The following is a 56,238-nucleotide window of genomic DNA, read 5'->3' on the forward strand; positions in this document are numbered from 1 at the left end:
AATAATAACTGTTGAAAATCTTTTTCACCCATAAATATTTTTGATGGATTTATTATCTTTGTTAAACGTGTCATTACCTCGATTACTCCTTCAAAATGACCCTTTCTAAACTTTGCACAAAGTATTTTATCTTTTTTGTTTAGTTTAATTTTTATTTTGCTTTTATCTTTGTAGATATCTTTGATTTTAGGTAAATAAACAAAATCCACTTTTAGTTTTTTTAATATTCTTAGATCTTTTTTTATGTTTCTAGGATATTTCTTGTAGTCTTTTTTATTATTAAATTGTTTAGGATTTATGAATATACTAACAATGGTTTTATTGGATAGTTTTAGAGATTTTTTGATTAATGAGATATGACCATCATGAAGACTACCCATAGTAGGCACAAATCCAATATTTGAATTGCCAAATAATGCCCCATTTAAATCAAAATTGTTTAATAAAGTTTTCATTTGTATAAAACATTTTAATAAGTAAAACATTTAAATGATTAAACAAGCAATTATTCCATTAGCTGGTTTAGGTACAAGGTTATTACCTTTAACCAGTATATTTGCTAAAGAACTTCTCCCTATTAATGGAAAACCAGGAATTGAGTATATTTTAGATGAATGCGCAGAGGCTGGTATTAAAAAAATAGTTTTTATAATTTCAAAAAAAAAACAAATGATAAAAGATTATTTTTACAAGGATATATTTTATAAAAAAATAATAAAAAAGAAAAAAGATCCTAGAGTTATTAAAGAATATAAAAAAATTTTGAAATATAGAAAAATGATTAAATTTGTTTATCAAAATAAACCTCTTGGAACAGGCGATGCAGTGTTAAAAACAAAAAAATTTATTACAGATGATTTTTTTCTGATGTTATTACCAGATGATCTAATAATTAAGAAAAATTGTTCGAAGTCAATGATTAATATACATAATCGCTACAAATCATCGGTAATGGCAAGTATTAATGTCCCAAAAAAAACTGTCTCAAGATGGGGAATTTATAAATTAGGAAAAAAAATAAATAAAAATAATTATCTTATAAATGATGTTATCGAAAAACCTTCAATCTCAACAGCACCATCAAATAAAGCTGTAATAGGAAGATATATTCTTCCAAAAAAAATTTTTTCTAAATTATTAAACCAAAAACCAGGTAAAGGTGGCGAAATTCATATCACTGATGCAATACAATCATTGATACAAAACAATGAAAAATTTATTGCTCATAATTTTATAGGGAAATATTTGGATTGTGGAAGTATGGATGGCTATATTAAATCAACATTAGAAATAGCAAAATCATGAAACTTTGTATGATAGGAACAGGTTATGTAGGTTTGGTTAGCGGTGTATGCTTTGCTGATCTAGGCAATAATGTGATTTGTGTTGATAAAGACTTAAAAAAAATAGATTTACTTTCCAAGGGAAAAATTCCTATTTATGAACCTGGACTTACAGAATTAGTGAGTAAAAATTATAAAAATAAAAGATTAAAATTTTCATCAGATTTAAAAAAATCAATTAAAGATTCTGATATAATTTTTATTTGTGTTGGAACACCAACAAAAAAGGGAGGTAGTAGTGCAGATCTAAGTCAAATTTATCGAGTAGCAAAACAAATAAGTTCATCAATCAATAAATTTAAGATAATAGTTACTAAGTCGACGGTACCTGTAACAACAGGTGATGAAATTGAAAAGATTATATCAAAAAAAAAGAGTAATAAGAATAAATTTTCAGTTGTATCAAATCCAGAATTTTTAAGAGAGGGTGAAGCCATTAGAGATTTTATTTTTCCTGATAGAATAATTGTTGGATCTAATGACAAAAAATCTAACCGTTTATTGAATAATTTATATGCACCTCTAATTTCCAAAGGAGCTCAATATATTCATACATCAAGAAGAGCTGCAGAATTAATAAAATATTCTTCCAATGCCTTTTTGGCTACTAAAATTACATTCATTAATGAAATCGCTAACTTATGTGAAAAAACAGGAATAAATGTCGAGGATATCTCAATTGGGATGGGTTTAGATAAAAGGATAGGGAGTCGTTTTTTAAGAGCTGGGCCCGGTTATGGTGGATCATGTTTTCCAAAAGATACCAAAGCCATAATTTCTACTGCTGATAAGTTTAAAATAAATCTTTCTGTTATAAAATCAGTTATAAAATCAAATGAAAATAGATCTAATTTTTTACTTAATAAAGTCTATAAAATTTTGAATAACAAAATTAAAAATAAAAAGATAACTTTCTTAGGTGTCACATTTAAGGCTAATACAGACGATATGAGAGACTCCTCTAGTTTAAAAATGATACCTGAATTATCAAAGAAAGGTGCTAAAATAAATTATTTTGATCCAACAGGTCTTAAAAAAGAGTTCTCAAAGTTAAAAAATGTTTTTTATGTAGATAATATTAAAGAGTCTGTTTTGGGGTCAGATCTTGTGATTATTCATACTGAGTGGAATGATTTTAAATCAATCAATTTTAAAAATTTAGTAAAAGGTAAAAAATTTATTATTTATGATATGAGAAATATATACTCTCCTATGAAAATTAAAAATCAAGGTTTTAAATATTATAGTATTGGAAGATAAATTTTAATTTAGCTCAAATATAGCATCAACCTCAACAGCAACACCCAATGGAAGACTGTTAACACTAACAGCTGCTCTTGAATGCATACCTGAATCACCAAAAACAGATGCAATTAGGTCAGATGCACCATTTATTACTTTAGGTTGATCATTAAAATTATCAATGGAATTAACAAAACCAGTAAGTTTTATGCAAGATTTAATTTTTGTAAGATCATTATCACAAGCTTTCATTATTTGAGAAATTATGCTTAATGCGCATCTTTTGGCAGCATTATATCCAGATTCTACATCTAAATCTTTTCCAACTTTTCCTTTAATTAATTCACCTTTTTCGTCAATTGAAATTTGACCAGATACAAAAAGCATTTTTCCTGAAATTTTAGTTGCAACATAATTTCCTACTGGTGCCTTAGCTTCAGGTAACTTTAGACCTAATTTATTTAAATTTTCTTGATAATTCATTTTTTATAAATTTTTATATTATATTATTTAATTTTTATCTTTTGACCATTCTTTCTTTTGAAAACTTTTTGTATCATCTACAAAATTTTTAGTTTTAGATATTGCTTTTTTTTTAACGGAATTAGCTTTACATTTCATATAATTTACTGAAAGTTTTTTAAATTCATTACAATCAGTTTCGTTAGAAAAAGATTGAGTATAAAAACTTAAAGAAAATAAAATCACTATAAAAATTACATTTTTCATTTTTTCTTTTTTTTCTTTTTTGTTTTATCGTATTCTTTTCTTTTCTCAATCAATATTAATGCTTCTTCCATTGTGAGTTCTGTTGGTTCCTTTTCTTCAGGAATCGTCGCATTTAGAGATTTATACTTGATATATGGTCCGTATTGTCCCTTCATAATCCTAACTGGTTTTTTATCCTCAGGGTGTTCACCTAAATCTTTGATCATTGAAGAGGACATTCTACCTGGTTTAGCCTCAGCAATTAATGTTATCGCTCTATTTAAACCGATAGAGAAAATTTCTTCAATATTTTCTATTCGAGCCGATTTATTTTCACACTTTAAGTAAGGACCAAATCTTCCAGTATTTAAAGTAATTTCTTTTTGATTATCAGGATTTATTCCTAAAGATTTTGGTAATGAACATAAAAATTGTGCTTTTTCTAGATCAATACTTTCTAACGCCAAACCTTTTGGGATAGATATATTTTTTAAAAGTTCATTTACATCTGATTTAAGTTTTTTTATTTTCCTTTTTTTCTTTGGTGTTTTTTCAATTTCTATATCCTCAGGGATTTTTTCATATTGAAGATAAGGACCGAATCTTCCGTTTTTAAGATAAATATCATTGCCGTTTTCGTGTTTTCCAATAAATTTTGGTTCAGCTAACTGAGCTTGGGCTGCTGCTTTAGCTTTAGATAAAGGTCTTGTAAATTTACATTCAGGGTAATTTGAACAACCAATAAATGCACCGCCTCTAAAGCTATTTTTTAAGCTAAGTGTCCCTGAATTACATAGTTGACACTTTCTTACAATATTTCCTTTATCATCTTTATCGAAAACCAAATCTCCTAAACTATCATTTAAAAGATCTAAGACCTCTCTTGTTCTTTTTTCCTTTACTTCAGCCACATTATTATTGAAGTCTTTCCAGAACAGTTCCAAAACTTTTATCCAACTTTCTTTACCAGTTGTAATCTCGTCTAATTGATCCTCTAAACCAGCTGTAAAGTTATAATCCACATATTTTGAAAACAGTTTTTCCAGAAAAGCTGAAATAAGTTTTCCTCTATCTGTAGGAAAAAATCTTTTATTCAATATCTCTGCGTAACCTCTATTTGCTATTGTAGAAATTATACTTGCGTAAGTAGATGGCCTACCTATTCCTAATTCTTCTAGTTTTTTTACTAAGCTAGCCTCAGAATATCTTGGAGGGGGTTGTGTAAAATGCTGTTCATCTATTAAAGACTCAATATTTACAAGTCCTTTAGACACAGATGGTAGAATGTTTTCATCATCATCCTTACCTTGATTATTATATATCTTTAAAAATCCATCAAATTTGAGAACTGATCCACTTGCTTTGCATACTGTATCATTATTATTTGATGTAATCGTTATAGTATTTCTATCAAATTTAGCAGATTGCATTTGAGAAGATAAAGCTCTACTCCATATTAAATCATAAAGTTTATTTTGATCTGTGCTTAGATACTTTTTTACACTTTGGGGAGTTCTGATAACATCTGTGGGTCTTATTGCTTCATGTGCCTCTTGTGCATTTTTTGCCTTTTTACCAGAATAATTTAAGGCACTTTCAGGTAAATATTCATTACCGATTTCTTTTTTTATATAATCTCTAAAAGCCACAATAGCATCTTTTGACAAATTAGTGCCATCTGTTCTCATATATGTTATCAAACCTATTGTTTCTCCTTCAATTTCGACTCCTTGGTAAAGCTTTTGAGCAATTTGCATAGTTCTTGATGCACCAAACCCTAATCGACTTGAAGCTGTTTGTTGAAGAGTTGATGTAGTAAATGGTCCTGATGGATTACGATTTACCACTTTACTTGATATATCAGTAATACTAAATTTTTTTTGATTGATACTTGATATAGCTTTATTTATCTCATCTTTATTTCTAAAAGAGAATTTTTCAATTTTGTTGTTATCTAATTGAGAAATACTTGCAAGGATATTTTGATTTTTTTCATCTTTAAATTTTACACTTAAAGTCCAAAATTCTTCTGGTTTAAAGGACTCAATTTCATGTTCTCTTTCAGTTATCAATTTTAAAGCTACTGATTGAACTCTTCCTGCCGATTTTGAGCCTGGAAGTTTTGTCCATAATATTGGTGAAATATTAAAGCCAACCAAGTAATCTAAGGCTCTTCGAGCCATATAAGCATCAACTAAAAGCGGTTCAATTTGTCTTGGATTTTCAATTCCATGAATTACTGCTTTTTTTGTAATTTCGTTAAAAACAACTCTTTCTATTTCTTTATCTTTAAGAAGTTTTTTTTCATTTAAATACTCTTTCACATGCCAAGCTATTGCTTCTCCTTCACGATCAGGATCGGTAGCTAATATAATTTTTGAGGAGTCTTTGGCTGCGTCAGTAATTTCTTTAAGATATTTTTTTGAAAAGCTATCGATCTCCCATTCCATCTTAAAATCTTGATCTGGATCAACAGAACCATTCTTAGAAGGTAAATCTCTAATATGCCCATAACTAGCTAATACTTTATAATTATCACCTAAATATTTATTGATAGTTTTGGCTTTAGCTGGACTTTCTACAATGACCAAGTTCATAAATGACAAACTACCTAAAAGAGTTAGATAGTCAAATTAATAAATTTTTGTCTTAGTTTCTTCTTTATTTTTCAATCTTTTAATATTTTCTCGATGGGTAAAAAATATTAACACAAACATGATTATAAAAAAAAATATATCTTTAAATTGACCCGTGACCAGTAAATAAACAGGAACTGATACAGAAGCAATTAATGAAGATAAAGATGAAAATTTTGTTATAGCAAAAATTACAAACCAAGATAAAGCAAAGACGATTCCAAAATAAATATTTATAGCAAATAGAATACCAACGTATGTTGCAACACCTTTCCCCCCTTTAAATTTGAGCCATACAGGAAATACATGACCTATGAATGCACATAATGATGCCAAATATAAGTAATCTGCGTAATAAATTTTAACAATTATTACAGGAATAACAGCTTTTAAAATATCAAGAGATAACGTGATGTAACCAACTGTCTTATTACCAGCTCTAAGTACATTTGTAGCTCCGATATTTCCAGATCCAATATCTCTTATATCTTTTTTTAAAAAAATTTTTGTTAGTATTAATCCAAATGGAATTGAACCCATCAAATATGAAATTATACCTATGATTAAAATATCCATGCTATAGCTTAAATAATTCTTTGCCGTTTACAAATGTATTTGTGACTTTGCCTTGAAGTTTTTTATCCTCGATAGATGTATTTTTTGATTTTGAGATAAGCTTATCTTTTTTTACAATCCATGGTTTATCTATATCTACTATGCAAAGATCTGCATCATTACCAATAGAGAGATTACCTTTATTTATTTTTAGTATTTTAGCAGGGTTTGATGTTAATGCTTTTATTATTGTCTCTAATTTGAGTGATCCGTTATGATATAATTCCAAACTTAGAGACAGCAGGGTTTCTATCCCTGACGCACCAGTTGCTGCTTGAGCAAAAGTTAATCTTTTTGACTCTTCATCTTCAGGTTTATGATCTGAAACTATTACATCAATTAAATCGTCCTTTAAACCTTGTACTAAAGCCAGTCTATCTTCTTCTCTTCTTAATGGTGGGGATAATTTTAAAAATGTTTTAAAATCTCCTATGTCGTTTTCATTTAAAGATAAGTTATTTACTGAAACACCACATGTGAATTTTACTATTTCCTTTCTTAATTTGATTACTTCGACGGACTTTTGTGATGATAATTGAGAGATATGATATCTGCATTTAACCTTTTCGAGTAATGTTAAATCTCTCTCGATCAGAATACGCTCAGCGATTTCAGGTATACCAGATAAACCTAATTTTGAAGCAATTATTCCAGAGTTAATCATGCCATTTTTTGCTAGCTCATAATCCTCAGCGTGTTGCATTATTAAACTACCCAAATCTTTAGCAGAGTTCATTATTCTAGACATTAATCTTGGGTTTTGAATTGTTTTAACGCCATCGGTGAATGCAATTATTCCTTTATTTTGTAACAAGCCAAATTCAGTCATATTTGTACCTTCAGTATTTTTTGTTAAAGAGGCACATGGAAAAATATTTATCTTTGACTTATCTCTTCCTCTTCTTTTTAGAAAATCGACTATGGAAACGTTATCAATTACTGGATCTGTATTAGGCATTGTTACAACAGAAGTAACACCACCTGAGAGTGCCGCGTTACTCAGAGTCCTAAAATTTTCTTTATACTCATAGCCTGGTTCACCAACAAAAACTCGCATATCGACTAATCCAGGGAAAATATACTTACCCTTTAAATCAATTGGTTTATCTCTACTCGGTAAATTATTAATATTTACTTTCTTTCCTATGGCTTCAATTTTTCCATCTTCACTTATGATCAGACCCCCATTCTCATTCATGGAGTTATAAGGATCAATTATATTTGCGTTTATAAAATATTGTTTTTTCATTATGTACAAAATATTTTAAGACAAGCCATCCTCACCGCGACACCTAATTCAACTTGCTCTTTAATCACACTTTTGTTGATATCATCTGCTAGCATTGTATCTATTTCTATGCCTCTATTCATTGGACCAGGATGCATAATTAAAGCATCAGATTTGGCATGTTCTAATTTATCAGGAGTTAATCCATAATATTCATAATATTCTCTATTGGAAGAAAGATATGAACTCGTCATTCGTTCATTTTGCAATCTCAACATCATAACAATATCACAATCTTTCAATCCTTTTTTCATATCTGTAAAAGTATTCACACCAAATTTTTCAATTTCTTTTGGCATGAGATTTGATGGAGCAACTATGTTCACCTCTGCTCCTAACATACTAAGTAAATAAATATTTGATCTAGCAACTCTTGAATGAAGTATATCTCCACAGATTGCTATTTTTAATCCTTGTATTTTTTTTTTACGAGTAATAATTGTTAATGCATCTAACAAAGCTTGAGTAGGGTGCTCTCTTCTTCCATCACCAGCATTAAGAACTGCACAGTTTACTTTTTGTGAAAGTAGATTACATGCTCCAGAATCCTGATGTCTAATTACGATAATATCAGGATGCATAGCATTTAGCGTCATTGCTGTATCTATCAATGTTTCACCTTTTTTAATTGCTGAGTTGCTAATATTCATTGACATAACATCAGCCCCAAGTCTTTTACCGGCTAATTCAAAAGAGCTTTGAGTTCTAGTGGAAGGTTCAAAAAATAAATTAATTTGAGTTTTACCTCTTAAAACATCAACTTTCTTATTTTTACTTTGATTTACTTTAATAAATGAATTTGCTTCATCAAGTATTAAGTTAACATCATTAATTGATAAATCTTGAATTCCTAATAGGTGTTTTTGAGAAATTTTAACAGCCTGATTTGTTTTAATTGCCATTAAAATTAACTCTATAACTATAAACCTCTATAATAGCAAGTATTAATTATTCAAAAAATCTAAAGCTCCTTGTAATATAAAAGCAGCAGCGTTTTCGTCGATCTTTTTTTCTCTTTTACTCACATTAATATCTAATTGGCTAGACAGATTAAAAGCACCAACAGTTGAGAGTCTCTCATCCCAGAGACAAATTGGAATATCCAAATTTTTTTCAATATTTTCAGCTGTATCTTTTACAGATTGAGCTGACCTACCTGAGGATCCATCCATATTTAAAGGATTTCCAACAATAATTCCTTTTATATCATTTTCATTAATGATTAATCTTAGTTCATCAACGAGATCTTTTAACGAATTTCTATTTATTGTTTTTAGTGGAGTGGCTATTAGTTGTTTGTCATCACAGATTGAAACACCAATTCTTTTAGATCCAAGGTCTAAACCTATCAATCTACACTTATCTGAGTGTTTTTTTTTAAATTCCTCTAAAGTGATCATATTGTATATTTTAAACTTAAGTGATACTTTGCCTCTTATTTAAATAACATATGAGTATAGATCTTAAAACAATAAAACATATATCTAAATTGGCAAGAATTTCAGTTGACGAGAAAAGAGCTGAAAAATTAGCTGGTGATTTAAATTCAATTTTTGATTTTATTGAAAAACTTAATGAATTAAAAACTGATAATGTAGAACCATTAACTTCTATTGCAGAAACAACATTGAAATTAAGATCTGATGAAGTAAAAAGTAAAAATATCAGAGAACAAATTATTAAAAATTCTCCACAGGATAATGAAGATTATTTTGTAGTACCCAAGGTGATTGAATAATGTCAGATATCACAAAACAATCCCTTACAGAACTGGTTGAAAATATAAAAAATAAAAAACTTTCTTCAACAGATGTGACCAAAGCATTTATTGATAGATCTGAAAAATCTGAGAAATTGAATGTTTATGTTACAAATGACTTTACATCAGCTTTGGATAAAGCGAAAAAATTTGATCAAAAACCTAATTTTAATTTAAAACTGCCTGGTATTCCAATGGCGGTTAAGGATTTATTTTGCACAAAAAATATTAAAACAACTGCTGGTAGTAAGATTTTAAATAACTTTGTACCAACTTATGAATCAACAGTAACTGAAAATATTTGGAATGAGGGCGCAATACTTCTGGGTAAGCTAAACTGTGATGAGTTTGCAATGGGTTCTTCTAATGAAACAAGTTATTTTGGTAACGTTCAAAGCCCTATTGATAAAAATTTAGTTCCGGGTGGATCATCTGGTGGTTCAGCTTCAGCTGTAGCTGGACAATTGACTCCTGTTACAATCGGTACTGATACTGGTGGATCAATTAGACAGCCAGCTTCTTTCACTGGTATTGTTGGATTGAAACCTACATACGGAAGTTGTTCAAGATATGGAATAGTTGCTTTTGCTTCATCATTGGATCAAGCAGGACCAATGGCACAAAATGTCAAGGATTGTGCTTTATTACATGAAGTGATTAGTTCTTATGATCCTAAAGACTCTACCTCAATAAATTTTAAAAGAAATCATTACAGTAAAGAACTTACAAATAACATAAAAGGAAAAAAAATTGGAATACCAAAAGAATATAGAGTCGACGGTATGCCAAAGGAAATTGAAGATCTTTGGCAAAAAGGTATTCAATATATTAAAGATTGTGGCGCTGAAACCATTGATATTTCTTTGCCTAATACAAGTTATGCCTTACCAACATATTATATAGTTGCTCCAGCAGAGGCATCATCAAACCTAGCAAGATACGATGGTGTCAAGTATGGATTTAGAGCAAAAGGTGAAAATTTAATTGATATGTACGAAAAAACTAGATCAGAAGGTTTTGGAGCTGAAGTTCAAAGAAGAATAATGATTGGAACTTATGTTTTATCTTCTGGGTACTACGATGCATATTATCTTAAAGCTCAAAAAGTAAGGAAACTCATCAAAAATGATTTTGATGAGGCTTATAAAAAAGTCGATGCAATTTTAACCCCATCGACACCTAGCTCAGCATTTAAAATAGGTGAAAAAACAAATGATCCAGTTTCAATGTATCTTAATGACATATTTACAGTTCCTGTTAACTTAGCTGGACTTCCAGGTATCTCAATACCTGCTGGACATGACTCAAAAGGTTATCCTTTAGGTTTACAAATTATTGGCAAAGCTTTTGATGAACAAAATATATTAAATATAGCTTATGCTATGGAAGAAAAGATCAACTTTAAAAACAAAATTACTGATTGGTGGATAAAATGAGTAAAAAAGATTCAGAATATTTGATCAATCGAAAAGATAATCAGTATGAGGTAGTAATTGGTTTAGAAGTTCATGCTCAAGTTTTATCTGAGTCTAAATTATTTTCTACCTCAGCAACTAAATTTGGAGCAGAACCTAATACTCAGGTTAGTTTAGTTGATGCTGCATTTCCAGGAATGTTACCAGTAATAAACGAATTTTGTGTCAAACAAGCAATTAAAACTGGTATTGGTCTTAACGCAAAAATTAATAAGCGTTCGGTATTTGATAGAAAAAATTATTTTTATGCTGATTTACCTCAAGGATATCAAATATCACAATTTAAAGATCCAATAGTAGGCGAGGGTAAAGTTATTTTGGATATGCCTAATGGCCAAAAAGAAGTTGGTATAGAAAGATTACATCTAGAACAAGATGCTGGAAAAAGTATACATGATCTTGACCCACAGAATACCTTTGTTGATTTAAATAGATCAGGGGTAGCTTTAATGGAAATAGTGAGCAAGCCTGATCTAAGATCCCCAGATGAGGTTAATGCTTATATTAAAAAATTAAGATCTATAATGAGATACTTAGGAACTTGTGACGGAAATATGCAAGAGGGCTCTTTAAGAGCTGATGTTAATGTTTCTGTAAGACCAAAAGGCTCAAAAGAATTTGGCACTCGATGTGAAATTAAAAATGTTAATTCAATTAAGTTTATGCAAATGGCAATAGAATATGAGGCTAATAGGCAAGTTGATTTGATAGAAGAGGGCAAAACTATTGATCAAGAAACTAGACTTTTTGATACGAAGAAAAATGAGACAAGATCAATGAGATCAAAGGAAGATGCTCATGATTACAGATATTTTCCTGATCCTGATTTGTTACCTTTAGAGGTTTCAGAAAAATTTATTGAAGAACTTAGAAATGATATTCCAGAACTTCCAGATGATAAAAAGAAAAGATTTATTGAGGAGTTTAAATTGTCACCTTATGAAGCAAATATTTTAGTGTCTGATATTGATACTGCGAAATACTTTGAAGAGGTTGTAGCTAAAATGGGTAAAAACAAAGATATTAAGTTAGCAGTCAATTGGATTACAGGAGAATTATTTGCTGTTTTAAACAGCAAAGGTTTAGAAATTTCTCAAAGTCCAGTGAGTGCAAAGAACTTTGCCATATTGATAAATCTAATTAAGAATGGAACCATTTCAGGAAAAATAGCAAAAACTGTTTTTGAATTAATGATTGATGGAGATAAAGATCCACAAACAATCGTTGAGGAAAAAGGATTAAAACAACAAAGTGATCCAAAAGCTTTAGAGGCATTAATTGATAAGATAATTAATGATAATAGAGAAAAAGCTATTGAATATAAACAAGGTAAAGAAAAATTATTTGGTTTTTTTGTTGGTCAAGCAATGAAGGCATCAGGTGGAAAAGCTAACCCTCAATTAATCAATGAGATCCTAAAGAAAAAATTATAAGGTTATGGGTTCAGACCTTAATATCACAAAACATTTACAAGATTATATTCTAAAGAATGGTTTGAAATTACATCCAATTCAAAAAGAAATAATAGATTACAACTTATCGCTTGGTGATTCAAAAAGAATGCAAATCTCTATTTCTCAATGTCAATTTCTACATTTGATTATTAAGGTTTCTAAAATTAAAAAAGTCTTAGAGATAGGAACTTTTACAGGTTTAAGTACTTTGTCCATGTCCCTAGCTTTACCAGATGATGGTAGCATAGTTGCCTTAGACAAAAATGGAGAGACAAATAAAATTGCTAAAAATTTTTTTAGAAAAGCTAATCAAGATCATAAGATAAAAACAATAATTAAACCAGCATTAGAAAGCTTGATGAGTATTAGAAATGAAAAATTTGATTTAGTTTTTATTGATGCAGATAAAATGAATTACCAAAAATATTATGAAATTTCCCTAGATCTATTGAATAAAGAGGGTTTAGTAATTATTGATAATGTTTTATGGCATGGAGAAGTTGTTAACAAAGATATAAATGATAAATTTACGAAAAGTATAAGAGATTTAAATAATTTTATATCTAAGGATAAAAGAATTGAAAAAGTCATGGTTCCTTTTGGAGATGGAATGACTGTTTGTAGGAAGATTTAATGTTCACTGTATTTGGTTTTTATAAATTTCAAAAAATGAATGATTTAAAAAAAAATCAAAAATTATTAAACAATCTCTTTGTTAATAAAGGTATTAATGGATCAATCATTATATCTAAAGAGGGGTTAAATGGATCTTTATCAGGAAAAAATGAGGATATTAAGGTTACAATAATTAGATTAAAAAAAATTTTGAATATTAAAAAATTTGATAGTTTCAATAATTCTATAAGTAAATTTAAACCTTTTCATAAACCTAAAGTGAAAATTAAAAAAGAAGTTGTTCCAATGGATCTTATAATGTCGAATAGAATCAAAAAAAAGAATACTCATATTGATCCAACAAAATGGAATAAATTAATTAAAAAAAAAGAAACTCTTTTATTAGATGTAAGAAAACCTTTTGAATATAAAGTTGGATCTTTTAAAAAATCAGTAAATCCAAAAATAGATAACTTCAGAGATTTCCCAAAATATTTAAAAAAATTAAAAAAAGATCAGCCAATAGCAATGTTTTGCACTGGTGGAATCAGATGTGAAAAAGCCTCTGTATATCTTGAAAAAAAAGGTTTTAAAAATATTTATCAATTAAAGGGCGGAATTCTAAATTACCTGAAGAAAATCAAACAAAAAAACAGTTTATGGAAAGGTGAATGTTTTGTATTTGACAACAGAGTTAGTTTAAAACATGGACTTGCACAGGGTACTTATTCAATTTGTGGTGGATGTAGAGAACCAATCTCTGTCAAAGATAAAAAATCAAGAAAATATGAAGAGGGTGTAACTTGTTCTAATTGTTTTGATAAACTCTCAAAAAACCAAAAATCTCGTTTTAGAATGAGACAAAGTCAGATATACAAGGCAAAGCTATCAGGAAAAAAGCATAATTTTCAAAAAGAATTTAACTAAGGATATATTTGTCACAATCTTTCAAATTAACTAAAGATCCAATATGGTTTTTATTAAGAAAAGTTACTATTCCAGCAAGTGTTGGCTCATTATTTCAAACTTTTTACAATTTAGTAGACACATGGTTCGCAGGAAGAATATCTGCTGAAGCGATAGCAGCGATCGCAAAATCTTTTCCAATTTATTTTACTATTATTGCTATAGGAGTAGGACTAACTGCTGGAACAAATACTTTGATAGGTAATAATTTAGGTGCTAACAATAAGAAGAAGGCATCACTATTTGTTGCTCAATCAATTATTTTTGCAATCTTTTTATCTATACTAGTTACTTTTTTTGGTTTGAATGTTTCAGATTTTTTACTTTCTCTTATGGGATCAGACCAAGAGGCAATTATATTAACTAGAAGATATCTAGATGTAATTTTTTATGGAACTATAATTGTTTTGATACAAATTTCCTTAAATGGAACACTAAATGCGCAAGGGGATACAAAAAGTTACAGAAATGTTTTAATTTTTAGTTTCTTTTTAAATATTATTCTAAATCCATTATTTATTTTTGGTTATGGTTTTATTCCAGCATTTGGTATCGCTGGACTTGCAATAGCCACAGTAGTTGCACAGTTTATTGGTCTTTTATATTTAGCATATAAAGTTTATTGTTGTGAATTAAAACAATATCTTAAGCCTGAGTGTTTTATTCCAAAATTTGATCTTCTAGGGGAACTTTTGTATCAAACAATTCCTGTAATGTTTAGCATGTTGTTGATTGGTGTAGGTTTGTTTAATATCCTTTACTTTATTGGTCAATTTGGAGACTTGGCAACTGCTGGTTATGGTGCTGCTTTAAGAATTGAACAAGTTTTTTTACTTCCTGTAATTGGATTAAATACGGCAGTATTATCTATAGGGGGGCAAAATTTTGGTGCAAAAAATTACGATAGATTAAGAGAATTATATAGAAAAGCTCTTTTGTTTGGATCTTCGTTTATGATCTGTGCAGGTATAATAATTTTTTTTGGTGCAGAGTTTTTAGTTTCATTATTTACAGACAACTCTGAGGCTATTAAGCATGGCGCAATATATCTAAAAGTTGCCGCATTAATTGGTCCAATTTATCCAGTCTTTTTCATAACCACTGCCGTATTCCAAGCAGTCAAAAAACCATTGTATAGTCTTTATTTAAGTATTCTAAGATTAACAGCCCTTCCATTTTTAAGTTTATGGTATGTAATTAATATTAAAGGAGGTGATTACGAGGATATTTTTTATACAATTTTAGTAACAAATTGGTTTATGGGAATTGCAGTTCTAATATTTATTGGGTATTTTTTGAATAATGTTTTCAAACAAAATAAAAGTCTTTTTACTTACTAGTATTTGTCTAATATTTTTCTTTGTCACATACCTTGATGTAAAATCTAGTGAAATAAAGGTTGTAGATGGAGATACTATTCATTTAAACAATGAAAAAATTCGTTTTAGTGGCATTGATACTCCTGAAATTAAACAAATTTGTAATAAGAATAATGAAATTATCGAATGTGGGATCCAAGCAAAACAATTACTTATTAAGAAGATAGGTAAAAACAAAGTAAAATGTGTTAAGGAGGGTGTAGACAGATATAAGAGAATTTTAGCTGAATGTTTTGTAAATAATCAAAGTCTATCTAAGTATCTTGTTCGAGAGGGTTATGCTTTTGCTTACAGGAAATATTCAACAAAATATATACTAGATGAAGATTATGCTAAAAAAAATAAAAAAGGTATGTGGGCAATGACTTTTGAATATCCTTGGGACTATAGAAGAAATAATTAATCTTTTTGTAATTTTTTTTCTAATTTTCTAACAAGATAAGAAACAATTAATATTAAGACTAAATATTCTAGTATTAGAAATGTATATATTTCTAGTGGCCGATAAGTCGTCACAACTAATTCGTTTGCTTTTCTAGTTAAATCTCCAATACCAATTATCGATACAAGAGAGGACATTTTAAGCACATATACAAATTGATTACCAATAGCTGGTAAAATATTTTTTATTGCCTGAGGTAGAATTACTAATCTTAATTTTCTAAAAAAACTTAATCCTAAAGAGCTTCCAGCCTCCCATTGTGATTTTTTTATTGAATTAATTCCTGCTCTAAATATTTCTGCTTGGAAAGCACTTTCGCTTATTGACAGTGCTATGATACCAGAAACAAATGGGCTAAAACTTATACCTGTCATGATTGGAAGACCATAATAAATCCATAAAATTAAAACTAGTAAAGGAATTGCTCTTACAATCTCAACATAACCAATATTAAGGTAGGTTAAGAATTTACTTTTAGCCAGTGATGGAATAGCGACTAAAAGGCCGAGAATAATAGAAATAATGATTGAGACTATACTAATATAAATAGTAGTTGTTAAACCACTTAATAAAAACTTTAGATTAGTTAACCCCTCAATGTTGTTTGGTGATAAGATTAACCAGTTTAATTCACTTTTACCACATGATGTTAATGGGAAAATTAGAATTAATAAAAGTAGATTTTTCACTCCTTAACTTATAAAGAATAAAAAATTAATTACTAATTTTTTATAAGCTCTTTAAATTATATTTAGCTAATAACTTGGTGAAGAAGCCTGAAGATTTTTTGTCTTTAATCCATTTATTGACATAATCATTCCACTTAGTATCACCTTTTGGTACCATCATTGCTAAAAATGCTGGATTTTTTCCACCATCTGGAACGATTGCTAACTGAGGATATTTAATGACCAATTTATTTGCCTCTGTTGAACTTGTAATATTACCATCAGCTCTACCTGCCAAGACTTCTTGGAAATCTCTTGCTGGTGCTTCAATTGAATTTAATTTTGATTTTGGGAAAAATTCTTTTGCTTTTTCCTCTTGAGAAGTACCAAGAGTAGTTGCAATTGTTACATTTGAATTATTAAGCGAGTCCCAAGTTGGAAATTTTTTTAAGTTCTTTTTGAGAACAAGTGGCACAGTAGCATATTTGTAATAAGTATCGGTAAAACCAGCTACTTCAGCTCTCTTTGGCGTTTTTGTTACACTTGTTGAGATATCATATCTTGCAGATGTTATTCCTGAAACAATAGTTTTCCATTCTGCAGGTACAAACTCGATTTTAACACCCATATCTTTAGCTAATTGATTCATCACATCGATATCAAAGCCTTTATATTTGTTTGTTGCAGGATCTTTAACTGTCATAGGATCCCAGTCTCCAGTAGTACCAACTTTAAGTACTCCAGAAGATAAAATTTTATCTAAATTAGATTCTGCGTTAAGAGATAAGGGTAAAAGAGCAAATAGTGCTATTAGAAATAGTTTTTTCATATTTTTTTTTAACTTATTTGAGATCTAAATGTGACTATAATCTTGACGCACTATCATTCATCCATGCGAATAAATGCTCAGAAAATGAGCGTCTTACAAACAAATTCACCTCGTTTTTATTTTGATTATGAATGATCACATCTATTTTTGCGAGAATTGTTTGGGTCACAGAGCCAATTTTAACCTTAAAATCATTAAAATTAAAAGGAGAGCCTGTTTGAAACAAATCATAAATTTTATCCCCTTTGAGATTAATCCTAACAAATTGATCCGTTACATCTACCACAGCTCCTAAATTTAATTTAGAAATGTTTTTATTTAAAAGTGTTTCAGTTTCATAAGAGTTTGTATTTTCTTTAAAAACGGCATTTGAAAAAATCATCCATTCATCAGGACTCAACCAAAGAGCAGTCAATTTTTCACTTTGAGTTGAAGTATTTGCTTTTGTAGGCAAAACCATATTTAAAGATTTACCAATAGCTGATAAAAATTCTCTTTTTTTACCTCTTACTATCAATTTCATAACAGGTTTAACTTCGTTCATTTGTAGACCCTGATATGATTTTTCCTCTTTAATTGTATGATTATAATTTAACATTTAATCTTTTACCTTCTTTATCTAAAAAAACTGGATCAGCTACAGTTACATTAATATTCTTATTTTCCATTGGTATGATCAATTTTTGCCCCAACATGTTTTTTCCACCTTTTACAACACCTAATGCGATCGATTTTCCTAAATTTGGGCTGTAATAACTTGAGGTTACATGGCCAAGCATTTCAATAGGTGATTTTTTAATATCAGCGACTATCTGTGCACCTTCCTCCAAAACTTCCTCAGGATTATCTGTTAATAAACCAACCAATTGTTTTCTATCTTCTCTAATAGTATCAGATCTATATAATGATCTTTTTCCAATAAAATCATATTTTTTTTTGCTTACTATCCAATCCATCTGTAAATCAATTGGTGTTAGCGTTGCATCAGTGTCTTGTCCAACTATTATAAAACCTTTTTCCGCTCTCAATAAGTGCATCGTTTCAGTTCCATAAGGTGTAATATTAAAATCTTTACCAGCTTCCATACATTTTTCCCAAACAGATTTACCAAAGTTTGCTTGGATATTAATTTCATAACTATGTTCTCCAGTAAAACTGATCCTCATCACTCTACATTTAATATTATCTATTTTTGCATTTTTGAATGACATATGTGGAAACTTTTCATCAGAAAGATCTAAATCAGGAATAACTTTTGAAACGATTTTTTTACTATTAGGACCACACACACTTATTGTAGCATAATGATCAGTTACAGATGATAAATAGACATCTAATTCAGGCCATTCTGTCTGAAGATAGTCTTCAAGTTTTCCTAATACATTAGCCGCACCGCCAGTAGTGGTGGTCATAATATAATGATTTTCACCCAATCTAGTTGTAACGCCATCATCATAAACCATTCCATCTTCATTTAACATTAAACCATAACGACATTTACCCACTGCTAGTTTTGACCAAGCATTAGTATAAACACGATTTAAAAATTCTGAAGCATCTGTACCCTGAATATCAATTTTTCCTAATGTAGACGCATCCAGAATACCTGCTGAGTCTCTTGCAGCTTTACTTTCTCTTTGTACTGCTTGATGCATATTTTCATTATCCTTTGGATAGTACCAAGCTCTTTTCCATTGACCAACGTTTTCAAATTCAGCGTTGTTGGCAACATGCCAATCATGTATCGGAGTACGTCTGAATATATCAAAAAATTCTCCTACATTTCTTCCAACAATAGTTCCAAAAGTAAGAGGTGTATAAGGAGGTCTAAAAGTTGTAGTTCCGTGTTCACCCATTTTAGTTCCCACTGTTTCTGAGATAATTCCAAGAGCATGCATATTACCAAGTTTACCCTGATCAGTACCCATACCAGTAGTGGTGTATCTTTTTACATGTTCTATAGATCTAAACCCTTCTCTTAGAGCTAATTTAATATCTTTTGCAGTTGCATCGTTTTGATAATCAACAAAAGATTTAGTTTTCCCAATAGATTTATCAGATGGTAATAACCAAATATTTCTTTTTGATTGATTTAAACCTGAGATTGTTTCAACAGTTTTGTATTCAGAATTATCAATATCAAGAAACTTTTTAATAGAAGACAAGGTATTCTTTATTATTTCCTCTAAACCAAAGTCTCCATTACAAGATCCAATACTTATTTGATCTGAAGGATAAAAATTAGGTATAAATACTTGGTCTTCTTCTCTAAATTTTAATTTACCTCCTGATTGTGTAAACAAGTGTACTGCAGGGGTCCAACCACCAGATAAACCTAAACAATCACAATTCAACTTTGTTTTGTCACCAATTACTGTTTGACCATCTTTTGAAAGTTTCATAATGGATATTTTATTAATTCTTCTATATCCGTAGGTATCAACGACAGTATAACCTTTGTAAATTTTAATATTATTTTTCTCAACCTCGTAAGAAATTTTAGAATCAATCTGCTCTCTATTATCAATTATTGCATTAATTTTAATTCCTCTTTGAATTAAGCTCATGGCTGTTTCGTATGCGGTATCGTTATTGGTAAAAAGAATATTATTTTCACCACAAGCCACACCATATAAATCAATATATTTTTTAATTGCTGAAGATAACAGTATCCCTGGACGATCATTATTATCAAATATTAAAGGTCTTTCTATAGAGCCAGTTGCTGTGATTACTTTTTTAGCTCTAATTTTTAATAATCTTTGTCTTACTTTATTTTCTCTTTGATTAATCGGTAAATGATCAGTAAGATTTTCACGGGCTAATAAAAAGTTGTATCCATGAAATGCTGCAACGCTAGTTCTTATTTTTATTTCTAAATTTTCTAATTTAGATATTTCGTTGATTTCTTTTTCTAACCATGAACTTGTTATTTGATTATTAATCTTTGAAAATTCTGAGTTATCATAAATAGAAGATCCCCCCAAATAAGATTTTTCATCAACTAAAAGAGTTTTAAAACCATTTTTAGCCGCCATTTTAGCTGCTATTATTCCTGATATACCTGCTCCGATAACCAAAACATCACAATGAATATAATTATGTTCATATATGTCTGGGTCAGCTACATTAGGTGATTTACCTAAACCCGCAGATTTCCTGATAAAGTATTCATACTTTTCCCAGAAACTTGCAGGCCACATAAAAGTTTTATAATAAAAACCTGCAGGTAAGATAGGAGATAATAGATTATTAATTCCTCCAATATCAAAATTGACACTAGGCCAACAGTTTTGACTAGATGCAACTAAACCTTCATATATTTCAACTTCTGTAGCTCTTACATTTGGTTCAGTCCTTGAGGAATTATCATGCAATTGAATAATTGCATTTGGTTCCTCAGAACCTGATGTCATAATTCCTCTAGGTCTATGATATTTGAAACTTCGTCCAACAAGATGAATGCCATTAGCCAATAAAGCTGATGCTAGAGTATCACCTTTAAAACCAAAATATGTTTTATTGTTAAACTTAAAAGAAACCCGATAAGTTTCATCAATAAATTTGCTTGTTTTAAATCTTAAATTATTAGTCATTTTATTTTACTGGTGGTTTTTCACCCATTTTGTAGACAGCTTTAATTTGGTCGTTGGAGGTATCCCTAACCATATTGAACCATTTTCTACAACCATGAACATGATTCCATCTTTCAAACTGAATTCCTTTTATATTTTTTCTCATGAACAAATATTCTGCCCATTCATCATCACTTAGTTCTGTAGGTTGTTTTGGCCTTACAATATGTGCTTCTCCACCAGCTTTAAATTCGCTTTGTTCTCTCTCACCGCAAAAAGGACAATTAATTAAAAACATTAGTGTGCAACAGCGGCTGCACCATGTTCATCAACTAGATCACCACTTACGAATCTATTTATATTAAATGCAGCATTTAATTTATGAGGTTCGTCATTTGCAATTGTGTGAGCAAATAAATCTCCAGAGCCAGGTGTTGCCTTAAAACCTCCTGTTCCCCAACCACAATTGAAGTATAAACCCTTAATTGATGTTTTACTTATTATTGGACTTGCATCAGGACATATATCAACTATTCCACCCCACTGACGAAGCATTCTCATTCTACTAAATATTGGATATAGCTCTAAAATTGCATTTAGAGTTCCTTCCACGATATCATGACTTCCTTTTTGAGAGTAAGATACGTAATCATCAGTTCCTGCTCCGATTACCAATTCTCCTTTATCAGATTGGCTGACGTACGCATGAACAGCATTAGACATCACAACCGTATCTATTATTGGTTTTACTGGTTCTGACACTAAAGCTTGAAGTGGTTTACTCTCCAAAGGTAATTTCAATCCAGCCATATTCGCTATTACACTGGAGTGACCAGCTGCCACAACTCCAATTTTTTTTGTTTTGATAAATCCTTTAGTTGTTTCAATTCCTTCAACTGTATCACCATTTCTTTTTATTCCTTTTACTTCACAATTTTGAATTATATCAACACCCATTTCATCAGCACCTCTTGCATATCCCCAAGCAACAGCATCATGCCTAGCTGTACCGGCTCTTCTTTGAAGGGTTCCGCCTAAAACTGGATAACGAATATCCTGCGAAGTATTTATAATTGGACAAAATTTTTTAACTTCTTCGGTATTTAAGTAAACTGCATCAATACCGTTCAATCTATTTGCGTGAGTTCTTCTTTTTAAATCTCTAACATCTTGCAAATTATGTGCAAGATTCATTACCCCCCTTTGACTGAACATAACATTATAGTTTAATTCTTGAGATAAACCCTCCCAAATTTTAAGAGCATGATCATATAGACCTGCACTTGCGTCCCATAAATAATTAGATCTGATTATTGTGGTATTTCGACCAGTATTTCCTCCGCCTATCCAACCTTTTTCAACAACAGCAATATTCTTCATGTCATGTTTTTTTGCTAGATAATAGGCCGTTGCGAGACCATGTCCTCCACCACCAACTATTACAGCGTCATATTCTTTTTTAGGCTCAGGATCTTTCCAAGCTTTCTCCCAATTTTCATGATAAGAAAAAGCGTTTTTAATAAGTGAAAATATTGAGTACTTATTTTTCATAATTATTGAATAATTACTTTATAAATATTGATTATTCAATACAATCAAAAGTGACAATTTTATTGGAAGAGTGGGTGAGAGGCTGAAACCAGTCGTTTGCTAAATGACCGTGCGAGGAAACTTGTACCGAGGGTTCGAATCCCTCCTCTTCCGCCATATTGACAGATGAAACTAAATTTAGGAAGCGGTTCAAAGATATTAAAAGGCTACGTTAATGTTGATAAATTTCAATATTACAATCCTGATGTAGTTCATGATCTAGAAAAATTTCCATATCCTTTTGAAGATAATTCAATTGATGAAATATTATTGTCACACGTTTTAGAGCATATTGGTCAAAATCCAGATGTCTTCAATAATATAATTAAAGAACTTTATAGAATTTGCAAAAACAATTCTATTGTTGATATTAGAGTTCCTCATCCAAGACATGATGATTTTATATCTGATCCTACTCACGTAAGACCAATTACTATACTTGGTCTTCAATTATACGATAAAAGTATGAATGAAAAATGGGAAAAGATGAAAGCATCCAATACACCTTTAGCATTAATACATGGCGTAAACTTTACTATAAAAGATATTAATTTTGTATTAGAAAAAAAATATATAAAACTACTCGAAAATAAAGAAATAGATCAAAATGAATTACAAGAATATATAAGAAAATATAATAATGTAGTCAAAGAAATGAAGATTAAGTGGGTAGCTTTAAAAGATTAATACAAAGGGTCGTTTTTAAAAAAATCTTTTAATTTTATAGGTTTTTGTTCAAGTATATATCTGTAAACATTATAATTTTCTAAAACTCTTTGGACATAATTTCTTGTTTCTTTAAATTTGATTAATTCAATCCAATTTACGTAATCAATTTGGTTCTTTTGTGGATTTTTATTTATTTTTTTCCAATATCTAACTCTTTTAGGTCCGGCATTGTAAGCTGCTATTGCAAACGGATAAGCGCCATCATATTCCAAAATTAAACCAGCTATATAGTGAGAACCCAAATTGATATTATATTCTGCATCTCTTGTTAATCTAGATTTTGAATAAGGAAGTTTTGCTTGCTTAGCAACTACTTTTGCCGTGTAAGGCATGAGCTGCATCAAACCTTTTGCTCCTGCATGACTATTGGCACTTAAATCAAATTCACTTTCCTGTCTTATTATTGACAGTATAAATGCAGTCTCAGGAATTTTTCTTCCATTTATGTAATTTGGTGTACTTATAATTGGATAATTATATTTGTTATGAAATCTTTTTTCATATGATGCAATTTTGGCTATTTGAATAGCAAAATCAAATCTATCAATACTTGTTGCTAATTCTGCTGCTAAAACTTCACTACCATTATTTATATTATCATTAGCCAAATGTCTTAAAATATGTTTTGCGTATTTATCTTCATTTAGCTCATCAAGAAGATAAATTGTTTTGACCAATTCTTTTTTAAAGAAGTAGTCTCTATATTCTTTTGAAACTTCAGTACCTTTAGATAATTCAAAAGTTTGATTGGGATTTAACTCAATAAATGCTAACTGACCATAATATGTAGTAAGAAAATTAGATGCTTTACCAAACCACTCTTTAGCTAATTCATTTTTACCAAGTTTCTGATAAGTTTTAGCTAACCAATAAGCTCCTCTAGCAATACTTATTGGATAACCAACATTATTATAAAAATTTTCAAAATGATCCTTAGCCAATAAAGGATCATTTAAGAAACTTAATGCTATCCACCCACTCATCCATTCTGCGGCAGCATACTCAGGTCCATCAGTTAAAGCATGATTGCTTGAAATTTTATAAGCTAATGCATATTTCTTTTTATAAATTAATGATCTTGAAATGATTTCTCTTTCAAACCACCACTTGTCAGGTCTGACCAAATAATCTTTGGTGTTTTTAATTTTTACTAAGATTTCAACAGAACTATCAACTCTTCCTCTTTTTCTTCTCCATTTTAATCTATCGTAATTTAAACCCGCATCATTTTTAAACTTTGCTGGAACTTTTGAAATTGCATTATCTACACCATAAGATTTACTCATTAATAATTGTCTAGCCGTATAAAGTAATTGATGATCTTTAGGTAAATATCTTAATAATCTTTTTAAATCCCAGTATTTATTATTCCAAGCTAAATAATCTGCTCTTTTGATATAATCATCAGCATTAAGATACTTTTTAAATTTTTTTCTAAAGAATCTTAATTCAGATTTGCTTAGTTCAGCAGTAATCCATCCTTCTTTAATATAAGAGATACCTTTTTGTGTATTACCATTGAGAATTATACTTTCTCCAAGTATCATTTTTCCAAAACCACTTAAAGGTTCATCAACACCAAACCAATCGATAATTTTTTTAGGTGAAATAGTATCTGTGGAAAGTTTATGCTCTGCTAAATATTTTATCCTTCCCAATCGTGGATAATCTTCATTTTTGTCTATAAAAGTTTTATAATCGTAAAACGATGCTTTATTTCCTTTTGTTAGTAAATGTCTCCATTGTATAAAATTGTAAATGGATTTATCTTTGGCTCTTTTTGCCGTTTTCAATGCTGTAGGCCATTTTGCCTGTTTCATTTCTGAAATAGCTTTTTTTGCAATTTCAAAATCTTTCTTTTTGTAATATTTGGATTTCTTTACTGTATCAGTTTTATTTGTTCCAGCGACTAAAGGTTTTTTCTTAGGCAAAATGATACCTAAATTTTTTTCGGCTTTTAACTCAATTTCTTCCTCAGGTTTTTTTTCGATTTCCTCTACTATTTTTTTGGGCATTGGTTTTGGCAGAGGCTTCATTACATCAATTAATAATTTCTGGTCCTTTTCCGCTTTAGTTTGTATTGGTTTTTTTATAGGTATTATTTCTGCAGAAAACAAAATAGTAATAGTAGAGAAGAAAAATAAATTGATAAAAAATATGAATTTTTTTAGCATAATCTTTTAGTATATGAATCCACAAACTATGTTATAAGTATTTATGTTCAAAGGATCAAATGTTGCTTTAGTCACTCCATTTAAAAATGATAAACTTGATGATGAAACTTACATTAAGTTAATCCATTTTCATATTGAAAACGGGACAAATGGTTTAGTTCCTGCTGGAACAACTGGTGAGTCTCCAACTTTAAGCCATAATGAGCATGAAAGGGTAATTGATTTATGTGTCAAGGAAAGTAATGGAAAATTACCTGTATTTGCTGGTACTGGGTCTAACTCTACAGAGGAAGCTATTTCATTGACTACGCATGCCGAAAAAATGGGAGCAGATGGAGCTTTAATTGTAACTCCGTATTACAATAAACCTACCCAAGAGGGACTTTATCAACATTATAAAGCTATCAATGATAAATGTGGAATTCCAATTCTAATTTATAACATTCCTGGAAGATCAGTGATTGATATGTCAGTTGAAACAATGGCAAGATTATTTGAATTAAAAAATATTATTGGTGTTAAGGATGCAACAGGAGATTTAACAAGAGTAGATAAAACATTAGAAAAATTAGGTAAAGATTTTATACAATTAACAGGAAATGATGATAACGCTTTAGAGTTTAATAGAAAAGGTGGAGTAGGTGCTATAAGTGTAACAGCTAACATTGCCCCAAAACTTTGTTCTGATTTCCAAAGATTTTCAAAGTCTAACAATGATAATGAAATTAAAGAGGCTGATAGATTAAATGAAATATTGCAGCCCGTTCATCATGCTATGTTTGTTGAAAGCAATCCTAGTCCAGTTAAGTATGCTGCAAAATTATTAGATTTATGCGATGACCATGTAAGATTACCATTAGTAAAAGTAACAGATACTACCAAAGAAATTGTCAAAAAGGCTCTTCATACAGCTAAATTAATTTAATGAACAAAAAAACCAATTCTGGTTTAAAAATAATATGTTTGAATAGAAAGGCTAGTTTTAATTATTTTTTTGAAGATTTATTAGAAGCTGGAATTGTTCTTAAAGGTTCTGAGATTAAATCAATTAGAGAAGGAAAAGTTAATATTGCAGACTCATATGCTATTGAAAAAGATGGAGAGTTGATTTTGATTAATTCTCATATAGCGTCTTATAAACAAGCCAGTTATTCTAACCACAATCCCACCGATGAAAGAAAGTTACTTTTAAATAAACGTGAAATAAATAAATTAATAGGAAAAATACAAAGAGATGGTCTAACCATTGTTCCTACTAAAATGTATTTTAAAAAAGGAAAAGCTAAAATTGAACTTGCTGTTGCAAAAGGAAAAAAACTACATGATAAAAGAGCAAGTAAAAAAGATAGAGACTGGAATCGTGATAGATCAAGATACTTTAGAAAATCAAGCTAGCCGTATCTATTTAGGTATAGGTTCAAATTTAGGAAACAGAAGATATAAAATTGAACAAGCTAAGTATGAATTATCGTTAAGAAACATCAGACTTGTCAAATCATCAAATTTTTATGAGAGTTTGTCATGGCCAGATGAAAATAAACCTAAATATTTAAACATAGTCTTGGAAGTTATCTCTGATTTAAAACCTTTAGAATTACTTAAAGTATCTAAAGACATTGAAATCAGTCTTGGACGTAAAAAAAGGTATAAAAATGCCCCTCGAGAATGTGATATAGATATAATTGATTATAAAAGTAAAAAAATTAGCCAAAAAATCAATTTACCTCATCCAAGAATGCACAATAGAAATTTTGTCCTTTTTCCATTATTTGAATTAAATAAAAATTGGAAACACCCAATTTCCAAAGATCACATTAAAAAACTCATAATATCATTACCAAATAGAGACATAAGATCTATTAAACAAATCTGAATTAATGATATAATAAGGTGTATGCTTAATTCAGATGATTTAATAAATAAAGTAAAAGGATATAATAAGTTTTTAAATCCAGATAGGTTAAATAAGGCTTATGACTTTGCGGTAAAAGCCCATAGCAATCAAAAAAGAGCCTCAGGTGATCCTTACTCAGTCCATCCAATTGAAGTAGCAAATATATTGACTGATTTAAAATTAGATAGTGCAACCATAACTACGGGTTTATTACATGACACGATAGAGGATACATATGCAACTTATGAAACTATCAAAGGTGAGTTTGGAGATGAAGTTGCAGATTTAGTTGATGGTGTTACAAAAATATCTGCACTTGAAAATAATGCATCATCTAATTCCAAAGCAGAAAATTTTAGGAAATTAATTCTAGCAACTTCAAAAGATATTAGAGTTTTATTAGTAAAAATTGCTGATCGATTACATAACATGAGAACTATAAAAGCAATTTCAAAAGAGGAGAAAAGAAAAAGGATTTCCCAAGAAACTATGGAAATTTATGCTCCGTTGGCAGACAGGATGGGAATGCATAGAATCAGGGATGAGTTAGAAGATCTCTCTTTTGAAATTTTAAATAATGAGGCTAGATCGTTAATTCAAAAAAGACTTGATGAAATAAAATCAAATAAAAAAGATATTTTTGAAACCTTATCAACTGAAATAAGAAAATTATTAGATCAAAATAAAATTTCTTCAAAAATTTATGGAAGAGAAAAAACACCTTTTTCAATCTGGAGAAAAGTTCAGAAAAAAAGAGTTTCTTTGGAACAAATTACCGATATTATTGGATTTAGAATTATTTTGGATAATGTTGATGACTGTTATAAAACTTTAGGAATAATTCACAAAGAATATAATTGTATACCTGGGAAATTTAAAGATTATATATCTTCAGCAAAAATTAATGGCTATAAATCAATTCATACTGCAGTTATTGGATCTAATAGAAAACCCATAGAAATTCAAATAAGAACTAAAGAGATGCACGATTTCGCTGAGAGAGGAATAGCATCTCATTGGCAATATAAATCCTCAGAAAAATTCAACTCTCTCACCTGGAAAGAATATGATTGGTTAAAAGATTTGGTTGAAATTATAGAAAAAAATGAAAATCCTGAACACTCTTACGAATATACTAAACTTCAAATGTTCCAGGAAAATGTTTTTTGTTTTACTCCCAAAGGTTCAGTAATCAAACTACCTAAAGATGCAACTGCAATAGATTTCGCTTATGCCGTTCATACAAAAATTGGTGATACGGCAGTTGGATGTGAAATAAATGGAAATAAAAGTGAACTTCAATCAATTTTAAGAAATGGTGATAGAATAAAAATAATTACCTCAAAAAATCAGTCACCATCACTTCACTGGATTCCAACAACAAAAACTGGAAAAGCCAGAGCTGCTATAAGAAGATATTGGCATGATAGAGGTGAGGCGAAGCAGGAAAGAATAAAAAAATACAATACCACTTTGTGGATTTCATTACCTGATAAACCAGGGCAATTAGGAAATGTAAGTTCATTAATTGGTGAACATAAATTAAATATTTCAAATTTAGTAATGGCTGGAAAAAAACCTGATTATATCAATTTTAAATTTCAGCTGATAATAAGAGATTTGAAAAATTTTACTAATTTTATTGCAGAGCTTAAACAAAAAGGTATAAAATTTAAGATAATTAGACACGAAGATAAAAGAAATGCTTTCACACAAAAAATCCTTAGATATTTTAAGAAAGACTAATGCTTTATTAGAAGGACACTTCATTTTATCTTCTGGATTACATTCTTCAAAATATATCCAGTGCGCTAAACTTTTAAGTTATCCATCAAAAGCAGAAAAAATATGTAAATCATTGGCTTTTAAAATCAAAAAAAATTTTAGAAAATTTGATTTAATTTTGGCACCTGCCATTGGTGGTATTGTGATAGGTTATGAAATTGGTAGAATTTTAAAAAAAGAGACGATTTTTTGTGAAAGAGTCAAAGGTAAATTTACATTAAGAAGAGGGTTTAAAATTAAAAAAGGGTCTAAAGTTATTATTATTGAAGATGTAATAACGACAGGAAAATCTAGTATGGAATGTGTAAAACTAATAAAAAAATCTAATGCAATATTAGTAGGTTTTGCCACAATTATAGACAGATCAACAAAGAAAACATTGAAAATAAGAAAAAAAATAATTTCACATCTTAAAATTGAAGTACCAACTTATAAATCAAACAAAATACCAAAAGAATTAGACTCAATTCCCATTTCAATACCAGGAAGCAGATTTATTAAGTGAAACGATTAGGGGTAAATATTGATCATGTTGCGACTGTTCGAAATGCTAGAGGTGAAATTCATCCTGACCCATATAAAGCTGCATTATTTGTTAAAAAAAAAGGTGCCGACTCTATTACCATACACCTTCGAGAAGACAGGAGACACATAAGAGATTTGGACGCAAAAAAAATTTGTTCAATAAAAAAATTATTAGTAAATTTAGAAATTTCAACAAATAGCAATATCGTAAAAAACGCTTTAAGAATAAAACCAAAATTTATTTGTATTGTGCCTGAAAATAGAAATGAAATAACAACTGAAGGTGGTTTAGATTTAAGGAAAAATAAAAATAAAATTAAAAAAATAATATCACAATTTAAAAAAAAAAATATTAGAACAAGTTTATTTGTAAACCCAAATACAAAAGATATTTATTTGTCTAAAGAACTAGGTGCTGATTGTATTGAAATACATACAGGACATTTTTCCAATCTGATAAAATCAAAAAAATCTTTTATTAAGGAATTTTTAAAGATTAAGAAATGTGCAATATTGGCATCAAAAATTGGTGTGGAGGTACATGCTGGACACGGCCTGGATTTTAAATCTACAAAGATACTAACCAAGATAAATGAAATAGTAGAATTTAATATTGGGCATTTTATTATTGGTGAGTCTATTTTTTATGGTTTACCATTTGTCATAAAAAAGTTTAAAAGAATTATCAAAAATTAGAATGAAAATTTTAGGTATCGGTGTAGATATTGTTGAAAATAAAAGGCTTAAAAACTCTATTAAAAATAAAAATTTTATCTCAAGATTGTTCACTTTGCTTGAAATTAAAAACTCTAGGTTGGTAAAAGATAAATCTATCTATTTTTCAAAAAAATTTGCAGCAAAAGAATCATTCTCTAAAGCGCTTGGCACTGGATTTAGAAAAGGGTTAAATTTTAAAGATATTGAAATTTTAAATGATAATTTAGGTAAACCATATTTTAGACTAAATCACAAAACCAAAAAATTTATATTGAAAAAATTAAAAGTGAAAAATTTTGATATATTTCTTTCAATATCTGATGAAAAGGAATATTCAATTGCATTTACCATAATTCAGGAAAAAAATGTTTAATAAAAAATTTTTTATAGAAAACTTTAAGACGCTTTTTTATGCTTTAATAATAGCTATAATTATTAGATCCTTAATTATTCAACCATTCTATATTCCATCTTCATCCATGGAACCGGGTTTATTAGTTGGAGACAGGCTTTTTGTAACAAAATATTCATATGGATACAGCAAGCATTCATTTCCATTTAGTCCACCTATTTTTAAGAATAGAATTTTTTCTAGTAAGCCACAAAGAGGCGATGTAATAGTTTTTAAAACCCCTGCAGATAATAGAACAGATTATATTAAAAGACTTATTGGTTTACCAGGTGATAGAATTCAGTTTATAGACACTAACTTATATTTAAATAATAGTGAAATTTTAAAGTCTAAAATCTCAGAAAAAGATCCAATTTATTGTGGAGATAAAATTATTAATGTTTTTACATTTGAGGAAAAATTACCGAATGGAAAAATATATAAAACCGTTTATCTTAAAAATTTTACTTTTAAGAATTCAGACGTTTTTAATGTTCCTAATAATCACTATTTCTTTTTAGGTGATAATAGAGATTGTTCAAAAGATAGCAGGTATTTAACTAGTGTGGGTTATGTCCATGAAGATAATTTGGTTGGTAAAGCAAGGTTTATTTTTTTTTCATCTGATAGATCAGTTGGTAGTATTTTTGCTTTTTGGAAATGGAACAAATCTATTCGATTTGGCAGATTTTTTAAGAAAATTATTTAATGAAAATTGATTATTCTAAACTTGAAAAAAAAATAGATTATAAGTTTAAAAATAAAAATTTACTTGTTCAAAGTCTTACTCATAAAAGCTTTAATAAAAAGAATAATAATGAAAAAATAGAATTTTTAGGAGACAGAGTCTTAGGTTTAATTATCGCAAAAAAACTTTTAGAGATTTATCCAGAGGAAAAGGAAGGAATTTTGGATAAAAAATATGCTTCATTAGTAAATAAAAAGACATGTTTGGAAATTGCTAAAAATATTAATTTGCAAAATTATATTTTAATTTTCAATCCAAAAAATAGATCAGTTACAATTGAGGATAAGGTTATATCAGATAGTTGTGAAGCTTTAATTGGAGCTATTTACCTTGATAGGGGATTTAATATAACAGAGAAAATTATATTAGAATTGTGGAAAGAAAAAATAAAAGAAAGTGTGATTACTCAAATTGATGCAAAAACAAAACTTCAAGAGTTTTCATTGAAAAAGTTCAAAAGACTGCCTACTTATAAAATAATCTCAGATACTGGCCCAAGACACAAGCCTATTTTCAGAGTTGCTGTAAAATTACAAAATACGAAATTTTACAATGGTGAGGGAAAATCTAAAAAAGAAGCAGAGCAGAATGCAGCTTTAATTTGTTTAAATGATAATTTGATTTGATGAATTGGGACGATACAGGTTTTTTACTTTCAAAAAATAGATATAACGAAAATTCTCTTATTTCGGAATTTTATACTAAAAATCATGGAAAAATATCGGGTATCGTTTTTGGCGGTACTTCAAAAAAAATCAAAAATTATCTTCAAATTGGTAATCAACTATATTTAAATTATAACTCAAAATCTGAGAATAAATTAGGATATTTTAAATTAGAAATCCAAAAAGTTTATTCTCCTATATATTTTGAAAATTCTCAAAAACTTTCATGCATTAATTCTGCAATGAGTTTAATTCGTTTATTAACAGCTGAGTCTCAATCTAATATTAGAATATTTGACCTTATTGAAAAATTTTATTTGATACTCTCAAATGATGAGTGGTTAAAAGATTATATTTTTTGGGAATTAGAATTACTTAAGACCATAGGTTTTGATTTAGAATTAAGTAATTTTGCAACTAAAGAGTTATTAGATGATAAAATAATATATGTAGTTAAATCCAAAAATGAAAAAAAGATAATACCAAATTTTCTAATTGATAAGAAAATTGTAGTTAATGATTTGAATATACTTTTAAATGGATTGAAATTAGTAAGCGATTTTTTAGAAAAAACCGTATTAAAACCAAATAACTTAAACTATCCAATTAGCAGAACTCAGTTCATAAATTCACTGAGATAATTAAGGTAAAATTTCATTTAATCTATCTGCGTAATAACTAACTATTGCATTCGCACCAGCTCTTTTAAAACTCATTAAATTTTCAAATATCGCATCTTTATTTAATATTTTTTTTTCTACAGCATTGGATAACATGCTATATTCACCAGAGACTTGATAGGCGAAAACAGGTATCTTAAATTTATTTTTTATTGATCTTATAATATCAAGATAGGGTAAACCAGGCTTTACCATGACCATATCTGCACCTTCTTTTATATCTAAAGCCACCTCTCTTATTGCTTCATCATAATTCCTGAAATCCATTTGATAAGTTTTTTTATCTCCTTTTAAGGCAACCTTAGATCCAACAGCATCTCTAAAAGGCCCATAAAAGCTAGAGGCATATTTAACTGCGTAAGAAAGAATTTGAGTATTTTTGAAATTTCCTTTGTCTAGAGCTTTTCTAATTTTACCAATTCGTCCATCCATCATATCTGACGGCGCTAACACATCACATCCCATTTGAGCTTGTAATAAAGATTGCTGAATTAAGATTTCTATAGTCTCGTCATTCATTATATTGTTTGATTTGAGAATTCCATCATGACCATGGCTTGTGTAAGGATCTAGAGCTACATCACACATTATTCCAATTTTATTTTTATATCTTTTTTTAATGTATTTTATAGCTTTACATACTAAATTATCCTCATTCAGAGCTTCATTTCCTAAATCATCTTTTAATTTAGGTGATGTATAAGGAAATAAAGCAACCATAGGTATCTGATTTTTAATAGCTCGATCTAAGATTATTCCCAATTTATTAATAGAATATCTATATACACCTGGCATAGATTTTATAGGTTGGGTTTTGTTTTTACCCTCAATCAAGAATATAGGTAGTATAAAGTCATTAGGTGATAAATTGTTTTCTGAGACAAGTCTTCTTGACCAGCTGTTTTTTCTATTTCTTCTTAGTCTTAAACTAGGATATTTACCTGTAATCATATTTAATTTTATTTTAAAAATGCGACAAATGTAATATACACATATATAGTAAAAAAGGTACAAAGCAATCACGATGACAGTCGAAAATACAAAGATAATAAATTTAAATGTAAAAAAAGAAGAACGAGTTTTAGATTTTAGCGACTTCCAAAAACAAGAAATAAAATTTGACATCTCAAAACTTCAAGAAGCGTATACTCAAATTATTCAGACTAAAAAGTTTGAAGACGCAGGTGTTACGCATTTTGGTGCCATATCTTTAACGCAAATTCCTGGTGATCCAGATTCTATCAAAGGAAATAAAGCAAGAGGTCTTTATTGGACTAAACCTGACAGATCTGGCAAAGAAGTAATGAGGGAAGGAGCAATAAATGAGTCTGCATATAGTGAATTTGTTAAAGATTACGAAAATACTTACTTTAAACATGTGTATGATGTTTTGTCCTCAAATTATAAATTAGGTAGGATGAGAATTTTACTTAAGGAACCACGATCAACTTTAAGTTGGCATAGAGATCCAGAGCCTAGATTACATATACCTATAATCACGAACCCTGGTTGTATTATGGTTATAGATAATGTTGCTAAACACATGCCAGCAGATGGATCGGTTTGGATTACAAATAATACAAAATACCATAACGCCTTTAATGGTGGTGAAGAAAATAGAATACATCTAGTTGCATGTGTTTTAGATTACAAGTTTAACTAATTTGAAAAAAATTTTTATTTCCTCAGATCACGCCGGATTTAAATTAAAAGAAGACATAAAAAAACACCTTAAAAGTTTAAAATTAAATTTTAATGATCTTGGACCTGTAAATGATAATAGTGTTGATTATCCTGATTACGCACATAAATTAGCAAAAAAAGTCAAAATTGGTAAAAATAATGTTGGAATCTTAGTATGTGGCTCAGGCACAGGAATGAATATTGCGGCAAATAAGCATAAAAATATACGTGCAGCTCAGTGTTTTAACGCAAAATCTACCAAATTATCCAGATTGCATAATGATGCAAACATCATTACATTAGGATCAAGATTAATTAGTAAAAAAAATGCTTTCAAATTTATAAAAATTTTTTTAAATACTAAATTTGACGGTGGTAGACACTTAAGAAGGGTTAAAAAAATTTAATTATGTCTAGTGAAAAGAGTTATTTAAATGATAGCTATAAAAGTTTTTTTGAGGATGGTTTATCCGTAAAAGATCCTGAATTATATAAAGCTATTAAAGATGAACTAATAAGACAGCAACAACATATTGAGTTAATTGCTTCAGAAAATATAGTTTCTCAAGCTGTCTTGGAAGCCCAAGGTTCAGTATTAACAAACAAATATGCAGAAGGCTATCCAGGTAAGCGTTATTACAACGGTTGCGAACATGTTGATGTCGCAGAAAATCTTGCAAATGATAGATTAAAAAAATTATTCAATTGTAAATTTGCAAATTCTCAACCTCACTCAGGTGCACAAGCTAATGGTGCTGTATTTTTAGCTCTGTTAAGTCCAGGTGATACATTTATGGGAATGAGTTTAAATTCTGGTGGACATATAACTCACGGTTTAAAAATTTCAATGTCAGGTAAATGGTTTAATGCAATTAGTTATGACGTTGATAAAAAATCTGAACTCATAGACTATGATAATGTTGAAAAACTTGCCTTAGAACATAAACCGAAATTAATAATAGCTGGTGGAAGTGCTTACTCGAGAGTAATAGATTTTAAAAGATTTAGAGAAATTGCTGATAAAGTTGGTGCTTATCTTATGGTTGATATGGCACATTTTTCTGGATTAGTTGCAGGAAAAGGATATCCAAACCCATGTGATCATGCCCATGTTGTTACATCAACAACACATAAAGTTTTTAGAAGTGCAAGAGGTGGAATAATTTTAACTAATCATGAGGATCTTGCGAAAAAATTTAACACTGCGGTATTTCCTGGATACCAAGGTGGTCCATTAATGCATGTTATCGCAGCTAAAGCTGCAGGTTTTCTAGAAGCTTTACAACCGGAATTTAAAGATTACATAAAGTCAGTCCTAGCGAATGCAAAAATGTTAGCTGAAACTTTAAAAAATAATGGTTTTAAAATTTATTCTAACGGAACTGATACACATTTAATGTTAGTAGATTTGAGACCTTACAATGTTAAAGGTAATCTTGCTGCTGAGAGTCTTTCAAGAGCAAACATTACTTGTAACAAAAATGGAATTCCTTTTGATACTGAAAAGCCAATGATTACCTCAGGTATAAGATTAGGAACTCAAGCAGCTACAACACGTGGCTTTGGTTTAAATGAATTTAAAACTGTTGGCGAATTAATTACAAAAACTTTAAAAGGTTTATCCGAAAATCCAAACGATAACAGCAAAGTAGAAAACGAAGTTAAAAATGAAGTTATTTCTTTAACTTCATCATTTCCGATATATAAGAACTTATAATTAATGATTTGTTCAATATGTAAAAAAGGGGAGACCTCTGTTGTCGACTCACGTCCTACAGAAGATGGCACAGCAATAAGAAGAAGAAGACTTTGTGTTTGTGGCGCACGCTTTACAACATTTGAGAGGGTTCAATTTAGAGAAATTATGGTAATAAAAAAGAATGGTAGAAAGTCTGCGTTTGATAGAGATAAATTATCAAAATCAATTTATATAGCTTTAAAGAAACGCCCAATCGATACAGAAACCGCTGAAAAATTCATAAGTAAAATTTCAAGAACTCTTGAAGAGCTAGGTCAAAGTGAAATATCAACAAATACTATTGGCACTATGGTCATGGAAGGCTTAAAGGAATTAGATCCTGTTGCATATGTTCGTTTTGCATCTGTTTATAGAAATTTCCGAGAGGAAAAAGATTTTGTACAATTCGTGGACAAGCTTGATGTCTACAAAAAAAGATAAATTTTCAAGCAAAGATAAATTATATATGGAGATAGCCTTAAAACTGGCTAAATCTCGATATGGTCATACAGGATCAAATCCTTCTGTTGGATGTGTGATTGTTAAACACGATAAGATTATTTCTATTGGTCAAACTTCAATAAATGGTAGACCTCATGCGGAGTCTAACGCAATAAAAAACTCAATAGATAATTTAAATGGATCAAAAATGTATGTCACCTTGGAACCATGTTGTCATCATGGTGTGACACCACCTTGTACAAATTTAATCATAAAATCTAAAATTTCAGAAGTAATTTACTCAGTTCCAGATGTTGATGCTAGAGTTAAGAATAAAAGCTTTAAAATTCTAAAATCAAAAAAAATTAAAGTAAGAAAAGGACTCTTAGAGGAAAAAGTTAAAAATTTTTATTCAACATATTTTTTTAATAGAAAAAAAAAATTGCCATATGTTACTGGTAAAATAGCAGTTTCAAAAAATAATCTGATTTATAGTAAATTAGATAAGAAAATTACAAACACTAAGGCTGATAAATTTACCCATTTATTGAGATATAAAAATGATTCATTAATGATTTCATATAAAACATTAAATAATGATAATCCAAAATTAAATTGCAGATTAAACGGTGTAAAGAAATATTCTCCAAAAAGAATTATTTTAGATAGTAAACTTAATACTAATATTAACAGTTTTATAATAAAAACAGCTAACAGATCTAATACTATTATTTTTTACAATAAAGCAGGTAATTCACAAATTCTAAGTTTTAAAAAAAAGGGGATAAATTTAATCAGATCTAAAATTGATAATAAAGGAAGATTTGATATCAAAATTATATTAAAAAAATTATATAAATTGAACTGCAGAAACTTATTAGTAGAAGGAGGTGATGAGTTAACAAATTATCTCTTAAGGAATAAAATTTTCAATACATTTTATTTATATAAAAGTGATAAAAAACTCTCAAAAAATAATGAATATTTGAATTTTAATAGTTTAAATTTATTGAAACAAAAATATAAAAAGAAAATAGATTTAAAACTAGATTTAGGAAAAAATAAAATAACATTATATAAAATTTAAAATGTTTAATGGAATAATATATAATCAGGGTATAATTAAAAAAATTGTCAAAAGACCGAAAGGTATTAATATTTTTGTAAAAAGCAATCTTAAAGTATCTAAAAAAGATATTGGATTATCGGTAGCTTGTGATGGTGTATGTTTAACTTTAATTTCTTATAAATCACAATTGATGGAGTTTTATCTTTCAAAAGAAACAATAATTCGATCTAAATTTAAATATATAAAGAATAAAGATGTAATTAATTTAGAGCTACCACTAAAGTATGGAACAAAAATTTCAGGACACATTTGCCAAGGTCATGTTGATACAGTTGCGAAAGTTTTAAGTATAAAAAAAATTGATAAATCATTTATTTTTAACTTTGAGATACCTAAGAAAGAGAGAAAACATCTTATTGAAAAGGCTTCAATTTGTGTAAATGGAATATCACTTACAATTTCAAAAATAACCAAAAAAGGTTTTCAAATTTGGATAATTCCACACACTTATAAAGAAACTAATTTATCAAAACTCTATAAATATGATTTAGTAAATATTGAGATAGATATCTTGTCTAAATACGTTAGAAATTATTTTTATGAAAAAAAATAATTTTGCACCTATAGAAACAATAATAAGTGTCGCTAAAAAGGGAGGCATGTTCATATTAGTTGATGATGAAAAAAGAGAAAACGAGGGTGATTTAGTGATTTCATCATCAGACTCAACAGCAAGAAATATCAATTTCATGGCAAAACATGGTCGTGGTTTAATTTGTTTAGCACTGGACAGTTTACAAGCTAAAAGATTGAATTTATCTTTAATGTCTCCTGTAAATCAATCGAGAAATAAAACAGCTTTTACAATTTCTATAGAAGCAAAGAAGGGAATTACAACAGGTATATCTGCCAAAGATAGAGCTAAAACAATTAAGATCGCATCAAAAAAAAATGTTAGTAAAAAGGATATAGTATCTCCTGGTCACATTTTTCCAATTATTGCTAAAGATGGTGGGGTTCTTGTAAGAGCAGGTCATACAGAAGCCTCTGTTGATATATCAAAACTCGCAAAAAAAAATAATTCAGCAGTCATTTGTGAAATTATGAATGAAAATGGCACAATGGCTAAAGGTCAAGATCTATTTGATTTCGCAGAAAAGCATAAGCTTAAAATTGGAAAAATAGAAGATTTAATAGCTTATAGGTTAAAAAAAGAAAAACTAATAAGGTTAAAAAAGCAAAGTCAAATTAGTGTCAAAAATCAAAAATATAAAATTAGAATTTATGAGAATTTATTAGATGGTGCAGAACACTTTGCTCTTGTAAAGGGTAAAATCAAAAGAGGTATCACTCCAAGAGTAAGAGTAATTTCATCAAATATTGTTCAAAATTATCTTATAAACCAAAAGTTGCCAAATTCATTTAATAAAACTCTTAATTATTTTAAAAAATACCAAAATTGCGTTTTAGTATTTATAAAAGACTCAAATTTAAGTTCGGTAACACAGACATTAAAAAAATATAAGAACAAAGAATTTATCAAACAGGGAAGTGATAAATCAATTAAAAATTATGGAATTGGAGCTCAAATAATAAAAGATCTAAAAATTAAAAATATGATATTAATAACTAGATCATTAAAAAAAGTTATTGGACTTGATGGGTATGGAATTAAAATTAAGAAACAGGAATTGATATAATGAATAAAAAAATTCTAATTGTTTTAGCTAATTATTATAAAGATATAAGTGATGGTTTACTAAAAAGTGCTTTGAAAAATATACCCAGGTCAAACCGTGTAAAGATTATTAGAGTTCCAGGTGTTTTTGAAATCCCGATTACAATATCAAAAAATTCAAAAAAATTTGATGCATTTTTGGCTTTAGGTTGTGTAATAAAAGGTCAAACACCTCATTTTGATTTTATTTCACAAGCATCCACTAATGCAATAATGGATATATCTGTAAGTCAAAAAAAACCAGTCGGTAATGGTATTATTACTTGTTTAAATATGAAACAAGCAAAAGCTAGAAAAAGCAAAGGCGCTGAAGCTGCAAACGCGGTGTTTTCAGTATTATCTCAAAAATGAAGACTTACTTTAAGCCTAAAAACAATCCTAGAGTAATCATAATTCAAAAACTTTATGGAAAATTTTATAATGAAGATAATGATTTAGATTTTCCTAAACATAGGTTTAAAAAATTTATTAAAGATATTGTTTTGGGCACTATTGAGAGAAATGATCTTATTTTAGAGGAATTGAATAGCAAACTTGGGGATCAATTTATTTTTAAGAAATTAGATAAAATTTTTCAAACTATTCTTAAAGCTGCAACTTATGAATTTATGTATAAACCAAATTTATCAATAAATATTATTATTAAAGAATATCTAAATTCTTCTAATTTTTTTCTTGAGGACTCTCAAACAAAATATCTTAATGCTCTATTAGATGATTTAGGAAAAAAATTGAGATCTAAAAATGCAAGAATTTGAATTAGTAAACAATTTTTTTTCTAAATTATCTAAGCATAATGTATCTGCTCTTGGTTTAAATGATGACGTTTTTTTTGATAAGACAAAAAAAACCGTTATTTCTGTTGATACCTACAATATAAATACTCATTTCATAGATTTTAAATCTCCTGATCTTGTAATTAAAAAAATTCTGAGATCATCAATATCAGACTTGATTTGTAAGGGTGTTAAACCAAAATTTTACTTTATTTCAGGATCTGGTAACAAGAATTACTTTTCAAAAAAAAATTTATCAAAAATTTCAGAGTCACTTAAGAAAGAACAAAAAAAATATGATATTCGTTTGTGTGGAGGAGATACAACTTTTTCGAATAAATTAAGTTTTACTATCATTTCATTAGGATATTCAAAAAGCATAGTTTACAGAAATAAATCTCGATTAAACGATGATATTTATGTAACTGGAAATTTAGGCGATAGTTTTATTGGACTTCAAATACTTAAAGGTAAAATCAAAGTAAATAACAAAATATCTAAATATTTTATTAAAAAATATTATGAACCTGATCTTCAATTAAAATTTATAAATAGTTTATTAAAACTAGCAAATACTTCGATTGATATTTCAGATGGATTAATTGATGATTTAAAAAAAATGATTAATAGACAAAGTGTTTCTTTTCATATTTTTGAAAAAAAAATACCTATATCAAACACTTTAAGTCAATTGATTGAGATTAAAAAATTGAGAAAAATTGATATTATATCTAAAGGTGATGACTACCAGATACTTTTTACAGCCAATCCAATTAAATCAAGAATCATAAAAAGAATATCAAATAATACAGGTATAAAGATTACCAAAATTGGTAAAATTATATCTGGTAAAAATAAATCTAAGATTATAAATATAAAAAATAAGCAAATTGAGGCTAAAAATAAAGGTTATATTCACCAATTCTGAAAGTTAATCGTTGTCTTTTTCATTCTTTTTTGTATTGTCCGGCTTAAAAATTTAACAACCAATAACTTAGGGTTTATATGAACACAACAGCAGAAACTATTTTAGTATACACAATTGTAGCAGGTTTATTATCTATTGTTTATGGATATTTAACTGGAAAGAATATTCTTAATTCAAGTGCAGGAAATTCAAAGATGCAAGACATTGCTTCAGCCATTCAAATTGGAGCAAAAGCATATCTAGCGAGACAATATAAAACTATAGCTATTGTTGGTGTTGTTGTTTTGGTAATTGTTAGTATTGCCTTTAGTCCTCTTGTTGGTCTTGGCTACTTAATTGGTGCAGCTTTATCAGGTATTGCTGGCTATGTTGGTATGCTAGTTTCAGTAGAAGCCAATGTCAGAACTGCAGAGGCATCAAGAAAAGGTTTAGCAGAGGGTCTCTCTGTTGCATTCAAATCTGGTGCTGTCACAGGAATGTTAGTTGCAGGTTTAGCTTTATTAGCAATAGCAGTTTATTATTTTTTATTACTAAAATTTGAAGTTGATGAGAGAGAGATTGTAAATGCACTAGTTGCATTAGGATTTGGTGCATCCTTAATTTCAATTTTTGCAAGATTAGGTGGTGGAATTTTTACAAAAGGTGCTGATGTTGGTGCAGATTTAGTTGGTAAAGTAGAGGCAGGAATACCAGAGGATGATCCAAGGAATCCTGCTGTTATTGCAGATAATGTTGGTGATAATGTTGGAGATTGTGCTGGTATGGCTGCAGATTTATTTGAGACTTACGCTGTTACTATTGTTGCTACAATGGTTCTCTCATCCATTTTTTTCATGGGAGATTTAAATATGATGGTTTACCCTTTGACAATTGGTGCTGCATGTTTGATCACATCTATTATTGGAACTTTTTTTGTAAAACTTGGAAAAAATAATAACGTAATGAATGCTCTGTATAAGGGTTTTATAGTATCTGCTATAGCTTCATTATTAATTCTTTGGCCAGTCACTGATTATGTGATTGGTTTTTCTAATGAATATACAATAAATGACAAAACTTTTAATGGTAAGGATTTATATTATTGTGGTGTGATTGGTCTTATAATTACTGGTTTACTAATATGGATCACTGAATATTATACAGGAACAGGATATAGACCTGTCAAATCAGTGGCATTATCATCTACAACAGGACATGGTACTAATGTAATTCAAGGACTAGCTGTATCTATGGAGGCGACTGCAATACCTGCTTTGATTATAGTTGCAGGAATTTTAATTACTAATTCAATTGCTGGACTTTTTGGAATTGCTATTGCCGTTACAACAATGTTGGCATTAGCTGGAATGGTTGTGGCATTAGATGCATATGGGCCAGTAACAGATAATGCAGGTGGTATCGCTGAAATGTCAAATCTTGACAAGAAAGTTAGAAAAACTACAGATGCATTGGATGCAGTTGGAAATACTACAAAGGCTGTAACTAAAGGTTATGCTATTGGTTCTGCAGGTTTAGGTGCTCTAGTTTTATTTGCAGCTTATACAGAAGACATAAAACACTTTTCGAAAGAGGCAGGATCTGCATTAGAAGGTATTGTGGTTACTTTTGATTTATCAAATCCTTATGTTGTGGTTGGATTATTAATTGGTGGTATGTTACCATACTTATTCGGATCAATGGGAATGCAGGCTGTGGGTAGAGCAGGTGGCGCTGTAGTTGTTGAAGTAAGAAGACAATTTAAAAAATACCCAGGTATAATGAAAAGAAAACAAAAACCCGACTATGCTAAATTAGTAGATTTATTAACAGTCGCTGCAATAAAAGAAATGATTATACCATCATTATTGCCTGTTCTTTCACCGGTGGTATTGTATTTTATAATTCTTTCTATTGGGGGACAAGTTGCTGCACTTGCAGCAGTTGGTGCAATGTTACTTGGTGTTATCATAACTGGACTTTTTGTTGCAGTCTCTATGACCGCAGGTGGTGGAGCATGGGATAATGCAAAAAAATATATAGAAGATGGAAATCATGGTGGGAAAGGATCAGAGGCTCACAAAGCAGCTGTAACAGGTGACACTGTTGGAGATCCTTATAAAGATACAGCAGGTCCAGCTGTAAATCCTATGATTAAAATTACTAATATAGTAGCATTATTACTATTAGCAGTTATAGCTGGTTAATTTATTTGGCTGATATTGATCCTCTTTTCTTACCAAGAGGATCACTAATCCTAGAGCTAACACCGTACAAAGTTCTATAAATAAATGATTGTTTACCCACATCGATATTAGTTTCTTTTTTTGAGAACTCAATTTTATTGATATCATCTTTATTAAAAAATTTTTTACTTATCAATAAACCTTTATTATTTACCTCTAATAGTAGAACATTATTAGTAATTAATTTTTTTTTTCCAAGTTTATGTAATTTTGAATTTGAGGTTTTTCTTTCTAAATAAACTAATATTTTATTATCAAAATAACTTTTTGAGGAAGGAGGTCCTAGTAATTTATTAATTTGATTGATATTTGTCTCATTTATTAATAATTCTTTACTTTTGATTTCTAGATTGTGAATCCCATGATGATTAACAATTTTATTCAATTTACAACTAGACAAAAAAATTGCTAAAATAATTAAAATAATTTTCATGAAATGAATTATATATATTTTTATAATAAATTAATTAAATTAACTACTAATAAAAAACTTTATAAAAGCCTTGATAAACAAGATAGTTTTAATGATAGACTGCTAGTTTTTTTATTCCATTTTGCATTTTTTCTAAAAGTATTCAAATCTGAAGAAAATGAAAAAAAATTGCAAGAAATATATGATTTTAATTTCAGACAGCTAGAATTAAGTATAAGAGAAATTGGATATGGTGATCAATCTATCAATAAAAAAATGAAAGATTATATTAATGTTTTTCATGCTATTGTTTCTGATATACATTTTTGGGATAATTTAAAAGATATTAAAAAAAAAGAAATTATATCTAAATTCTTGGAAAATTTTAAGAATATTGAGGAATTAGTTGATTATTTCGATAATTATCATTTAAATTTATCAAAAAATACTTTGAATTCTTATTTAAAAAGTGTAACTAACCCATAATTATGGCAGTTCCAAAACGCAAACAAACTCCTTCAAGGACTGGAATGAGAAGAGCTAAAAATATGAAATTTTCGGCTAAAAATGTTGTTGAAGACAAAAAATCAGGTGAATACAGATTATCTCACCATTTAGATTTAAAAACTGGCATGTATAAAGGCCGTCAAGTTATAGACCCCAAAGATTAAATAATTTAATATTAAGTAATGGCTGATTTTATAAAAATTGCAGTTGATGCAATGGGCGGAGATAATTCACCTAAAAAAGTTATTGATGGCATTATTCACAATCACAAAAATAATAAAGCAAACTTTTTCAAAATTTTTGGTGATAAAAATAAGATAATTTCATTAATTAAAGATGAAATTGACAATCAATATTATGAGATAATTCATACGGAGAATTTTGTAATGAGTACAGATAGTCCTTTAGAAGCAGCAAAAAAAGGCAAAGATACAAGCATGTGGTTAGCTATAGAAAGTGTTAAAAAAAAAGAGTCAGATATAGTCATTTCTGCTGGGAATACCGGAGCTTTATTAGTAATTGCAAAATTGAATCTTAAGATGATTCAAGATATTGATAAACCTGCATTATCAGCTTTATGGCCCAATAAGAATGGAATGAGTGTTGTATTAGATTTGGGTGCTAATATTGAATGCAGCTCTAAAAATCTATTTGATTTTTCAATTATGGGTGCATCTCTTTATACATCTTTATACCCAGATAAAAAACCGAATATTGGTTTATTAAATATAGGATCAGAAGAACTTAAAGGAAATGAAATTATCAAGGAAACATTCAAAATATTGAGTAATAAAAAATCAGAAAATTATAATTTTGCTGGATATATTGAAGGTAATCAAATTATGGATGGCAAAATAAATGTAATAATTTCTGACGGATTCACTGGAAATATAGCTTTAAAGACAGCAGAAGGAACTGCAAATTTTATTGTTAAAGAGCTAAAAAAAGCAATGACAGGTTCTCTAGTGGGAAAAATTTCTTCCTTATTAAATTATTATAATTTGAAAAAATTTAAAAACAGATTAGATCCTAGATTATATAACGGAGCAATTTTTTTAGGTTTAGACTCACCAGTTGTAAAAAGTCATGGTGGCACAGATTTTATAGGTTTTTCAAATTCATTAGATGTTTGCAACAAAATTGTTAAAGGAAATTTGATAGAAAAGATAAAGTTTAATATTTAAAATGAGAATAAATTTAACTAAAAAAGACCTTATTAACCAAATTTATATGCAATTAGGTTTTTCCAAACTTGTAACTGAAAATCTAATTAATGATTTTTTGTCAACAGTGATACTTAACTTGAAAGAAGAAAAAAAACTTAAATTATCAGGATTTGGAACTTTTTCCATAAGAAGAAAAAAATCAAGAGTTGGTAGAAATCCTAAAACTAGAGAATCCAAAGTTATTTCGAGTAGAGACGTTGTCTTATTTAAACCTTCAAAAGAATTTAAGGAATTTATTAATAATAAAAATGAAAGATAAATTCGAGAATGCTTATAAAACAATAGGAGAAGTAGCTAAAATCTTAGAATTGAAGTCAAAAAATAAGGGAGTTTTTTCAACTCATACTATTCGATTTTGGGAATCACAGTTCAAGCAAGTTAAACCAAAATTACTAAATTCTAATAGAAGATATTATGATCAAAAAACTATCAATATTCTAAAAAAAATAAAATTTCTTCTTAAAGACCAAGGCATGACCATAAATGGAGTTAAAAAAATCTTAGATAATCCAACTAATAATGATACTTTAAACCTTGACGAAATTTCTAATAATTCTATAAAAACGAACAATTTTAAAAATAAAGTTTTAAAAATTTCTAAAATTGTTAAAAATTTGAAAAATTATAAATAATGGCAAAAAAAACACACGTTAAAGTTAGATTAGTTCCTGAAAGTAAACCAGATAGTTCATTTTTTTATTACGTAAAAAAACCAGCAGGTGGTGAAAAAGCAAAAGTTAAACTTTCAGCGCGTAAATACAATCCAACTACCAGAAAACATGAAGTTTTTGTTGAAAAAAAACTTCCACCTCATAGTAAATAATTATTTTTTTTTAAAATTTCTTCTTTCGTAATCAATATATGACCAAATCATATTTTTCCATATACGATTAGTAATTTTGGGATCTATTTTATTTGCAATGGATTTTTTTCTTATATTTTTTAAAATTATTTTAATTCTTTTGTTGTCAACTATTTCTTTTTTTTTATCCTTTAGTTTTAAAACATGATTTACAAGGTTAGTTCTCTGTTTTATTAATTTAATTAATGAATTGTCTAATTTATCTAGCTTCAATCTTATCTTATTAAGTTTTTTTCTTTTTAAAGGCGACATTTATATATTTGGATAATATGAAAATTATTATATTTATCCCCACATGTATACATTAAATACAAAAATAAATAATCAGTTATCAATTTGGTTAATTATGATGTTTTGGATTATATCTTTTATGATAATAGTTGGTGGCTTAACAAGACTTACCGACTCAGGTCTTTCAATCACTGAGTGGGAATTATTCTCTGGTTTTTTTCCACCTATTAATCAAAATGATTGGATTGTTTATTTTAATCTTTATAAACAAATCCCTGAATTTAAGTTACAAAACTACAATATGACTTTAAGTGAGTTTAAAGTTATTTTTTGGTGGGAATGGGCACACAGATTTCTTGGACGACTGATTGGTCTTGGATACTTAATACCACTAATTTATTTTTCTTTTAAGATCAAGATTACCAAATTATTAAATTTATATTTCATTTTTTTTCTAATTTGTTTTCAAGGTTTCATCGGTTGGTATATGGTTAGTAGTGGATTAGTTGATAGAGTAGATGTAAGTCACTTTAGACTATCTTTACATTTACTTATTGCTTTTTTTATTTTATCTTTAATATATTGGAATTATCTAAAAATTAATGTATCAAGAAACATAACAAGCAAGCTGAATATATTTATACCATTATTATTTTTAATACTAATTTTTTTACAAATCTCAATTGGTGCTTTTGTTTCTGGTATGGATGCAGGAAAAATCTATAATTCATGGCCTTTAATGGGTAGTTCATATTTTCCTGATGATAATAATTTTAATAATCTATTTAAAGTTGAAGCTCTAAGTGATCCCTCACTAGCACAATTTATTCATCGTAATTTAGCTTACTTGATAGGAATTTTTTATATTTTAATTTTCTATAAAATTTATAGAAACAAGATGTACGATTTATATAAATCTGTTAATTATTTGGGAATATTTATAATTATTCAGATTATATTAGGTATTTTCACAGTTTTATATGGCGCACAGATTTATGTTGCATCTATGCACCAAATAAGTTCAATTTTTTTGGTTAGCTCAAGTATTTATTTTTTTTATTTAAATACAAAATTTAACTAACAGCTTTTAAACTTCCTTTCGATGATTTGTTCAAAGCTTGATCTAAATCATCAATAATATCATCAATGTGCTCAATACCTATACAAAGTCTAACATAACTTTGGGTTACACCTGATGCTGCTAACTCTTTTTCATTTAATTGACTATGAGTGGTACTAGCAGGATGTATAGCTAAACTTCTTGCATCACCAATGTTTGCTACGTGATAGAACATTTTTAAAGACTCAATAAATTTTTTTCCAGCTTCAATACCACCTTTAAGCTCAATACCAACCATCGGTCCATTTCCACCTTTAAGATATTGTTTAGCTCTATCAGCAATCTTCTTTTCATGTTGAGTTGAATATATAACTTTAGTAACTTCTTTGTGTTTTTTTAAGAAATTAACTACTTTTTCAGCATTTTCACAATGTTGCTTCATTCTTAGAGCTACTGTTTCAAGACCTTGAATTATTGCAAAAGCATTATCTGGTGCTAAAGCTGAACCTAAATCTCTAAGCAAACAAACTCTTGCTCTTATTGCAAAAGGTACATTAGCTCCAGTTAATTCTGGTACAGCTTTTCCCCAAACTACACCTCCATAACTTGCATCAGGTTCGTTAAATAAAGGTTGTCTTTTAGGATCTGCAGTCCAGTCAAAGTTACCACTATCAACTATACTCCCAGCAACAGCAGTTCCATGTCCTCCAATATATTTTGTTAATGAATGTATAACAACAGCCGCTCCATGTTCTATTGGTTTACATATCACTGGTGCAGCAGTATTATCCATTATTAGTGGAATGTTGTATTTTCTTCCAATATCAGAGACTTCTTTGATAGGGAACACTCTCAAATATGGATTAGGTAATGTTTCACCATAAAAAGCTCTGGTTTTACTATCTATTGCCTTTTCAAAGTTTTTAGGATCACTCGGATCGGCATATCTAATTTCTATTCCTAGTTTACTCAATGTATGTGTAAATAATGAAACTGTTCCACCGTAAAGATCCGTAGAACTAACAATATTGTCACCTGATTGAGCAACATTTAGAACTGCAAAACTTGAAGCAGTTTGTCCAGATGAAACTGTTACACAAGATAATCCGCCTTCCAATGCTGCAATTCTTTTTTCCAAAACATCATTAGTAGGATTCATTATTCTCGTGTAGATATTTCCAAACTCTTTTAATGCAAATAAATTTGCTGCATGATCAGTACTTTGGAATTGATATGATGTTGTTCTATATATTGGCACAGCAACAGCATTGGTTGCCGGGTCACTTCTGTAATCACCGCCATGTATGGCAATGGTTTCAGGATTATTTCTTTTTTTACTCATTTTACTCCTTTTTTAGTGCTTTAGCTTTATGCAAGGCGCACAATACAGTTCAAATGCCTACCGAGTTTGTATGAAAATTTCCTTTTTAGCTGTAGCCCGCAATAGGAACAAATCGGCTATACCAATATATCAAAAAAAAGGCTTAAAACAATATAAATATCAATTTGACTTTGATCTTATTAATAGTATTAATCCTCGCACAATGACAAAATTCCTTAAAAAAGATCAATTATCGTCTAATTGGTATGAAATAGATGCTAAAAATGCTGTAGTTGGCAGATTAGCAACTGTTATATCAAAAATTATTAGAGGTAAAAATAAAACAACTTTTACACCACATATGGACGATGGAGATTTTGTAGTTGTTAAAAATATCGAACAAATTAAATTTACTGGAAATAAATTTCAAAATAAAAAATATTATCGACACACGGGTCATCCTGGTGGAATAAAGGAGACCACACCTGAAAATCTTGCTAAAAAAAAACCAGGTGAAGCTCTAAAACTTGCAGTAAAAAGAATGCTTCCAGGGGGAGTTTTGGGAAAAAAACAACTTACTAAATTGAAAATATATGTTGGAAATGATCATCCTCATTCAGCCCAAAATCCTCAAGTTATACAATTGGATAAATTAAATTCTAAAAATATAATAAGAAATTAAAATGGAAAACACTCAAGCATCAACTAAAACCCCAAAAATAAAAATGGATTTTAAGGATGGTAAGTATGCTACTGGAAGAAGAAAAACTTCAATAGCTAAAGTTTGGTTAAAAAAAGGGTCTGGTAAGATTTATGTAAATGGTAAACTTTTCAGTGATTATTTTTCAAGTGATAATCATAAAATGCAAATTGTAAGACCTTTTGAACTTATAAATCAAGCAACAGAATATGATGTAAAATGTAGTGTAAAAGGTGGAGGTCCAACAGGACAAGCAGGAGCAATGGTACACGGCATTTCTAAAGCTTTAGTTTTATTTGATGAAAAGTTGAAATCAACACTTAAAACCGAAAAATTGACCACTAGAGACTCCAGATCAGTTGAAAGAAAAAAACCTGGACGTAAAAAAGCTAGAAGAAGCTTTCAATTTTCTAAAAGATAATTCTTTTTTAACTTTTAACTGTTATAATATAAAATGCCTAAGCTTAATGTACTAATTGCTGGATCAACTGGATATATTGGTGTTCAATTAATTAAATTATTAGTTAAACATAAGAACGTCAATATAAAGTATTTATGTGGAAATTCCTCTGTTGGAAAAAAAATTTCATCTTACGATGACTCATTGAAGTCAAAAAAACTACCAAGAATTATAAAATATAATAAAAGATACTTAAGTTATGTTGATGTTATATTTACCGCTCTTCCGAATGGAGAAGCTCAGAAAATTTCAAAAGATTTATTAAAAAAAAATACGTTAATTGATTTAGCTGCAGATTTTAGATTAAAAAAAGGTTCTGATTATTTAAAATGGTATAAACAAAAACATAAGGCGTTAAATAACATAAAAAAGAGTATTTATGCCTTACCTGAAATAATAGGAAAATCAGTCAAAAAATTCAGTATTATTGGATGTCCAGGTTGTTACCCTACATCTATACTTTTACCACTCATTCCATTAATTAAAAAAAGATCGATTAACTTAAAGAATATCATTATAGACTCCAAATCTGGATATTCTGGAGCGGGTAGAGTAGTGCACAAAAAATTCAAAAACAAAAATTTATACGAATCTCTTAGTGCATATGGTGTAGGTTTTCATAGACATAATTCAGAAATTGATCAAGAACTTAAAAATAATACTTCTTCAAAAATCAATTTTACTTTTACACCCCATATTATTCCAATGTTTAGAGGTATATTAAGTACAATTTATTTGGACTTAAAACCAGGCACTACTTTAAATAAAGTACAAAATATTTTGAAAATATTTCATAAAAAGAATAAATTTGTAAAAATAAAAAGTATTAACTCTTTTTTGAGCACAAATGACGTTATGAATACTAATTATTGCTTTATTTCTGTATGTAAAACTAAATTTAAAGATAAAATAATAATTTTATCGGCCATTGATAATCTTATTAAAGGAGGAGCAGGTCAAGCAGTTCAAAATATGAATTTAAAATTTGGTTTCAAAAATAGTGAAGGGTTGTTATGAAAAAATTACCATTATTAATTTTGTTCCTAGTTATTTCTTGTGCCCCTGTTCAAACTGATAAAAAGATAAATTTTTCAAAAGATCTTACTTTTGAGGAATTTAAATCAAATTTAAAAGTTTACGTAGATAACAGTGATTATCCAAATATAGATGAATAAAATAGTTAACATCGCAATTGTTGGTTTGGGTCAAGTGGGTATTTATCTTTACAATGAATTAAGACTAAAAAAAAAAGAAATAGAAATAAAAACAGGAAAAAAGATAAATATTGTTGCAATTTCTGCAAAAAATAAAAATAAAAAGAGGAAATATAATATTAACAAAAAGATTTTTTATACAAATCCTCTTAAAATTCTAAAAGAAAAAAAGATAGATATATTGTTTGAGTCTATTGGTCAATCCGATGGAATTTCAAAAAAAATTGTTGAGATGGCGTTAAAGAATAAGATTAATGTTATAACACCAAATAAAGCTTTAATTTCAAAACATGGTAATAAATTAGCTAAATTAGCAGAGAAGAATAATGTAAATTTAGAATTTGAAGCCTCTGTTGCTGGAGGAATTCCAATACTTAGAACAATTAAAGAAGGTTTAGCTACAAATAGGATAAAGAAAGTCTATGGAATTTTAAATGGAACAACTAATTATATTTTAACAGAGATGGAAAATTCAAATGAGACTTTTGATAAAGTCTTAAAAAAAGCCCAAGAACTTGGTTATGCTGAACCAGGCAATCCTAAATTAGATTTGAATGGTTTTGATGCTTTTGCAAAAGTTAGGATTTTATCAGCTCTTGCATTTAATAATCAAATTTCACATCATAAATGTATAATGGAAGGCATAGAAAATATTGATCTAAAAGATATCAAAATTGCAAATCAATTAAACCTTAGAATTAAGTTACTTGGTATATGTGAAATGATAAATAATCGTTTATTTGAAACTGTTCATCCGTGTTTAGTTAGTAAAGACACATACATTGGTAATGTAAATGGTGTTATGAACGCCGTTATTACGGAGGGAAAGCCTGTTGGTGTGAGCATACTTCAAGGGGAGGGTGCAGGACCAGGACCTACTTCATCCTCTTTATTATCTGATTTATTGTCTATTCTTAGAGGAAATATAAAATATCCTTTTGGAATTTCCTCAAACAAAAGAAAAGCTGTAAAGGCTTTTAATAATGATGACTACTCAAATTCTCTATATTTAAGATTTGAAGTTAAAGATAAACAAGGTGTTTTATCTTCTATAACTAATCGATTGGCTAAATATAAAATGTCTGTAAAAAGAATTATACAAACACCTGATAAAAAAAGAAATTCAGCTACTATTGTCATAATTACTCATAAAACATCTGAAAAAAATGCAAGAAATTGTTTATCGATATTTAGAAACAATAGAAATATTTTAAGATTTCCAACATTAATCAGACTGTATAGTTAATGGAAATTTATATAAAACTTTTTGAGGTTTTGTTTCCTGTTTTTTTTGTTGTTGGGATTGGTTACTACTTAGGTAAAAAAAATCCTAAAATAGATACTACGTTTATCACTAATTTTGCAGCTAATGTAGGTACCCCAGCAATGATAATTTATGCTTTAAACCCGGTAAATATCTCATTTAATATTTTCATCAATTATTTTTGGTATTATGCAATTGCTATTTTAGGATTCATGATTGTTGGAACAATAATATTATATTTTTTAAAAACCAAAGATATTATTAGAGAGCTTCCACCACTAACAATGCCCAATACTGGTAATATGGGATTACCAATTTGTTTATTTGCTTATGGTTCACAAGGCCTTGGAGTGTCTGCAGCAATTTCTGCATTAATAATTTTATGTCACTTTACACTAGGTGTTTTTTTGGCCGATAGAAAATTTAGTCTACAAGTTATAATTAAGAGCCCACCATTCTACGCAATCATTGTTGCTGTTTTTTTACTCTATTATGATTTAGAACTACCTGGCTTTGTTGAAAATACTACCTTTCTTTTAATGTATGCAACGATTTTTTTGATCTTAATGTCGTTAGGAATTGCATTAACAAGACTGAAGGTATTTTCATTGAATAAAGCTATATTTTCTTCGATAGGACGCGTAATTGTGGGACCTATTATTGGATATTTATTAATTCTATATTTTAATTTAGAAGGATTTGCTGCTGGAGTTCTATTAATACAATGTTCAATGCCTAGCGCTGTCCTTAATTATCTTGTTGCATCAATATATTCTCCAAAAAAGATAGTTGATAGCGTTGCTAGCACAATAGTTGTTTCAACTTTGATGTCTTTTATAACTATTCCAATTGTTGTATTCTTTGCTTTAAAATACTTTAATTAATCTATATCCTTTAAGTTCATGAAGGCTATAACTTTCAATCTTTTAGCATGGGTAATGCTTCCAATTATGGACGGATTTGCAAAGTATTTAAGTGCAGAACTTCCTGTTTTACAAATTACATGGGCTAGGTATTTTTTCACAGTTGCATTTACTCTTCCAATTATGTTTTTCTTTTTTAGAGAAAATCTTGTTTGGACTGATAAACCAAAATTACAATTTATTAGAGGTCTAATTCTTTTAACAGCTAATATCTGCTTTTTTTATGCAATCTCAGTAATTTCATTAGCAAAAGCATTAACTTTAGCTTTTGTTGCACCTTTGATTGTTACAGCTTTTTCTCCAATTTTTTTAGGAGAAAAGGTTGGTTTTAGAAGATGGTCTGCTGTAATTATAGGATTTATAGGTTCATTAGTAGTTATAAGACCTGGTTTTGTAGAAATTAACTTAGCAAGTTTAGCAGCTCTTGGAACTGGAATAATGTATGGGTTTTATTTAATTATTACTCGTAAATTAAGTACTTCAGATAACCCTTTATTAACCTTATTATTAACTGGTGTAGTAGGGGCCATAATAGTTTCCACAATAATGCCATTTGTATGGGTTACACCTACTTTAAATCAGTGGTCTATGATGGCTGCTATAGGGATTTTTGCCTGTATAGGTCACTTATTTTTAATACTTTCTCTAAAATACGCTGATGCCTCTAAATTAGCCCCATTTAGCTACTTTGAGATCATAACTAATATAATCATAGGTTATTATTTCTTTAGTGATTTTCCAGATAATTGGACTTTCTTAGGATTATTTATTATTGTATTAAGTGGTATCTATATCTCTAGAAGAGAAAACATAGTCAAAAAAATTAAATAATAGGTCTCATCTATTTACTAATATCTAAAGTAATAGATTAGATATAATATGTAAACTATTGTAATTATTAGATTTTATTAAATTCTAAATTTTATAAAAAAAACCAAAAATTGGTTTTGTCAAAATTAAAATATAGTTGGATTCGGTATAAGTGATAAAATTTTTGACTAAATATGAAAAACATTAAATTATCATTTAAAATCAAGACTTTTTGAGCATAAGGAAAATGAAAATCATTAATATATGGGGTTGTTTAAAAGCGTTGATATAGTTGAATAGTAGAGCGATGCACTAATTGAATATAGCATTTAAACGTCCAAATAGGGGTCTCTTTTAAGCGTAGGCTCATATATGGTACAACTAAAGGGTGAATTATGCTATTTTATATCAATTTAATTAAAAAGATCAAAAAACGTTGATTTTACTGGGATTTTTAACATAAAAAAACATTAAAATGAAGCTAAATGCTTGCTTTTTCAGATCTAAGTAATTTAAGCTTTTGCTTCATTCCGCCTCTTCCAGAGTATCCTCCAAGAGCCCCATCCGATCTAATCACTCTATGACAGGGTATTTTTGGGGCATATGGGTTTTTAGCACAAGCGTTAGCGACAGCACGAGCTGATTTAGGCCTTTTTATACTAATAGCTACTTCTTTGTAGGTTTTTACCTTACCTTTAGGGATAGTTTTAAGATATTTCCAGACTTTTAATTGAAATTTAGTTCCTTTGAGTATCATTAGTGAAAAAACCCCTGTTTCCTTGCACTTTTAAGGGTGCAAAGAACAGTTGTTTTGGCACGTCGTTGATGCGCTACCGCCATGCCTCCCGCTCCACATGTTCAGCGATGCTTTGTGAAGCTTTCTGCCCCCTGGAATTGTACCTCTCGGCTTTTCTCCAATTGGCCAGTTAAGAGTTGCCCCTTAATTCACAGTAAATTTAACAAATATTGATTTTAATATGTATCACTTTTTAGGTGATTCTATTATTTTTCTCATTTCCTTGTGAATAGTGGGGATAAATCAAGTTTTAAAAAGCAATATAAAATAGCTAAGTAAAAACAAAATGGCCATTATGCTTAAAAAAATTGTATTAATACTTTTACCAGTATTTCTGTATTGAATGAAACTCAAAATAATAAAACCAATTGAGCTTATCAAAAACCATACAGCTGGAATTTCACCATCAATCGAACCCATAAGTTTATAATTTAAACTATTGACATTATAAATCACTTGATATATTACTAATGATAATTAATTGTTATCAATAGTAATTATATGAGCGAACTAACAACAGACCTAAAATTGCTTCATGAAGCAACTTTAAATAACCTCAAAAGCTCCAAGGCAAATAATACTTTGAGAGCTTATAAATCAGACTTTAAAGATTTCGGGATTTTTTGTGCAAAACATGGCCTACATTCCTTGCCATCGGAGCCAAAAATAGTTTCTTTATACCTTACTCACCTTTCTAAAAATTCCAAGATAAGCACTTTAAGAAGAAGGTTAGTTTCAATTAGCATGGTTCATAAACTAAAAGGGCATTATTTAGATACAAAACATCCAATTATTGTTGAAAACTTAATGGGTATAAGAAGGGCAAAAGGAAGTATTCAAAAAGGAAAAAAACCTATATTAATCAATCATTTAAAATCTATAATTAATGTAATAAATGAACAAAAAATTGAGGATATTAAAAAGTTTAGAGATAAGTCAATAATATTAGTTGGCTTCGGAGGTGG

General features: G+C 28.9%; 66 protein-coding genes, 1 tRNA gene and 1 riboswitch (2 of these 68 only partly in view). Of the genes, 47 read left to right on the forward strand and 20 right to left on the reverse strand.

Going from position 1 to position 56,238, the window contains the following annotated elements:
- Window positions 1–485, reverse strand: the 5' portion of a protein-coding gene (gene panC / locus ACTT9C_RS04110) for a pantoate--beta-alanine ligase (RefSeq protein ID WP_440923239.1). 358 nt of this gene lie to the left of the window's left edge; the window shows 485 of its 843 coding nt (coding positions 1–485); its start codon is at window positions 483–485; its stop codon lies beyond the left edge, outside the window.
- A 4-nt stretch (window positions 486–489) separates the two neighbouring features.
- Between panC and ACTT9C_RS04115 the strand changes: the two genes are divergently transcribed.
- Complete coding sequence (locus ACTT9C_RS04115; protein WP_440923240.1) at window positions 490–1,305, forward strand: sugar phosphate nucleotidyltransferase; 816 nt, start codon at window positions 490–492, stop codon at window positions 1,303–1,305.
- Window positions 1,302–2,603 (forward strand): UDP-glucose dehydrogenase family protein, encoded by a 1,302-nt coding sequence (locus ACTT9C_RS04120; RefSeq protein ID WP_440923241.1) that lies wholly within the window; start codon window positions 1,302–1,304, stop codon window positions 2,601–2,603. The genes ACTT9C_RS04115 and ACTT9C_RS04120 overlap by 4 nt, the downstream gene beginning before the upstream one ends.
- Window positions 2,604–2,606: 3 nt before the next feature.
- On the opposite strand, the gene ACTT9C_RS04125 is transcribed toward ACTT9C_RS04120, so the two are convergent.
- From ACTT9C_RS04125 to ruvX, 7 genes are read right to left on the reverse strand one after another with little or no spacing between them, the layout of a single operon-like run.
- Window positions 2,607–3,068: a RidA family protein gene (locus ACTT9C_RS04125; RefSeq protein ID WP_440923242.1), complete on the reverse strand. Its 462-nt coding sequence runs from the start codon at window positions 3,066–3,068 to the stop codon at window positions 2,607–2,609.
- Between the two features lie 27 nt (window positions 3,069–3,095).
- Entirely contained in the window at window positions 3,096–3,314 is a 219-nt protein-coding gene (locus ACTT9C_RS04130; RefSeq protein ID WP_440923243.1) for a hypothetical protein, read from the reverse strand.
- Window positions 3,311–5,890 (reverse strand): type I DNA topoisomerase, encoded by a 2,580-nt coding sequence (gene topA, locus ACTT9C_RS04135; protein ID WP_440923244.1) that lies wholly within the window; start codon window positions 5,888–5,890, stop codon window positions 3,311–3,313. The genes ACTT9C_RS04130 and topA overlap by 4 nt, the downstream gene beginning before the upstream one ends.
- A 36-nt stretch (window positions 5,891–5,926) precedes the next feature.
- The gene (plsY, locus tag ACTT9C_RS04140) at window positions 5,927–6,505 is read right to left on the reverse strand and encodes a glycerol-3-phosphate 1-O-acyltransferase PlsY (RefSeq protein WP_440923245.1); all 579 of its coding nucleotides are present in this window, start codon (window positions 6,503–6,505) and stop codon (window positions 5,927–5,929) included.
- Window position 6,506: 1 nt separating this feature from the next.
- A complete protein-coding gene (pyrC, locus tag ACTT9C_RS04145; RefSeq protein WP_440923246.1) occupies window positions 6,507–7,793 on the reverse strand; it encodes a dihydroorotase in 1,287 nt (428 codons plus the stop codon).
- On the reverse strand, window positions 7,793–8,734 hold the full coding sequence (locus ACTT9C_RS04150) for an aspartate carbamoyltransferase catalytic subunit (RefSeq protein ID WP_440923247.1): 942 nt from the start codon (window positions 8,732–8,734) through the stop codon (window positions 7,793–7,795). The genes pyrC and ACTT9C_RS04150 overlap by 1 nt, the downstream gene beginning before the upstream one ends.
- 42 nt (window positions 8,735–8,776) lie before the next feature.
- Complete coding sequence (gene ruvX, locus ACTT9C_RS04155) at window positions 8,777–9,232, reverse strand: Holliday junction resolvase RuvX (RefSeq protein ID WP_440923248.1); 456 nt, start codon at window positions 9,230–9,232, stop codon at window positions 8,777–8,779.
- A 50-nt stretch (window positions 9,233–9,282) separates the two neighbouring features.
- On the opposite strand from ruvX, the gene gatC reads away from it, so the two are divergent.
- From gatC to ACTT9C_RS04190, 7 genes are read left to right on the forward strand one after another with little or no spacing between them, the layout of a single operon-like run.
- Window positions 9,283–9,570, forward strand: a complete 288-nt coding sequence (gene gatC, locus ACTT9C_RS04160; RefSeq protein WP_440923249.1) for an Asp-tRNA(Asn)/Glu-tRNA(Gln) amidotransferase subunit GatC — start codon at window positions 9,283–9,285, stop codon at window positions 9,568–9,570.
- Entirely contained in the window at window positions 9,570–11,027 is a 1,458-nt protein-coding gene (gene gatA / locus ACTT9C_RS04165; RefSeq protein ID WP_440923250.1) for an Asp-tRNA(Asn)/Glu-tRNA(Gln) amidotransferase subunit GatA, read from the forward strand. Before gatC ends, gatA begins: the two co-directional genes overlap by 1 nt.
- Complete coding sequence (gene gatB, locus ACTT9C_RS04170; protein ID WP_440923251.1) at window positions 11,024–12,499, forward strand: Asp-tRNA(Asn)/Glu-tRNA(Gln) amidotransferase subunit GatB; 1,476 nt, start codon at window positions 11,024–11,026, stop codon at window positions 12,497–12,499. The genes gatA and gatB overlap by 4 nt, the downstream gene beginning before the upstream one ends.
- 4 nt (window positions 12,500–12,503) lie before the next feature.
- Window positions 12,504–13,154 (forward strand): O-methyltransferase, encoded by a 651-nt coding sequence (locus tag ACTT9C_RS04175; protein ID WP_440923252.1) that lies wholly within the window; start codon window positions 12,504–12,506, stop codon window positions 13,152–13,154.
- Window positions 13,154–14,062 (forward strand): oxygen-dependent tRNA uridine(34) hydroxylase TrhO, encoded by a 909-nt coding sequence (gene trhO, locus ACTT9C_RS04180; RefSeq protein ID WP_440923253.1) that lies wholly within the window; start codon window positions 13,154–13,156, stop codon window positions 14,060–14,062. The genes ACTT9C_RS04175 and trhO overlap by 1 nt, the downstream gene beginning before the upstream one ends.
- A gap of 8 nt (window positions 14,063–14,070) precedes the next feature.
- The gene (locus ACTT9C_RS04185) at window positions 14,071–15,441 is read left to right on the forward strand and encodes an MATE family efflux transporter (RefSeq protein WP_440923254.1); all 1,371 of its coding nucleotides are present in this window, start codon (window positions 14,071–14,073) and stop codon (window positions 15,439–15,441) included.
- Window positions 15,404–15,883 (forward strand): thermonuclease family protein, encoded by a 480-nt coding sequence (locus ACTT9C_RS04190; protein WP_440923255.1) that lies wholly within the window; start codon window positions 15,404–15,406, stop codon window positions 15,881–15,883. Before ACTT9C_RS04185 ends, ACTT9C_RS04190 begins: the two co-directional genes overlap by 38 nt.
- Here ACTT9C_RS04190 and ACTT9C_RS04195 read toward each other — a convergent pair.
- The 6 genes from ACTT9C_RS04195 to ACTT9C_RS04220 are packed head-to-tail and all read right to left on the reverse strand — an operon-like array spanning window position 15,880 to window position 22,545.
- Window positions 15,880–16,611 (reverse strand): amino acid ABC transporter permease, encoded by a 732-nt coding sequence (locus tag ACTT9C_RS04195; protein WP_440923256.1) that lies wholly within the window; start codon window positions 16,609–16,611, stop codon window positions 15,880–15,882. The genes ACTT9C_RS04190 and ACTT9C_RS04195 overlap by 4 nt on opposite strands.
- 40 nt (window positions 16,612–16,651) lie before the next feature.
- Entirely contained in the window at window positions 16,652–17,419 is a 768-nt protein-coding gene (locus tag ACTT9C_RS04200; RefSeq protein ID WP_440923257.1) for a transporter substrate-binding domain-containing protein, read from the reverse strand.
- Window positions 17,420–17,453: 34 nt separating this feature from the next.
- Entirely contained in the window at window positions 17,454–18,017 is a 564-nt protein-coding gene (locus ACTT9C_RS04205) for a sarcosine oxidase subunit gamma (protein WP_440923258.1), read from the reverse strand.
- On the reverse strand, window positions 18,004–21,015 hold the full coding sequence (locus tag ACTT9C_RS04210) for a sarcosine oxidase subunit alpha family protein (RefSeq protein ID WP_440923259.1): 3,012 nt from the start codon (window positions 21,013–21,015) through the stop codon (window positions 18,004–18,006). The genes ACTT9C_RS04205 and ACTT9C_RS04210 overlap by 14 nt, the downstream gene beginning before the upstream one ends.
- A gap of 1 nt (window position 21,016) precedes the next feature.
- Window positions 21,017–21,292 carry a sarcosine oxidase subunit delta gene (locus ACTT9C_RS04215; protein ID WP_085148025.1) on the reverse strand — a complete coding sequence of 92 codons (276 nt, stop codon included), beginning with the start codon at window positions 21,290–21,292 and terminating at the stop codon, window positions 21,017–21,019.
- Window positions 21,292–22,545, reverse strand: coding sequence for a sarcosine oxidase subunit beta family protein (locus ACTT9C_RS04220; protein ID WP_440923260.1), 1,254 nt, complete (start codon window positions 22,543–22,545; stop codon window positions 21,292–21,294). Before ACTT9C_RS04220 ends, ACTT9C_RS04215 begins: the two co-directional genes overlap by 1 nt.
- Window positions 22,546–22,609: 64 nt before the next feature.
- Here ACTT9C_RS04220 and ACTT9C_RS04225 point away from each other — a divergent pair.
- Both ACTT9C_RS04225 and ACTT9C_RS04230 read left to right on the forward strand, forming a co-directional pair.
- Window positions 22,610–22,701 (forward strand) — tRNA-Ser (locus ACTT9C_RS04225).
- A gap of 9 nt (window positions 22,702–22,710) precedes the next feature.
- Window positions 22,711–23,271 carry a class I SAM-dependent methyltransferase gene (locus ACTT9C_RS04230; protein ID WP_440923261.1) on the forward strand — a complete coding sequence of 187 codons (561 nt, stop codon included), beginning with the start codon at window positions 22,711–22,713 and terminating at the stop codon, window positions 23,269–23,271.
- Here the strand turns inward: ACTT9C_RS04230 and ACTT9C_RS04235 are convergent.
- Window positions 23,268–25,487 (reverse strand): lytic transglycosylase domain-containing protein, encoded by a 2,220-nt coding sequence (locus ACTT9C_RS04235; protein WP_440923262.1) that lies wholly within the window; start codon window positions 25,485–25,487, stop codon window positions 23,268–23,270. The two genes, ACTT9C_RS04230 and ACTT9C_RS04235, sit on opposite strands and share 4 nt — an antisense overlap.
- A gap of 43 nt (window positions 25,488–25,530) precedes the next feature.
- On the opposite strand from ACTT9C_RS04235, the gene dapA reads away from it, so the two are divergent.
- From dapA to recO, 10 genes are read left to right on the forward strand one after another with little or no spacing between them, the layout of a single operon-like run.
- Window positions 25,531–26,412 (forward strand): 4-hydroxy-tetrahydrodipicolinate synthase, encoded by an 882-nt coding sequence (gene dapA, locus ACTT9C_RS04240; protein WP_440923263.1) that lies wholly within the window; start codon window positions 25,531–25,533, stop codon window positions 26,410–26,412.
- Window positions 26,412–26,882 (forward strand): SsrA-binding protein SmpB, encoded by a 471-nt coding sequence (gene smpB / locus ACTT9C_RS04245; RefSeq protein WP_440923264.1) that lies wholly within the window; start codon window positions 26,412–26,414, stop codon window positions 26,880–26,882. Before dapA ends, smpB begins: the two co-directional genes overlap by 1 nt.
- Window positions 26,809–27,360, forward strand: coding sequence for a 2-amino-4-hydroxy-6-hydroxymethyldihydropteridine diphosphokinase (gene folK, locus ACTT9C_RS04250; RefSeq protein ID WP_440923265.1), 552 nt, complete (start codon window positions 26,809–26,811; stop codon window positions 27,358–27,360). Before smpB ends, folK begins: the two co-directional genes overlap by 74 nt.
- A 21-nt stretch (window positions 27,361–27,381) precedes the next feature.
- Window positions 27,382–29,127 carry a bifunctional (p)ppGpp synthetase/guanosine-3',5'-bis(diphosphate) 3'-pyrophosphohydrolase gene (locus tag ACTT9C_RS04255; protein WP_440923266.1) on the forward strand — a complete coding sequence of 582 codons (1,746 nt, stop codon included), beginning with the start codon at window positions 27,382–27,384 and terminating at the stop codon, window positions 29,125–29,127.
- A complete protein-coding gene (pyrE, locus tag ACTT9C_RS04260) occupies window positions 29,084–29,671 on the forward strand; it encodes an orotate phosphoribosyltransferase (RefSeq protein WP_440923267.1) in 588 nt (195 codons plus the stop codon). Before ACTT9C_RS04255 ends, pyrE begins: the two co-directional genes overlap by 44 nt.
- Window positions 29,668–30,387, forward strand: coding sequence for a pyridoxine 5'-phosphate synthase (locus ACTT9C_RS04265; protein ID WP_440923268.1), 720 nt, complete (start codon window positions 29,668–29,670; stop codon window positions 30,385–30,387). The genes pyrE and ACTT9C_RS04265 overlap by 4 nt, the downstream gene beginning before the upstream one ends.
- A 1-nt stretch (window position 30,388) precedes the next feature.
- Window positions 30,389–30,781, forward strand: coding sequence for a holo-ACP synthase (acpS, locus tag ACTT9C_RS04270; RefSeq protein ID WP_440923269.1), 393 nt, complete (start codon window positions 30,389–30,391; stop codon window positions 30,779–30,781).
- Window positions 30,774–31,508, forward strand: coding sequence for a signal peptidase I (gene lepB / locus ACTT9C_RS04275; RefSeq protein WP_440923270.1), 735 nt, complete (start codon window positions 30,774–30,776; stop codon window positions 31,506–31,508). The genes acpS and lepB overlap by 8 nt, the downstream gene beginning before the upstream one ends.
- Entirely contained in the window at window positions 31,508–32,173 is a 666-nt protein-coding gene (rnc, locus tag ACTT9C_RS04280; protein ID WP_440923271.1) for a ribonuclease III, read from the forward strand. The genes lepB and rnc overlap by 1 nt, the downstream gene beginning before the upstream one ends.
- The gene (gene recO, locus ACTT9C_RS04285; RefSeq protein WP_440923272.1) at window positions 32,173–32,853 is read left to right on the forward strand and encodes a DNA repair protein RecO; all 681 of its coding nucleotides are present in this window, start codon (window positions 32,173–32,175) and stop codon (window positions 32,851–32,853) included. The genes rnc and recO overlap by 1 nt, the downstream gene beginning before the upstream one ends.
- Here the strand turns inward: recO and hemB are convergent, their stop codons facing one another.
- Window positions 32,854–33,843 (reverse strand): porphobilinogen synthase, encoded by a 990-nt coding sequence (hemB, locus tag ACTT9C_RS04290; protein WP_440923273.1) that lies wholly within the window; start codon window positions 33,841–33,843, stop codon window positions 32,854–32,856.
- A 73-nt stretch (window positions 33,844–33,916) separates the two neighbouring features.
- On the opposite strand from hemB, the gene ACTT9C_RS04295 reads away from it, so the two are divergent.
- The 11 genes from ACTT9C_RS04295 (at window position 33,917) to ACTT9C_RS04345 (ending at window position 43,448) form a co-directional block, all read left to right on the forward strand.
- On the forward strand, window positions 33,917–34,555 hold the full coding sequence (locus ACTT9C_RS04295) for an aspartyl/asparaginyl beta-hydroxylase domain-containing protein (RefSeq protein WP_440923274.1): 639 nt from the start codon (window positions 33,917–33,919) through the stop codon (window positions 34,553–34,555).
- Window position 34,556: 1 nt separating this feature from the next.
- On the forward strand, window positions 34,557–34,982 hold the full coding sequence (rpiB, locus tag ACTT9C_RS04300; RefSeq protein WP_440923275.1) for a ribose 5-phosphate isomerase B: 426 nt from the start codon (window positions 34,557–34,559) through the stop codon (window positions 34,980–34,982).
- 2 nt (window positions 34,983–34,984) lie between these two features.
- Complete coding sequence (gene glyA, locus ACTT9C_RS04305; protein WP_440923276.1) at window positions 34,985–36,292, forward strand: serine hydroxymethyltransferase; 1,308 nt, start codon at window positions 34,985–34,987, stop codon at window positions 36,290–36,292.
- A gap of 3 nt (window positions 36,293–36,295) precedes the next feature.
- On the forward strand, window positions 36,296–36,754 hold the full coding sequence (gene nrdR, locus ACTT9C_RS04310) for a transcriptional regulator NrdR (RefSeq protein WP_440923277.1): 459 nt from the start codon (window positions 36,296–36,298) through the stop codon (window positions 36,752–36,754).
- A complete protein-coding gene (ribD, locus tag ACTT9C_RS04315) occupies window positions 36,735–37,841 on the forward strand; it encodes a bifunctional diaminohydroxyphosphoribosylaminopyrimidine deaminase/5-amino-6-(5-phosphoribosylamino)uracil reductase RibD (protein ID WP_440923278.1) in 1,107 nt (368 codons plus the stop codon). The genes nrdR and ribD overlap by 20 nt, the downstream gene beginning before the upstream one ends.
- A gap of 1 nt (window position 37,842) precedes the next feature.
- Window positions 37,843–38,436, forward strand: coding sequence for a riboflavin synthase (locus ACTT9C_RS04320; RefSeq protein WP_440923279.1), 594 nt, complete (start codon window positions 37,843–37,845; stop codon window positions 38,434–38,436).
- Window positions 38,423–39,523, forward strand: coding sequence for a 3,4-dihydroxy-2-butanone-4-phosphate synthase (ribB, locus tag ACTT9C_RS04325; RefSeq protein ID WP_440923280.1), 1,101 nt, complete (start codon window positions 38,423–38,425; stop codon window positions 39,521–39,523). Before ACTT9C_RS04320 ends, ribB begins: the two co-directional genes overlap by 14 nt.
- The gene (ribH, locus tag ACTT9C_RS04330) at window positions 39,523–39,912 is read left to right on the forward strand and encodes a 6,7-dimethyl-8-ribityllumazine synthase (RefSeq protein WP_440923281.1); all 390 of its coding nucleotides are present in this window, start codon (window positions 39,523–39,525) and stop codon (window positions 39,910–39,912) included. Before ribB ends, ribH begins: the two co-directional genes overlap by 1 nt.
- Window positions 39,909–40,319: a transcription antitermination factor NusB gene (locus ACTT9C_RS04335; RefSeq protein WP_440923282.1), complete on the forward strand. Its 411-nt coding sequence runs from the start codon at window positions 39,909–39,911 to the stop codon at window positions 40,317–40,319. Before ribH ends, ACTT9C_RS04335 begins: the two co-directional genes overlap by 4 nt.
- Window positions 40,306–41,265, forward strand: a complete 960-nt coding sequence (gene thiL / locus ACTT9C_RS04340) for a thiamine-phosphate kinase (RefSeq protein WP_440923283.1) — start codon at window positions 40,306–40,308, stop codon at window positions 41,263–41,265. Before ACTT9C_RS04335 ends, thiL begins: the two co-directional genes overlap by 14 nt.
- Before the next feature lie 77 nt (window positions 41,266–41,342).
- Window positions 41,343–43,448 carry a sodium-translocating pyrophosphatase gene (locus tag ACTT9C_RS04345; protein WP_440923284.1) on the forward strand — a complete coding sequence of 702 codons (2,106 nt, stop codon included), beginning with the start codon at window positions 41,343–41,345 and terminating at the stop codon, window positions 43,446–43,448.
- Between the two features lies 1 nt (window position 43,449).
- Here ACTT9C_RS04345 and ACTT9C_RS04350 read toward each other — a convergent pair whose 3' ends face one another.
- Entirely contained in the window at window positions 43,450–43,920 is a 471-nt protein-coding gene (locus ACTT9C_RS04350; protein WP_440923285.1) for a hypothetical protein, read from the reverse strand.
- 3 nt (window positions 43,921–43,923) lie between these two features.
- Between ACTT9C_RS04350 and ACTT9C_RS04355 the strand changes: the two genes are divergently transcribed.
- From ACTT9C_RS04355 to ACTT9C_RS04380, 6 genes are read left to right on the forward strand one after another with little or no spacing between them, the layout of a single operon-like run.
- On the forward strand, window positions 43,924–44,385 hold the full coding sequence (locus tag ACTT9C_RS04355) for a ubiquinol-cytochrome C chaperone family protein (RefSeq protein ID WP_440923286.1): 462 nt from the start codon (window positions 43,924–43,926) through the stop codon (window positions 44,383–44,385).
- Between the two features lie 2 nt (window positions 44,386–44,387).
- The gene (gene rpmF, locus ACTT9C_RS04360) at window positions 44,388–44,570 is read left to right on the forward strand and encodes a 50S ribosomal protein L32 (protein WP_440923287.1); all 183 of its coding nucleotides are present in this window, start codon (window positions 44,388–44,390) and stop codon (window positions 44,568–44,570) included.
- An 18-nt stretch (window positions 44,571–44,588) separates the two neighbouring features.
- Window positions 44,589–45,590: a phosphate acyltransferase PlsX gene (gene plsX, locus ACTT9C_RS04365; RefSeq protein ID WP_440923288.1), complete on the forward strand. Its 1,002-nt coding sequence runs from the start codon at window positions 44,589–44,591 to the stop codon at window positions 45,588–45,590.
- Window position 45,591: 1 nt separating this feature from the next.
- A complete protein-coding gene (locus ACTT9C_RS04370; protein ID WP_440923289.1) occupies window positions 45,592–45,891 on the forward strand; it encodes an HU family DNA-binding protein in 300 nt (99 codons plus the stop codon).
- Window positions 45,881–46,264 (forward strand): MerR family transcriptional regulator, encoded by a 384-nt coding sequence (locus ACTT9C_RS04375; protein ID WP_440923290.1) that lies wholly within the window; start codon window positions 45,881–45,883, stop codon window positions 46,262–46,264. The genes ACTT9C_RS04370 and ACTT9C_RS04375 overlap by 11 nt, the downstream gene beginning before the upstream one ends.
- Window positions 46,264–46,455: a 50S ribosomal protein L33 gene (locus ACTT9C_RS04380; RefSeq protein WP_440923291.1), complete on the forward strand. Its 192-nt coding sequence runs from the start codon at window positions 46,264–46,266 to the stop codon at window positions 46,453–46,455. The genes ACTT9C_RS04375 and ACTT9C_RS04380 overlap by 1 nt, the downstream gene beginning before the upstream one ends.
- On the opposite strand, the gene ACTT9C_RS04385 is transcribed toward ACTT9C_RS04380, so the two are convergent.
- Window positions 46,456–46,746, reverse strand: coding sequence for a chorismate mutase (locus ACTT9C_RS04385; protein WP_440923292.1), 291 nt, complete (start codon window positions 46,744–46,746; stop codon window positions 46,456–46,458). It lies immediately after the preceding gene.
- Between the two features lie 43 nt (window positions 46,747–46,789).
- Here ACTT9C_RS04385 and ACTT9C_RS04390 point away from each other — a divergent pair, with 43 nt between their 5' ends.
- Window positions 46,790–47,806: a COX15/CtaA family protein gene (locus tag ACTT9C_RS04390; protein ID WP_440923293.1), complete on the forward strand. Its 1,017-nt coding sequence runs from the start codon at window positions 46,790–46,792 to the stop codon at window positions 47,804–47,806.
- Here ACTT9C_RS04390 and ACTT9C_RS04395 read toward each other — a convergent pair.
- Window positions 47,799–49,127, reverse strand: a complete 1,329-nt coding sequence (locus ACTT9C_RS04395) for an O-acetylhomoserine aminocarboxypropyltransferase/cysteine synthase family protein (RefSeq protein WP_440923294.1) — start codon at window positions 49,125–49,127, stop codon at window positions 47,799–47,801. The two genes, ACTT9C_RS04390 and ACTT9C_RS04395, sit on opposite strands and share 8 nt — an antisense overlap.
- A gap of 1 nt (window position 49,128) precedes the next feature.
- Window positions 49,129–49,195: riboswitch (SAM riboswitch) on the reverse strand.
- 134 nt (window positions 49,196–49,329) lie between these two features.
- On the opposite strand from ACTT9C_RS04395, the gene rplM reads away from it, so the two are divergent.
- The 7 genes from rplM to ACTT9C_RS04430 are packed head-to-tail and all read left to right on the forward strand — an operon-like array spanning window position 49,330 to window position 54,498.
- A complete protein-coding gene (gene rplM / locus ACTT9C_RS04400) occupies window positions 49,330–49,788 on the forward strand; it encodes a 50S ribosomal protein L13 (protein ID WP_440923668.1) in 459 nt (152 codons plus the stop codon).
- A gap of 1 nt (window position 49,789) precedes the next feature.
- On the forward strand, window positions 49,790–50,227 hold the full coding sequence (rpsI, locus tag ACTT9C_RS04405; RefSeq protein WP_440923295.1) for a 30S ribosomal protein S9: 438 nt from the start codon (window positions 49,790–49,792) through the stop codon (window positions 50,225–50,227).
- 33 nt (window positions 50,228–50,260) lie between these two features.
- Window positions 50,261–51,283 (forward strand): N-acetyl-gamma-glutamyl-phosphate reductase, encoded by a 1,023-nt coding sequence (gene argC, locus ACTT9C_RS04410; protein WP_440923296.1) that lies wholly within the window; start codon window positions 50,261–50,263, stop codon window positions 51,281–51,283.
- Entirely contained in the window at window positions 51,280–51,441 is a 162-nt protein-coding gene (locus ACTT9C_RS04415; protein WP_440923297.1) for a hypothetical protein, read from the forward strand. The genes argC and ACTT9C_RS04415 overlap by 4 nt, the downstream gene beginning before the upstream one ends.
- On the forward strand, window positions 51,434–52,726 hold the full coding sequence (locus ACTT9C_RS04420; RefSeq protein ID WP_440923298.1) for a homoserine dehydrogenase: 1,293 nt from the start codon (window positions 51,434–51,436) through the stop codon (window positions 52,724–52,726). The genes ACTT9C_RS04415 and ACTT9C_RS04420 overlap by 8 nt, the downstream gene beginning before the upstream one ends.
- Window positions 52,726–53,628 carry an AEC family transporter gene (locus ACTT9C_RS04425; protein ID WP_440923299.1) on the forward strand — a complete coding sequence of 301 codons (903 nt, stop codon included), beginning with the start codon at window positions 52,726–52,728 and terminating at the stop codon, window positions 53,626–53,628. Before ACTT9C_RS04420 ends, ACTT9C_RS04425 begins: the two co-directional genes overlap by 1 nt.
- Window positions 53,629–53,646: 18 nt before the next feature.
- A complete protein-coding gene (locus ACTT9C_RS04430; protein WP_440923300.1) occupies window positions 53,647–54,498 on the forward strand; it encodes a DMT family transporter in 852 nt (283 codons plus the stop codon).
- Window positions 54,499–54,958: 460 nt separating this feature from the next.
- Here ACTT9C_RS04430 and ACTT9C_RS04435 read toward each other — a convergent pair whose 3' ends face one another.
- Complete coding sequence (locus tag ACTT9C_RS04435; RefSeq protein ID WP_440923301.1) at window positions 54,959–55,234, reverse strand: methylated-DNA--[protein]-cysteine S-methyltransferase; 276 nt, start codon at window positions 55,232–55,234, stop codon at window positions 54,959–54,961.
- Between the two features lie 540 nt (window positions 55,235–55,774).
- On the opposite strand from ACTT9C_RS04435, the gene ACTT9C_RS04440 reads away from it, so the two are divergent.
- A protein-coding gene (locus ACTT9C_RS04440) for a site-specific integrase (protein WP_440923302.1) crosses the window boundary here: on the forward strand, window positions 55,775–56,238 show its 5' portion. It continues 490 nt past the right edge of the window; 464 of the gene's 954 nt are visible here — the first part of the coding sequence; its start codon is at window positions 55,775–55,777; its stop codon lies off the right edge, out of view.

Source organism: Candidatus Pelagibacter sp. (assembly GCF_052049575.1).
GTDB lineage: Bacteria > Pseudomonadota > Alphaproteobacteria > Pelagibacterales > Pelagibacteraceae > Pelagibacter.

Excerpts from the sequence above, each read along its gene's own strand:
- ACTT9C_RS04115 (WP_440923240.1), top strand. The coding sequence starts at position 490 with ATGATTAAACAAGCAATTATTCCATTAGCTGGTTTAGGTACAAGGTTA.
- ACTT9C_RS04120 (WP_440923241.1), top strand. The coding sequence starts at position 1,302 with ATGAAACTTTGTATGATAGGAACAGGTTATGTAGGTTTGGTTAGCGGT.
- ACTT9C_RS04125 (WP_440923242.1), bottom strand. The coding sequence starts at position 3,068 with ATGAATTATCAAGAAAATTTAAATAAATTAGGTCTAAAGTTACCTGAA.
- ACTT9C_RS04130 (WP_440923243.1), bottom strand. The coding sequence starts at position 3,314 with ATGAAAAATGTAATTTTTATAGTGATTTTATTTTCTTTAAGTTTTTAT.
- topA (WP_440923244.1), bottom strand. The coding sequence starts at position 5,890 with ATGAACTTGGTCATTGTAGAAAGTCCAGCTAAAGCCAAAACTATCAAT.
- plsY (WP_440923245.1), bottom strand. The coding sequence starts at position 6,505 with ATGGATATTTTAATCATAGGTATAATTTCATATTTGATGGGTTCAATT.
- pyrC (WP_440923246.1), bottom strand. The coding sequence starts at position 7,793 with ATGAAAAAACAATATTTTATAAACGCAAATATAATTGATCCTTATAAC.
- ACTT9C_RS04150 (WP_440923247.1), bottom strand. The coding sequence starts at position 8,734 with ATGGCAATTAAAACAAATCAGGCTGTTAAAATTTCTCAAAAACACCTA.
- ruvX (WP_440923248.1), bottom strand. The coding sequence starts at position 9,232 with ATGATCACTTTAGAGGAATTTAAAAAAAAACACTCAGATAAGTGTAGA.
- gatC (WP_440923249.1), top strand. The coding sequence starts at position 9,283 with ATGAGTATAGATCTTAAAACAATAAAACATATATCTAAATTGGCAAGA.
- gatA (WP_440923250.1), top strand. The coding sequence starts at position 9,570 with ATGTCAGATATCACAAAACAATCCCTTACAGAACTGGTTGAAAATATA.
- gatB (WP_440923251.1), top strand. The coding sequence starts at position 11,024 with ATGAGTAAAAAAGATTCAGAATATTTGATCAATCGAAAAGATAATCAG.
- ACTT9C_RS04175 (WP_440923252.1), top strand. The coding sequence starts at position 12,504 with ATGGGTTCAGACCTTAATATCACAAAACATTTACAAGATTATATTCTA.
- trhO (WP_440923253.1), top strand. The coding sequence starts at position 13,154 with ATGTTCACTGTATTTGGTTTTTATAAATTTCAAAAAATGAATGATTTA.
- ACTT9C_RS04190 (WP_440923255.1), top strand. The coding sequence starts at position 15,404 with ATGTTTTCAAACAAAATAAAAGTCTTTTTACTTACTAGTATTTGTCTA.
- ACTT9C_RS04200 (WP_440923257.1), bottom strand. The coding sequence starts at position 17,419 with ATGAAAAAACTATTTCTAATAGCACTATTTGCTCTTTTACCCTTATCT.
- ACTT9C_RS04205 (WP_440923258.1), bottom strand. The coding sequence starts at position 18,017 with ATGTTAAATTATAATCATACAATTAAAGAGGAAAAATCATATCAGGGT.
- ACTT9C_RS04210 (WP_440923259.1), bottom strand. The coding sequence starts at position 21,015 with ATGACTAATAATTTAAGATTTAAAACAAGCAAATTTATTGATGAAACT.
- ACTT9C_RS04215 (WP_085148025.1), bottom strand. The coding sequence starts at position 21,292 with ATGTTTTTAATTAATTGTCCTTTTTGCGGTGAGAGAGAACAAAGCGAA.
- ACTT9C_RS04220 (WP_440923260.1), bottom strand. The coding sequence starts at position 22,545 with ATGAAAAATAAGTACTCAATATTTTCACTTATTAAAAACGCTTTTTCT.
- ACTT9C_RS04230 (WP_440923261.1), top strand. The coding sequence starts at position 22,711 with ATGAAACTAAATTTAGGAAGCGGTTCAAAGATATTAAAAGGCTACGTT.
- ACTT9C_RS04235 (WP_440923262.1), bottom strand. The coding sequence starts at position 25,487 with ATGCTAAAAAAATTCATATTTTTTATCAATTTATTTTTCTTCTCTACT.
- dapA (WP_440923263.1), top strand. The coding sequence starts at position 25,531 with ATGTTCAAAGGATCAAATGTTGCTTTAGTCACTCCATTTAAAAATGAT.
- smpB (WP_440923264.1), top strand. The coding sequence starts at position 26,412 with ATGAACAAAAAAACCAATTCTGGTTTAAAAATAATATGTTTGAATAGA.
- folK (WP_440923265.1), top strand. The coding sequence starts at position 26,809 with ATGATAAAAGAGCAAGTAAAAAAGATAGAGACTGGAATCGTGATAGAT.
- ACTT9C_RS04255 (WP_440923266.1), top strand. The coding sequence starts at position 27,382 with ATGCTTAATTCAGATGATTTAATAAATAAAGTAAAAGGATATAATAAG.
- pyrE (WP_440923267.1), top strand. The coding sequence starts at position 29,084 with ATGCTTTCACACAAAAAATCCTTAGATATTTTAAGAAAGACTAATGCT.
- acpS (WP_440923269.1), top strand. The coding sequence starts at position 30,389 with ATGAAAATTTTAGGTATCGGTGTAGATATTGTTGAAAATAAAAGGCTT.
- lepB (WP_440923270.1), top strand. The coding sequence starts at position 30,774 with ATGTTTAATAAAAAATTTTTTATAGAAAACTTTAAGACGCTTTTTTAT.
- rnc (WP_440923271.1), top strand. The coding sequence starts at position 31,508 with ATGAAAATTGATTATTCTAAACTTGAAAAAAAAATAGATTATAAGTTT.
- recO (WP_440923272.1), top strand. The coding sequence starts at position 32,173 with ATGAATTGGGACGATACAGGTTTTTTACTTTCAAAAAATAGATATAAC.
- hemB (WP_440923273.1), bottom strand. The coding sequence starts at position 33,843 with ATGATTACAGGTAAATATCCTAGTTTAAGACTAAGAAGAAATAGAAAA.
- ACTT9C_RS04295 (WP_440923274.1), top strand. The coding sequence starts at position 33,917 with ATGACAGTCGAAAATACAAAGATAATAAATTTAAATGTAAAAAAAGAA.
- glyA (WP_440923276.1), top strand. The coding sequence starts at position 34,985 with ATGTCTAGTGAAAAGAGTTATTTAAATGATAGCTATAAAAGTTTTTTT.
- nrdR (WP_440923277.1), top strand. The coding sequence starts at position 36,296 with ATGATTTGTTCAATATGTAAAAAAGGGGAGACCTCTGTTGTCGACTCA.
- ribD (WP_440923278.1), top strand. The coding sequence starts at position 36,735 with ATGTCTACAAAAAAAGATAAATTTTCAAGCAAAGATAAATTATATATG.
- ACTT9C_RS04320 (WP_440923279.1), top strand. The coding sequence starts at position 37,843 with ATGTTTAATGGAATAATATATAATCAGGGTATAATTAAAAAAATTGTC.
- ribB (WP_440923280.1), top strand. The coding sequence starts at position 38,423 with ATGAAAAAAAATAATTTTGCACCTATAGAAACAATAATAAGTGTCGCT.
- ribH (WP_440923281.1), top strand. The coding sequence starts at position 39,523 with ATGAATAAAAAAATTCTAATTGTTTTAGCTAATTATTATAAAGATATA.
- ACTT9C_RS04335 (WP_440923282.1), top strand. The coding sequence starts at position 39,909 with ATGAAGACTTACTTTAAGCCTAAAAACAATCCTAGAGTAATCATAATT.
- thiL (WP_440923283.1), top strand. The coding sequence starts at position 40,306 with ATGCAAGAATTTGAATTAGTAAACAATTTTTTTTCTAAATTATCTAAG.
- ACTT9C_RS04345 (WP_440923284.1), top strand. The coding sequence starts at position 41,343 with ATGAACACAACAGCAGAAACTATTTTAGTATACACAATTGTAGCAGGT.
- ACTT9C_RS04350 (WP_440923285.1), bottom strand. The coding sequence starts at position 43,920 with ATGAAAATTATTTTAATTATTTTAGCAATTTTTTTGTCTAGTTGTAAA.
- ACTT9C_RS04355 (WP_440923286.1), top strand. The coding sequence starts at position 43,924 with ATGAATTATATATATTTTTATAATAAATTAATTAAATTAACTACTAAT.
- rpmF (WP_440923287.1), top strand. The coding sequence starts at position 44,388 with ATGGCAGTTCCAAAACGCAAACAAACTCCTTCAAGGACTGGAATGAGA.
- plsX (WP_440923288.1), top strand. The coding sequence starts at position 44,589 with ATGGCTGATTTTATAAAAATTGCAGTTGATGCAATGGGCGGAGATAAT.
- ACTT9C_RS04370 (WP_440923289.1), top strand. The coding sequence starts at position 45,592 with ATGAGAATAAATTTAACTAAAAAAGACCTTATTAACCAAATTTATATG.
- ACTT9C_RS04375 (WP_440923290.1), top strand. The coding sequence starts at position 45,881 with ATGAAAGATAAATTCGAGAATGCTTATAAAACAATAGGAGAAGTAGCT.
- ACTT9C_RS04380 (WP_440923291.1), top strand. The coding sequence starts at position 46,264 with ATGGCAAAAAAAACACACGTTAAAGTTAGATTAGTTCCTGAAAGTAAA.
- ACTT9C_RS04385 (WP_440923292.1), bottom strand. The coding sequence starts at position 46,746 with ATGTCGCCTTTAAAAAGAAAAAAACTTAATAAGATAAGATTGAAGCTA.
- ACTT9C_RS04390 (WP_440923293.1), top strand. The coding sequence starts at position 46,790 with ATGTATACATTAAATACAAAAATAAATAATCAGTTATCAATTTGGTTA.
- ACTT9C_RS04395 (WP_440923294.1), bottom strand. The coding sequence starts at position 49,127 with ATGAGTAAAAAAAGAAATAATCCTGAAACCATTGCCATACATGGCGGT.
- rplM (WP_440923668.1), top strand. The coding sequence starts at position 49,330 with ATGACAAAATTCCTTAAAAAAGATCAATTATCGTCTAATTGGTATGAA.
- rpsI (WP_440923295.1), top strand. The coding sequence starts at position 49,790 with ATGGAAAACACTCAAGCATCAACTAAAACCCCAAAAATAAAAATGGAT.
- argC (WP_440923296.1), top strand. The coding sequence starts at position 50,261 with ATGCCTAAGCTTAATGTACTAATTGCTGGATCAACTGGATATATTGGT.
- ACTT9C_RS04415 (WP_440923297.1), top strand. The coding sequence starts at position 51,280 with ATGAAAAAATTACCATTATTAATTTTGTTCCTAGTTATTTCTTGTGCC.
- ACTT9C_RS04420 (WP_440923298.1), top strand. The coding sequence starts at position 51,434 with ATGAATAAAATAGTTAACATCGCAATTGTTGGTTTGGGTCAAGTGGGT.
- ACTT9C_RS04425 (WP_440923299.1), top strand. The coding sequence starts at position 52,726 with ATGGAAATTTATATAAAACTTTTTGAGGTTTTGTTTCCTGTTTTTTTT.
- ACTT9C_RS04430 (WP_440923300.1), top strand. The coding sequence starts at position 53,647 with ATGAAGGCTATAACTTTCAATCTTTTAGCATGGGTAATGCTTCCAATT.
- ACTT9C_RS04435 (WP_440923301.1), bottom strand. The coding sequence starts at position 55,234 with ATGATACTCAAAGGAACTAAATTTCAATTAAAAGTCTGGAAATATCTT.